Source organism: Pseudomonas gingeri (genome assembly GCF_013386115.1).
Classification (GTDB): Bacteria; Pseudomonadota; Gammaproteobacteria; order Pseudomonadales; family Pseudomonadaceae; genus Aquipseudomonas; species Aquipseudomonas gingeri.
Window position 1 is genome coordinate 168,814 of the sequence record NZ_JACAOR010000013.1, and the last position, 56,634, is coordinate 225,447.

The following is a 56,634-nucleotide window of genomic DNA, read 5'->3' on the forward strand; positions in this document are numbered from 1 at the left end:
TCCCTGCCGGCCAGCACCAGCACCCGGGAAATCAGCCTGCGGCCACCGCTCAAGCCCGCCAACAACCTGCTGGCCCAGGTCAGCGCGGTCAGCCTGGCGACCCCGAAGCGCAACCAGGCGTGGTTCTACAAAGGCAACGGCAGCCTGCTCAAGACCGATGGCGAAGCGCTGAACATCCCCTATCACGCCCTGAGCATCGCCAGCGAACCGGGGATCGTCTGCGTCTATATGGTCGATCCTTTTGGCAAGTTGCGTTTCGTCGGTTTCACCCTCGGCAACGAAGTGCAGGACCCGCTGCTCGGCAATCTCGATTCACCGGATGCCCTGCAGGCCAGCCTGCGCGAATGCGCGATTGCCCCGGCCATGATTCTCGGGGAGATGCAGTGCCGGCTGTCCATCAACGCCCGTATCGAACGCCTGGACGCGCAGATTTCCTCTCGTGAATACGTCATCGAACTGAAGGAATGGCAGGCGCTGCGCCGCCATACCCAGGCGTTCCTCGAACAGCATGAGCAGTTCCTCCAGCCCGGCATGCTGCACTACGTGTTTCATGGCCTGGAGCGGCGGGACAACCCGGCGCCGCTGCAACACGGCGACTGGCTCGACCTCGATTGCCCGGAGCTGGAACTGGGCATGAGCAACCGCATCGTCGAGGAAGAACTGCTGCACCTGTATCCATTGGGCAAGCGCCTGGTCGATAGCAGCCTGCCGGCGCGGGCGGCGGCCCTGCAACAGCGCCCCGGTGCTCAGCGATAATCGTCCACCGGCACGCAGGCGCAGAACAGGTTGCGGTCACCGTAGACGTTGTCCACCCGGTTCACCGTCGGCCAGTATTTGTGCGCCCGGGTGTGAGCCGTCGGGGTCACCGCCTGTTCGATGCTGTAGGGGCGCTCCCAGACCCCGGTGATATCCGCCAGGGTGTGGGGCGAGCGCTTGAGCGGGTTGTCCTCGGCGGACCAGTTGCCGTTCTGCACCTCGGCAATCTCCGCGCGGATGCGCAGCATGGCCTCGACAAAACGGTCCAGTTCCGCCTTCGACTCGCTTTCGGTGGGCTCGACCATCAAGGTGCCCGGCACCGGGAATGACATGGTCGGGGCATGGAAACCGTAGTCCATCAGGCGCTTGGCGACGTCCTCCTCACTGATCCCGGTCTGGGCCTTGAGCGGGCGCAGGTCGAGAATGCACTCATGGGCGACGCGGCCATTGCGTCCGCTGTAGAGCACTGGGAACGCGCCACCCAGCTGCTGTGCCAGGTAGTTCGCGGCGAGGATCGCCACCTCGCTGGCATCGGCCAGTTGCGGCCCCATCATCGCGATATACATCCAGCTGATGGGCAGGATGCTCGCGCTGCCCCAGGGCGCCGCGCTGACCGCGCCGTTCTGCGGCAACGGCCCGTCGATGGGCACCACCGGGTGGTTGGCGACGAAAGGCGCCAGGTGCGCCCGCACGCCGATCGGCCCCATGCCCGGCCCGCCGCCGCCATGGGGAATGCAGAAAGTCTTGTGCAGGTTCATGTGGGAGACATCGGCACCGATATCCGCCGGCCGGGCCAGGCCGACCTGGGCGTTGAGGTTGGCTCCGTCCATGTACACCTGGCCGCCGTGGCGGTGGATGACTTCACAGATCTCGCCGATGCCTTCCTCGTACACACCATGGGTCGACGGGTAGGTCGCCATCAGGCAGGACAGGTGATCGCCGGCGGCCAGAGCCTTGGCCTTGAGGTCTTCGAGCTCGACATTGCCGGCCTCGTCGCACTCGACGATCACCACCTGCATGCCGGCCATCTGCGCCGAGGCCGGGTTGGTGCCATGGGCCGATGACGGGATCAGGCAGATATTGCGCGCGCCCTGCTGGCGGCTTTCGTGATACTTGCGGATCGCCAGCAGCCCGGCGTACTCGCCCTGGGCACCGGAGTTGGGCTGCATGCAGATGGCGTCGAAACCGGTAATCGCGCAAAGCCAGCGTTCCAGCTCCTCGATCATCGCCGCGTAGCCCTGGACCTGTTCGCGCGGGGCGAACGGGTGCAGGTTGGCAAAGCCCGGCCAGGTGATGGGAATCATCTCGCTGCTGGCATTGAGCTTCATGGTGCAGGAGCCCAGCGGGATCATCGACTGGTTGAGGGCCAGGTCCTTGTTCTCCAGCTGCTTGAGGTAGCGCAGCATCTCGGTTTCGCTGTGATGGGCATTGAACACCGGATGGGTCAGGTATGCGGAGCGGCGTTGCAGGTCGTCCGGAATACCGCTGTCCAGGGCTTGCGCGTCCAGTTCGGCGACGTCCAGCCCGTGATCGGCACCCAGGAAGATATCCAGCAGGCGCAGCACCGTGGTTTCGTCGCAGGTCTCGTCCAGGCTCAGGCCCAGCTGGCCGCGCCCGAGAATCCGCAGGTTGATCTGCGCCGCCCGGGCACTTTCGAGGATGGCCGTCTGACTGCCACCGACCTCCAGGGTCAGGGTGTCGAAAAAGTGCCGGTTGAGGCGCGCGATGCCCTTGCGCTCAAGGCCGCTGGCGAGGATGCAGGTCAGCCGGTGGACCCGCTGGGCGATGCGCCTGAGCCCTTCGGGTCCGTGGTAGACCGCGTAGAAGCTGGCGATATTGGCCAGCAGCACCTGGGCCGTGCAGATATTCGAGTTGGCCTTTTCCCGACGGATATGTTGCTCGCGGGTCTGCAAGGCCATGCGCAGGGCCATATTGCCCCGGGCATCCCGGGACACGCCGATGATCCGCCCGGGAATCGCCCGCTTGTACTCATCGCGGGTGGCGAAATACGCCGCGTGCGGCCCACCGTAGCCCATGGGCACGCCGAAACGCTGGGACGAACCGAACACCACGTCCGCCCCCAGCTCGCCGGGCGGGGTCAGCAACAACAGGCTCAACAGGTCGGCCGCCACGCAGGCCAGCGCCTGCCGGGCGTGCAATTGCTCGATCAGCGGCCGCAGGTCACGGATCTCGCCATGGGTATCGGGGTACTGCAGCAAGGCACCGAATACCTGGTGCTGGCTCAAGTTATCCACAGGCCCGACCACCAGCTCGAAACCGAAGCCCTCGGCCCGGGTGCGCACCACGGAAATCGTCTGCGGATGGCACTGCTCATCGACGAAGAACAGGTTGCTTTTCGCCTTCGCCACCCGCTTGGCCAGGGCCATGGCTTCCGCCGCCGCGGTGGCTTCGTCGAGCAGCGAGGCATTGGCCAGTTCCAGGCCGGTCAGGTCGATGGTCAGTTGCTGGAAATTGAGCAGGGCTTCCAGCCGGCCCTGGGCGATTTCCGGTTGATAGGGGGTATAGGCGGTATACCAGCCGGGGTTCTCCAGGACATTGCGCAGGATGACCGTCGGTGTCAGGGTGCCGTGGTACCCCATGCCGATCAGGCTGGTCCAGAGCTGGTTCTGCTGGGCATAACCGCGCAACTTGTCCAGGGCCGCCTGCTCGTCCAGCGCCGCGGGCAAGTCCAGTTCGCGGTTCAGGCGGATGCCCGGCGGTACCGTCTGCTCGATCAGTTCGACCCGGCTCCCGAGCCCGAGGACATCGAGCATCGCCTGCTGTTCGGCGGCATCCGGGCCCAGGTGACGACGCAGAAAAGCCTGGGGATCTCGCAACTGGCTCAAGGACGGCGATAGGGACATGACGGGCTCTCTCTTGGCGGCGCGCAGCGTCGAGGCAACACGGGAATCACCGAGACGACGACGGGTGGACACGTCGTTTCGGCCACTGTGCAAGCAGCATAGCAGCCCGCCTCCCGGGGCGCCGCGAAGCGTCCGTTCAGCATCAGGACAGCAAAAAGAACCGAAATTTCACATCAAATCAGTATCATCGACAGCATCGCGGCCTAGTGGCCTGTGTGGCCAGTTCTGTTAGTCAACTTCGGCGCCATAAGCCCCTGTCCTGCGTTGCTGTTCCTCGCCATAGCGGGCTATGACTCGTCACAGCGCCTTGGTCAGGAACTTCTGGCATCCGAATTTGAGCTAACGAACTAGCCGTATAGGCCACGAGCTGTCTATCCTTTATCGCCTGCGGATCATTTCCCGGCCTTCACATCGGACGTCACGACCCCATGAGCCAACTTCCTTTCCTGCCCTTCTCCAAACCCACCATCGACGAAGCGACCATCTCGTCGGTCGCCGAAGTCCTGCGGTCCGGCTGGATCACCAGCGGTCCCAAGGTGGCAGCCTTTGAAGCCCAGTTGTCGGAATACTTCGGCGGCCGTCCCGTGCGCACCTTCAACTCCGGCACCTGCACCATGGAGATCGCCTTGCGCATCGCCGGCATCGGCCCGGGTGACGAAGTCATCACCACGCCGATCTCCTGGGTCGCCACCGCCAACGTGATCATCGAAGTCGGGGCCACCCCGGTGTTCGCCGATATCGACCCGGTGACCCGCAATATCGACCTGGATCAGGTCGAGGCCGCGATCACTCCACGTACCCGGGCGATCATCCCGGTGTACCTGTCAGGCCTGCCGGTGGATATGGACCGTCTCTACGCCATCGCCAAGAAACACAACCTGCGCATCGTCGAAGACGCCGCCCAGGCCCTGGGTTCGGAGTGGCACGGGCAGAAGATCGGCGCCCTCGGTGACTTCGTGTCGTTCAGCTTCCAGGCGAACAAGAACATCACTTCGTCCGAAGGCGGTTGCCTGGTATTGAACAACGCCGAGGAAGCGCGCCTGGCGGAAAAATATCGCCTGCAGGGCGTGACCCGCACCGGCCATGACGGGCTGGACGTGGATGTGCTCGGCGGCAAGTTCAACATGACCGACGTCGCCGCGGCCATCGGCCTGGGCCAGTTCGCCCATATCGACGCCATCACCGCCCATCGCCGGGAGATGGCCCGCTACTACTTCGAACTGTTCGGCGGCGATTTCGAGGAGCAGTACGGCGCGCAGCTACCGGTACAGGATTTCACCCACAGTAACTGGCACATGTTCCAGCTGGTCCTGCCGGAGCGTACCGATGGCCAGCCGGCGCGGGCGACCTTCATGGAGGACATGAAGCAGCAGGGCATCGGTATCGGCTACCACTACCCGGCGATCCACCTGCTGAGCCTGTACCGCGAACGCGGTTTCAAGGAAGGCATGTTCCCGGTCGCCGAACGCGTCGGGCGCCTGATCGTCTCGTTGCCGATGTTCAACGTGATCACCCGAGCCGATGTCGAGCGCGCCGTGGCGGCGGTCAAGACAGCATTGAAACGCTGATACCGCATGAAAAACTGTAGGAGCCGGCTTGCCGGCGATGGCGTCCCTGAGGACAGTACGAGGCTTGAGGACCTCATCGCCGGCAAGCCGGCTCCCACAGAATTCAGTGTACCTCTTACTCGCCGATGGCGGCCTTGTAGCCCGCCGCATCCAGCAACTTGCCCAGGTCAGCCTCGTCGTTCGGCTTGAGCTTGAAGATCCACGCCCCGTAAGGGTCGCTGTTCAACAGCTCCGGCTCGCCGGACAGCGCGTCGTTGACCGCGATCACCTCGCCGGCAACCGGCGAGTAGATATCGGAGGCGGCTTTCACCGACTCCACCACACCCGCCTGATCACCGGCAGCGAACACATTGCCGACTTCCGTCAGCTCAACGAACACCACATCGCCCAAGGCTTCCTGAGCGTGGTCGCTGATGCCCACGGTGACCGTACCGTCGGCTTCCAGGCGGGCCCATTCATGGCTTTCGGCAAAACGCAGTTCGGCAGGGATATCGCTCATATTCAATGTCCTCGAGAAGAAGTGTCGGCGGACCCGCCACGCGGGCTCGCCAGATAAGATCAGACCAGGGTTTTGCCATGACGCACGAACGTCGGCCTTACCACGCGAACCGGGTACCATTTGCCGCGAATTTCCACTTCGGCGCGATCAGCCGTCGCCGAGGGAACGCGCGCCAGCGCAATCGACTTGCTTAGCGTAGGAGAGAAACTACCACTGGTGATCTCCCCTTCGCCAATGTCAGCGATACGAACCACCTGGTGGGCACGCAGAACCCCCCGTTCCTCCAGCACCAGGCCGACCAGCTTGAGCTCCGGTCCGCGGGCCTTTTCCGCTTCGAGGGCGGCCCGGCCGATGAAGTCGCGGGACGCCGGCTCCCAGGCAATGGTCCAGGCCATGTTGGCGGCCAGGGGCGAGACATCCAGGTGGATATCCTGGCCGTACAGGTTCATTCCGGCTTCGAGCCGCAGGGTATCGCGGGCACCGAGGCCGATCGGGGAAATGCCGGCGCCGACCAGGTCGTTGAAGAAACCGGGCGCCTGCTCGGCCGGTAGCACGATCTCCAGGCCGTCCTCGCCGGTATAGCCGGTGCGGGCGATAAACCAGTCGCCGTCGCTGCGGCCTTCGAAGGGTTTGAGCTGCTGGATCAACTGGCCACGGGACTGGGTCACCAGCTCGCTGATCTTGTGCCGGGCCTGCGGCCCCTGGATCGCCAGCATCGCCAGTTCGGGGCGCTCCAGCAGTTGCACGTCGAACTGGCCGATCCGGGCGTTCATCCACGCCAGGTCCTGGTCGCGGGTGGCCGCGTTGACCACCAGGCGATAACCGTCGTCGATGCGGTAGACGATCATGTCGTCGATCACCCCGCCCTGCTCGTCGAGCATGGCGCTGTACAAGGCGCGGCCGGGGCTGTCGAGACGCTCGACATCATTGGCCAGCAGGTACCGCAGCCAGGCCTTGGCCTGGCTGCCGGCGATATCGATCACGGTCATGTGCGAAACATCGAAGACCCCGCAATCGCGTCGCACCTGATGGTGCTCCTCGACCTGCGAGCCGTAATGCAGAGGCATATCCCAACCGCCAAAATCGACCATCTTCGCGCCAAGGGCGAGGTGCAGGTCATACAGAGGCGTACGCTGTCCCATGGGTTTCTCCTTCCGGGCGTGGCGAAGGTGCGGACAGGCGTCGGATTGGCTTGAGCCCTTTATGGATGGGGCCTTGAGCCATGTTCCAGCACCCGGTCTGTCAGACGGACCGCACCGAATGCCGCGCATTGTAGCCGCAAGGGACCGACCTGGCACCTAACCGATTTGCCGAGCCGAGCGACGGATCAGGCCGATCACCGGCAACAGGCCGACCAGCACCAGTGTCAGCGCCGGCAGCGACGCCCGCGCCCACTCGCCCTCACTGGTCATCTCGAAGATCCGCACCGCCAGCGTATCCCAGCCGAACGGGCGCATCAGCAGGGTCGCGGGCATTTCCTTGAGCACGTCGACGAACACCAGCAAGGCGGCGCTCAAGGTGCCGGGCAGCAGCAACGGCAGATACACTTTGAAAAACAGTCGCGGCCCACCGACACCCAGGCTGCGGGCCGCTTCCGGCAACGACGGGCGAATCCGCGCCAGGCTGTTTTCCAGCGGCCCATAGGCCACCGCGATAAAACGCACCAGGTACGCCAGCAACAGGGCCGACAGGCTGCCCAGCAGCAACGGCTTGCCAGCACCGCCGAGCCAGCCGGACAGCGGGATCACCAGTTCCCGGTCCAGGTAACTGAACGCGAGCATGATCGATACCGCCAGCACCGAGCCGGGCAGCGCATAGCCGAGGTTGGCCAGGCTGACTCCGGCGCGGATGGCCCGGGTCGGCGCCAGGCGCCGCGCGAACGCCAGCACCAGCGCCACGGCGACGGTGATCAGCGCGGCCATGCCCCCCAGGTACAGGGTGTGCAGGATCAGTCCGGTGTAACGCTCATCGAGGTCGAAGCGGCCGCGCTGCCAGAACCACACCACCAGTTGCAGCAACGGAATGACAAAGGCGCAGGCGAACACCAGCAGGCACCAGCCACTGGCAACCCATGCCTTCAGGCCACGCAAGTGATACAGCGCCTTGCCCCGCGGCCGCTCGTTGCCGGCACGACTGGCGCCGCGGGCCCGCCGCTCGCCGTAGAGCACCAGCATCACCGCGAGCAGCAGCAGGCTGGCGAGCTGGGCCGCGCTGGAGAGGCTGAAGAAGCCATACCAGGTCTTGTAGATCGCGGTGGTGAAGGTATCGAAGTTGAACACCGAGACCGCGCCGAAATCCGCCAGGGTTTCCATCAGCGCCAAGGCCACGCCGGCACCAATGGCCGGACGCGCCATGGGCAGGGCCACGCGCCAGAATGCCTGCCAGGGCGATTGGCCGAGGACCCGGGCGGCTTCCATCAAGCCCTTGCCCTGGGCCAGGAACGCGTTGCGCGCCAGCAGGTAGACATAAGGGTAGAAAACCAGCACCAGTACCAGGATCACCCCGCCGGTGGAGCGTACCCGTGGCAGGCGCAGGCCGCTGCCGAAGACTTCCCGCAACAGGCTTTGTACCGGGCCGGAGAAGTCCAGCAGGCCGACGAAGACAAACGCCAGGACATAGGCCGGAATGGCAAAGGGCAGCATCAACGCCCAATCGAGCCAGCGACGGCCGGGAAACTCGCAGAGGCTGGTGAGCCAGGCGAGACTGACGCCAAGCAGGGTGACGCCGACGCCGACGCCGACCACCAGGGTCAGGGTATTGCCCAGCAGGCGGGGCATCTGGGTTTCCCAGAGGTGGGACCAGATCTGCAGGTCGATCGACTGCCAGGACAGCAACAGCACGCTCAGCGGCAACAGCACCAGGGCCGCGACGGCGAGAACCAGGGGATACCAGCGGCGTTGGGCGGGATGGGCCAAGGGAGCTCTCAGAACAGGTGTTTACACGCCGGCCCCCTGTGGGGGCCGGCTTGCTGGCGATCCAGGCGACAGGGTCGGGCAGGAGAACGCATCGATACTATCGCCGGCAAGCCGGCTCCCACAGGGTTTTGTGTCGCGACCGGGCTTTGTCTGGCGCCCCTGTCAGTTCCAGCCGACGCGATCCATCAGGCGGATCGCCTCGGCCTGGCGCTTGCCGGCGATTTCCACCGGCAGGGCATCGGGCACGAACTTGCCCCAGCTCGCCACTTCCGCCGACGGCGGCACCGCCGGGTTGGCCGGGAACTCCTGGTTCACGTCGGCAAAGATCCGCTGGGCTTCAGGTGTGGTCATCCATTCCACCAGCGCCTTGGCCGCTTCCGGGTGCGGTGCATGCCGGGTCAGGCCGATCCCCGACAGGTTCACATGCACGCCTCGGTCGCCCTGGTTCGGCCAGAACAGTTTCACCGCCAGGTTCGGGTTCTGCTTGTGCAGGCGACCGTAGTAGTAGGTATTGACGATGCCGACGTCGCACTGCCCGGCGTTGATCGCCTCGAGCACCGCGATGTCATCGGAGAAGACGTCGGTGGACAGGTTGTTCACCCAGCCCTTGAGGATCTGCTCGGTCCTGGCCGCACCATGGGTTTCGATCAGGGTGGCGGTCAGCGACTGGTTGTAGACCTTCTTCGCCGTGCGCAGGCACAGGCGACCCTCCCACTGCTTGTCGGCCAGGGCCTCGTAGGTGGTCAGGTCGGCGGGTTGCACCCGCTCGGTGGAATAGGCCAGGGTCCGCGCCCGCAGGCTCAGGCCGGTCCATTGGTGGGCCGACGAGCGATATTGCAGCGGGATATTGGCGTCGATCACCTTGGAGGTGAACGGTTGCAGGATGCCCATCTGCTCAGCCTGCCAGAGGTTGCCGGCATCGACGGTGAGCAGCAGGTCGGCGGTGGCGTTCTCGCCCTCGGCCTTGATCCGCTGCATCAGCGGCGCTTCCTTGTCGGTGATGAACTTCACCTTCACCCCGGTCTTCTGGGTGTAGGCATCGAACACCGGCTTGATCAGCTCATCGATACGCGAGGAGTACACCACCACTTCGTCGGCGGCATGGGCCGCGCCCGCCACGAAGGTTAGGGCCAGGGCCGTCAATAGACGCTTCGGTGCCGACATGGGAGCGATCTCTCGAATTCGAAATGAACGCGAAATGATAGTGACTCACATTTGGCACCTCAACCGAAGTCGGCGCGGAGGCGTTACCAGATGTTGCCGCGCACTGTCAGGCCCTGGCCAGCTCCGGCAGGTCGCCACTCAGGCCCAGCGCCTGGCGGACAAACAAGGCCTTGGCCTCCGGCATCTGGTTGACCATCTTCAGGCCGGTGTTGCGCAGCCAGCGCAGCGGCAGGCGATCGGCCTGGAACAGTCGCTCGAAACCTTCCATCGCCGCCATCAGGCCAAGGTTGTGGGGCATGCGCCGACGCTCGAAGCGACTGAGCACCTGTACATCCGCCAGCCGCTCGCCACGCTCGACCGCGTGCAACAGCACCTCGGCCAGTACCGCCGCATCGAGGAACCCCAGGTTCACGCCCTGCCCGGCCAATGGGTGAATGGTATGGGCCGCGTCGCCGATCAGCGCCAGCCCTTCGGCGACATAACGCTTGGCATGGCGCTGGCGCAGCGGCACGCACAGGCGTGGGTCGACGGACAGTACCGTGCCGAGTCGACCTTCGAAGGCCCGCTCCAGCTCGCGGCAGAAAGTCGCCTCGTCCAGTGCCATCAGGCGCTCGGCTTCACCCGGCGTGGTCGACCAGACAATCGAACACCAGTCCTGGCCGCCATCGCGCTCCAGCGGCAGGAAGGCCAGCGGGCCGTCATCGGTAAAGCGCTGCCAGGCGGTCATCTGGTGCGGCTTCGAGCTGCGCACGCTGGTGACGATGGCGTGGTGCAGGTAATCCCACTCGCGGGTCGCACAGCCGGTCAGGCGGCGCACCGCCGAGTTCGCGCCGTCGGCGGCGATCACCAGCGGCGAGCGCAGCTTGCGCCCGTCGGCCAGGGTCAGCAGCCAGTCATCGCCGGAGCGGCGCATCTGCTCCAGCCGCGCATTGGCCAGCAGGCCCATGTCGCAATCGTGCAGGCGGTCGAGCAAGGCGTCCTGGACCACCCGGTTCTCGACGATATGCCCGAGCACATCGGCATGCACGCTGGCCGCCGAGAAGTGGATCTGTCCGGTGCCGCTGCCGTCCCAGACCTGCATGTCGCGGTAGGGACTGGCGCGCCGGCCGGCAATGCCCGACCACACGCCCAGGCGCTCGAGGATGCGCTGGCTGGCGGCCGACAGGGCACTCACCCGGGGTTCGAACGCTGCCTGCGGGTCGAACGGCTTGACGCTCATCGGACCGCCATCGAGCAACAGTACTTCCAGCCCGCTGTCTTTCAGGGCGAGGGCCAGGGCACTGCCGACCATCCCGGCTCCGACGATCAGCACATCTGCGCGCATTTCCATGCTTTAAGCCTTAGTGAAAGTTAGACGGACCTTGCAGGAGCCGGCAAGCCGGCTCCTGCAGGGATCGGCGTATGGATGCAGTGACTAGGCATCGGAACGGGTACCCAGGCCCATGGCCTGGCGGGCGAACCAGCGCTTGGCCGGCGGCAGCAGGTCGAGGCCGAGCAGGCCGAGATTGCGCCCCAGGGCCACCAGCGGCTGTGCCGTGCCGAACAGCCGGGTGACCTGGTCGGAGAAGCCGACGGTCAGCGTCTGGTCCAGGCGCTGGCGCTCCTGGTAACCGCGCAGGGTGGCGAAGTCGCCCAGCCCCGCCTCACTGGCCAGCAGGGCATCCGCCAGCGCCTGGGCGTCGCGCAGGGACAGGTTGAAGCCCTGCCCGGCAATCGGGTGCAGGCTGTGGGCCGCGTTACCCAGCACCGCCAGGTGCGGACGGACCTGCTCCTCGGCCTCCACCAGCGTCAGCGGGTACAGGTGCCGCGCACCGACTTGCTTCAAGGTGCCGAGGCGATAACCGAATACACCCTGCAATTCACTGAGGAAGCTGCGTTCATCGAGCTCCGCCAGCCGCTGGGCGTCCATCCCGAGGCGGGTCCAGACCAGCGCACAGCGATTGTCCGGCAGCGGCAGCAAGGCCATCGGCCCTTCATCGGTAAACCGCTCGAAGGCCATGCCGTGATGGGCCTCGCTCGGCGAAATATTGGCGATCAGCGCACTCTGGTTGTACGGCCGCTTGCGCACACCGATGCCCAGTTGCTCGCGCAGGCCGGAGCGGCCGCCATCGGCCAGCACCGCCAGATCGCACTCGAGCACGGTTTCATCGTTGAGGGTCAGGCGGTAGCCGTCTTCCAGCGGCTGCAGGCGGGTGACCTCGGCCGGACAACGCCAGCTGACCACCTCCCGGTCCAGTCCCTGCCAGAGGCATTGGCCGAGCCAGGCGTTCTCGACCACGTAGCCCAGGGCCGGAACCCCTTCCTCGATGGCCGACAGCCGCGCCGTGGAGAAACGTCCGCGATCGGACACGTGAATCTGCTTGATCGGCTCGGCCCGCTGCGCAATCGCTTGCCACAGGCCAAGGCGTTCGTAGATCTGCCGGGCACCGAAGGACAGCGCCGAGGAGCGGGCGTCGTAGCTCGGCTGGTAACTGTCGCCGGGGGCGAAGGGCTCGATCAGCACGATCTTCCAGCCCCGTGCCCTGGCCCCGGCCTGCAACGCCAGCGCCAGGCTGGCACCGACCAGGCCGCCGCCGATGATCGCCAGATTGACCCGGCTCATGCCGCTTCGGTCCGGGCCGCAGCCATCAGGGCCTCGATCTCGGCAACGGTCTTGGGCACGCCGCCGGTCAGGATTTCACAACCTTGCTTGGTCACCACCACGTCGTCCTCGATGCGCACGCCAATGCCGCGCCATTTCTTCGCCACGTCCTGGTTGTCCGGGGAAATATAGATCCCCGGCTCCACCGTCAGCGCCATGCCGACCTCCAGCACGCGCCATTCGCCGCCGACCTTGTACTCGCCGACATCATGCACATCCATCCCCAGCCAGTGGCCGGCGCGGTGCATGTAGAAGGCCTTGTAGGCCTCGCCGTCGATCAGCTCGTCGACATCGCCGTGCAACAGTCCCAGCGCCACCAGCCCGCTGGTAATCACCCGCACCGTGGCCTCGTGCGCCTGGTTCCAGTGCTTGTTCGGCGCGATCTCGGCGAACGCCGCTTCCTGGGCAGCCAGCACCAGCTCATAGATCGCCTTCTGTTCGGGCGAGAACTTGCCGCTGACCGGCCAGGTACGGGTGATGTCGCTGGCATAGCAGTCGATCTCGCAACCGGCGTCGATCAGCACCAGGTCGCCATCCTTGAGCAATGCGTCATTCTGCTGGTAGTGCAGGATGCAGCTGTTGCGTCCGGCGGCGACGATGGAGCCGTAGGCCGGCATCTTCGCCCCGCCCTTGCGGAACTCGTAGTCCAGCTCGGCTTCCAGGCTGAACTCGTGCAGGCCGGCACGGCTGGCCTGCATGGCGCGCACATGGGCGCGGGCGGAAATCGCCGCGGCCTCGCGCATCACCTTCACTTCCGCCGCCGATTTATACAGGCGCATGTCGTGCAGCAGATGATCCAGGGCAACGAATTCGTTCGGCGGCTGCGCGCCGAGGTGCGCCTTGGAGCGGATCACATTGATCCAGTCCATCAGGTGGCGGTCAAACTCCGGGTTGCTGCCCATCGCCGAATAGACCCGGTCGCGCCCTTCGATCAGGCCCGGCAGGATGTCGTCGATATCATTGATGGGGAACGCGTCGTCCGCGCCGAAATCGCGGATCGCGCCCTCCTGGCCGGCGCGCAGGCCGTCCCAGAGTTCACGCTCGACATTGCGCTCGCGGCAGAACAGCACGTATTCGCCGTGGGCCCGGCCGGGGATCAGCACGATCACCGCCTGGGGCTCGGGGAAACCGCTGAGGTACTGGAAATCGCTGTCCTGGCGGTAGACATGCTCGACATCGCGATTGCGGATCGCCACGGCGGCGGCCGGCAGGATCGCGATGCTGTTGGGTTCCATCTGCGCCATCAACGCCTTGCGGCGCCGGGCGTATTCCGCTTTGGGGATATGAATCATGGGCAGATGGAACTCCCTGTCCTGGCTCAGTGCAACGAAGGCTTGGCAGCCGGCTCAACCGCTTTGTTGACCTCGGTGAACAGCAGCAGCGGTGCGACGCGCAGGTACTCCATGACTTCCATGTAGTCGTTCTCGCCGTCGTCGGACTCTTCCAGCGCGTCCTGGACCTGAGCGATGGCCGCGAGGTCCTGCAGCACCTCGGTGGCCTCGATGCTCAGGGCGTTGGCGCGGTAGGTCAGGCCGAAACCGGCGAGGAAACCCTGGCACCACTGGCCCAGGGCAATCGCCCGCTCGGTGAGCGGCGCATCGTCGCTCGGCAACAGCAGGACAACGGTCATGTCGTCGCTGGTAAGCTCGCCCTTGACCATCTCCTGCAAGCCGACCAGGGCGTTGCGCACGTTGTCCTGCGGTTCGCCTTCGAGCAGTTCGGCGGCATCCACCAGCCAGCTGTCGGCTTCGAAGCCGGCACCGGCACAACTGCGGCCGAGCAACAGCCCGTGCAGTTCGGCGGGAGAGACCGGATGACCGCTGGTGCTCAGCAGGGTGGCAAAGGCGTTGTACGGGGAATTCTGAATAGGCATGGGCGGCTAGGCGCCGAACGGCGCAATGTCTAGAATGAAGGCCTTGTATCCTAGCATTCGGGAACACGCCAAGACCATCAAGGCGGATAACTCGTTTGCCAAGCGCTCCAGCGACGACCTGCATGCCGCTCGTCATATTCAGTGGACACCAAAGTAGATAACGAATGGAAGACACCGACCTGCACGCGCTGATGGCCAGACTCGAACTGCTGATTACCCGGGTCGAGCAACTTAAAAGCCAAAACGGACTCCTACTAGCTCAGGAAAAAACCTGGCGCGAGGAGCGCGCACACCTTATTGAAAAGAACGAAATCGCCCGGCGTAAGGTCGAATCGATGATTTCGCGCCTCAAGGCCCTGGAGCAAGACTCATGAGTTCAAGCAATAACGTTACCGTGCAGATCCTCGACAAAGAGTACTCGATCATCTGCCCCCAGGAAGAACGCAGCAACCTGGTCAGCGCCGCCCGCTACCTGGACGGCAAGATGCGCGAAATCCGCAGCAGCGGAAAAGTCATCGGCGCCGATCGCATCGCCGTGATGGCCGCGCTGAACATTACCCATGACCTGCTGCACAAGCAGGAACGCCCTGATGTGCAGGCCAGCGGCTCGACGCGCGAACAGGTGCGCGACCTGCTGGATCGGGTGGATCTGGTGCTGTCTTCCGACTCGGATACCAGCAAGGGCTGATTCCCGCGGCCACTTTCAGGTATACTGGCGTCACTCCCTGGAGTACTTGCCAGTTGGTGATGTCCCTGAGCCGATTCGCACTACCCTGGGTGTTACACGTTGGGCCGGTGTGCATGTCCGCTAGACGGAAAGCCTTAAGGTCTACTGTAACTTCCACCTTGAACTTTCGGGTTCAAGGGCTAAGCCGACAGCGCTACGTCGGGGAGCCTGAATTATCGTCCAATGCCGGCCATCGCGCCGGCGTTGGTCTTTCACGAGCCGCCGTCCTGGCCGCTCGATTGCCGACAGCCTGATCCCATGAGCGAACCTGCGCCGCTTTCCCGCCCGCAACTTCGACGACTGCTGCGCAAGGCCCGCCGCGCCCTCACGCCCGGCGAACAGCGCCAGGCCGCGCGCGGCCTGTATCGGCAACTGGCGCAACACCCGCTGTTTCGCCGCGCCCGCCATGTCTCCCTGTACCTGCCCACCGACGGTGAAATCGATCCGCGCCTGCTGCTGCGTGAAGCCCAGCGCCGCGGCAAGCACACCTACCTGCCGGTGCTGAGCGCCTGGCCACGAACGAAGATGGTGTTCCAGCGGATTCGTCCGGGGGAAAAGCTCCACCCCAACCGTTTTCGCATCCTTGAGCCGCGGATCAATCCGGCCGCGCAGCGCAAGGTCTGGGCACTCGACCTGGTGCTGTTGCCGCTGGTCGGCTTCGATGCGCAGGGGGGACGGCTGGGCATGGGCGGCGGTTTCTACGACCGCAGCCTGGCCTATCAGTCCCGCCGCCAGAGCTGGCGCAAGCCGCTCCTGCTGGGGCTGGCCCATGAATGTCAGAAGGTCGGGAGACTGGACCAGGCCAGTTGGGACGTGCCGCTGCAGGGAACGGTCAGCGACCGTGCCTGGTATATCGCGCAATAAACGGGGGACGAGGCGTCACCGGGGATGGCGACGCCCTTGCGACGGGATCAGCGCTTGAACAGGGTCGATTGCTGGGGCTGATGCTGGACGATTTCAACCGGGATGTCTTTCTTGCCCGACCACAGGCCCTGTGCGTAACCCGTGGTTACCACACCCAAACCGAACAAAATAACCAAAATCCATAGTAAATCCGGTTTGCGTTTCATCGATTGCCCCCCTAGGCAAATCACATACGATGACAGCAGCGGTTTTTCTTTATAGGCCGTGCAGCAGCGTCAAGCTTAAAATCCCGGCATTTTGCGATAACGTGAACCGCTACGCAAACGCTGACGTCAACCGACTGTCGGTTTGTGCAAGAAATTGCCCGACAAACTGCCCAAGGAGCAAAACCATGGCCTACTGGCTGATGAAATCCGAGCCGGACGAACTCTCGATCGAAGGTCTGGCCAAGCTCGGCGAGACCCGCTGGGACGGTGTGCGCAACTATCAGGCGCGCAATTTCCTGCGGGCGATGGCGGTCGGCGACCAGTTCTTCTTCTATCACTCCAGTTGCCCGGAACCGGGGATCGCCGGCATCGGCAAGATCGTCGAGGCGGCCTACCCGGACCCGACGGCCCTGGACCCGCAAAGCCACTATCACGACCCGAAAGCCACCCCCGAGAAAAATCCCTGGAGCGCGCTGCAGGTCGGCCATGTGGAAACCTTCGCCAAGGTGCTCGGCCTCGGCTACCTGAAGCAGCAGGCGGCGCTCGAGCAGATGCCGCTGGTACAGAAAGGCAGCCGGCTGTCGGTGATGCCGGTCACGCCGCAGCAGTGGGCGGCCGTCCTGGCCTTGCGCTGAAACGAGCGGAACTGCCCGGTCACGACATTCTCCCTGCCAGCGGTCCGCCAATCAGGTTAGGCTTGCCCTTCATTTGACCGGCATCAAGCCGCCACCGCGCGGAACCGGTCAGACTAGGACGCTACCGATGCAGGATGCAGCAATGTCGATGAATCACCGCCGTTCCCGTCTTTTCGCCGGCTCCCTGCTGGTCGTGCTGTTGGCCGCCGGCGGCTTCGGCTACTGGAAATCCCTCCATGACCGCCTGCCCGAAGGCCTGAGCATGGGCAACGGCCGCCTCGAGGCGACCGAAGTACAGATCGCCAGCAAGATCCCCGGCCGACTGGCCGAGGTCCTGGTCAACGAAGGCGACAAGGTCACCAAGGGCCAACTGCTGGCACGCATCGACACCCGCACCCTCGAAGCCCAGCGGGTCCAGGCCGAGGCCGAAGTGCTGCGGGCCCGGGAAACCTTCGCCGCGGCCCAGGCCAACGTGCAACTGCGCCAGAGCGAACTGCTGCTGGCCGGCCAGGAACTCAAGCGCTTTCGCGAACTGTCCCAGCGCGGTTTCGCCAGCGGCCAGTTGCTCGACCAGCAGCAGGCCCGCTACGACACCAGCAACTCCGCCGTCCTGGCCGCCAAGGCCCAGGTCGCGGCACTGAGCGCTTCCATCGGCGCCGCCCAGGCCCAGGTTGCCCAGCTGACCAGCGAAATCGACGACAGCAGCCTGCTCGCCCCCATCGACGGCATCATCCAGCTGCGCCTGGCCGAACCGGGCGAAGTCCTCGGGGCGGGCGGTCGCGTACTGCTGCTGATCGACCCGGGCGACCAGTACATGAACCTCTACCTGCCCGCGTCCGTCGTCGGCCGCCTGACCCCGGGTGACGAGGCGCGTGTAGTGCTCGACGCCCTGCCCGAACAACCCCTGCCGGCGAAAATCGCCTTCGTCGCCGCCAAGTCGCAGTTCACCCCCAAGGAAGTGGAAACCCGCGACGAGCGCCAGAAACTGGTGTTCCGGGTCAAGCTGCGCCTGACCGATCCCGCCTCCGTGCCCCAGGCCAAACCCGGCATGCCCGGCGCCGGCTACGTGCGCACGGCGCCCACGGACTGGCCGGCCAACCTGCAATGAGCGGCCTGGCGCTGCAAGCCAGCGGCATCGGCCATCGCTACGGCAGGCAGGCGGCGCTGCTGGATATCGGTTTCAGCCTGCCGGCCGGCACCCGCTGCGGGCTGATCGGCCCGGATGGCGCGGGTAAATCGAGCCTGCTCGGGCTGATCGCCGGGGTCAAGAAACTCCAGCAGGGCCGGCTCGAAGTGCTCGGTGGCGCCATCGACGACCGGCGTCACCGCAACAGCCTCTATCCGCGTATCGCCTTCATGCCCCAGGGCCTGGGTGGCAACCTCTACCCGGAACTGTCCATCAGCGAAAACATCCGCTTCTTCGGCACGCTGTTCGGTCTGTCGAAAGCCGACTGCGACCAGCGCATGCACAACCTGCTGCGCGCCACCGACCTCGAACGCTTCGCCGAGCGACCGGCGGGCAAACTCTCCGGCGGCATGAAGCAGAAGCTCGGCCTGTGCTGCGCACTGATCCACGAACCGGACCTGCTGATCCTCGACGAACCGACCACCGGCGTCGACCCGTTGTCACGTCGACGCTTCTGGGAGCTGGTGGACGAGGTCCGCCGCCAGCGCCCGCAACTGACGCTGCTGGTGGCGACCGCCTACATGGAGGAGGCCGAGCAGTTCGAACACTGCCTGATGCTCGATCGCGGCAAGCTGATCGCCGCAGGGCCGAGCCGGACCCTGGCCGGCAGCACCGCCAGCGGCAAGCTCGACGATGCCTTCACCCACTTCCAGGGCGACAGCAGCCGCGACAACCGGCCCCTGGTCATCGCCCCCCGGGACAACAGCCAGGTCGATATCGCCATCGAGGCCCACGACCTGACCCTGCGCTTCGGCGACTTCACCGCGGTGAACAAGGTCAGCTTTGCCATCGGCCGGGGCGAGATTTTCGGCTTCCTCGGCTCCAACGGCTGCGGCAAGACCACCACCATGAAGGTCCTGACCGGCCTGATGCCGGCCAGCGAAGGCAGCGCCCGGCTGCTCGGCAAAGCCGTGGATGCCCGGGACCTGGCGACCCGCAAGCGCGTCGGCTTCATGTCCCAGAGCTTCTCGCTGTATGGCGAGCTGAGCAGCCGGCAGAACCTCGAACTGCATGCCCGCCTGTTCGACCTGCCCAAGGCCGACAGCACCGCGCGCATCCAGGAACTGATCCAGCGCTTCGACCTCGGCGAGATCGCCGACCAGCCCTCCGCCACCCTGCCCCTGGGTCTGCGGCAACGCCTGTCCCTGGCGGTGGCGGTGCTGCATCGCCCGGAAGTGCTGATCCTCGACGAGCCGACCTCGGGCGTCGATCCGGCGGCACGGGACGACTTCTGGCGGCTGCTGGTCGAGTTGTCCCGGGAACAGGGGGTGACGATCTTCCTCTCGACCCATTTCATGAACGAAGCCCGGCGCTGCGACCGCATCTCGCTGATGCACGCGGGGCGAGTCCTGGCCTGCGATACCCCGGACGCCCTGCAACGACAGTTCCAGGGCGAGACCCTGGAAGCGGCATTCGTCCGCTGCCTGGAACAGGCACAGGACAGCGCCACGCCTGAAGCGCCGGCCCCCACGACAGAAACGCCGGCAGCCCCGGCTGCCGCGTCATCGAACGGCAGCGGCTTCAGCCTTGCGCGCCTGCTGGCGGTCGCCAGCCGCGAGGGCAAGGAACTGCTGCGGGACAAGGTGCGCCTGGCCTTTGCCCTGCTCGGCGCGCTGTTCATGATGGTGATCTTCGGCTACGGGATTTCCCTGGACGTGGAAAAACTCGCCTTTGCCGTCTACGACCAGGACCAGACCCCGCAAAGCCGGGCCTACCTCGAAGCCTTTCGCAGTTCCCGCTACTTCGCCGAACAGACGCCGATCCGCGATGCCGCGCAATTGCACACACGCCTGCAACGCTCGGAGATCAAGCTGGCCCTGGAGATCCCGCCGGGCTTCGGCCGCGACCTGTACGCCGGGCGCCAGCCGACGGTCGCCGCCTGGCTGGACGGCGGCATGCCGTTTCGTGCCGAGACCAGTCGCAACTATGTCGAGGCGGTGCACCAGGCCAATCTCGAACAGGGGGCCGCCCAAGGCAGCCCGGCCCTGGACAACCGACCGGCCGCCCGCCTGGAAACCCGCTTTCGCTACAACCAGGACGTGGTCAGCGTGAACGCCATCGGCCCCGGCGTCATGGCGCTGATCCTGGCCTTCATCCCGGCCATGCTCACCGCCTTGGGCATTGTCCGCGAGAAGGAACTGGGCTCGATCACCAACTTCTACGCCACGCCGCTGACCCGCCTGGAATTCCTGCTCGGCAAGCAGGCGCCGTACCTGGCGGTGAGCCTGGTCAACCTGGGCCTGCTGGTGGCGATGAATCGCTGGCTGTTCGGCGTGCCGTTCAAGGGCAGCGGCCTGGCCCTGGCGTTCGGCGGCCTGCTCTATGTGCTGGCGACCACCAGCATGGGCCTGCTGATCTCGGCGTTTACCCGCACCCAGATCGCCGCGATCCTCGGCACCATGATCATCACCAGCCTGCCGACCATCCAGTTTTCCGGGCTGATCGTGCCACGCTCGTCCCTGGAGGGCGCCGCGGCGCTGATGGGCATGCTCTTTCCCGCCGGGCACTTCCTCGATATCGCCGTCGGCACCTTCACCAAGGCCCTGGACCTGCGCCAGCTCTGGCCGCAGTGCCTGGCCTTGGCCGGGTTCTTCGTGGCCTTCACCGGCCTGAGCCTGGTCATGCTCAAGAAACAGGAGGCGTGATGCACAAGCTTGCCCATATCCTGCGTCTCGGCCTGAAGGAGCTGACCAGCCTGCGCCATGACAGCGTACTGTTGCTGTTCCTGCTGTACGCCTTCAGCGTGGCGATCTACATGCCGGCCGCCGGCTCGGTGATCGGCGTGCACAACGCCAGTGTCGCCCTGGTGGACGAGGACCACAGCGCCCTCTCGCGCCAGCTCGGCGAAGCCTTGCAGCCACCGGAATTCCAGCGCCCCGCGCCACTGGCCTACGACCGGCTGGACCAGGCCCTGGACAGCGGCCAGTACACATTCGTGATCAACGTGCCGGCGAATTTCCAGGCCGACCTGCTGGCCGGGCGACAACCCGCGGTGCAGGTCAATGTCGATGCCACCGCGATGAGCCAGGCGTTCATGGGCGCCGGCTATATCGGACGGATCTTCCAGCGTGAACTGCTGGGCTATGGCGGCCAGGCCGACGCCGCCGGCAAGGCGCCGGTGCTGCTCGCCAGCCGCGCGCTGTTCAACCCGAACCTGGAAGGCGGCTGGTTCCTGGCAGTGATCCAGATCGTCAACAACATCACCATCCTGGCGATCATCCTCACCGGCACCGCGCTGTTGCGCGAACGCGAGCACGGCACCCTCGACCACCTGCTGGTGCTGCCGCTGACCGCCCTGGAAATCATGCTGGCGAAGATCTGGAGCAACCTGCTGGTGGTGGTGATCTGCACCTGGATTTCCCTGGAAGTGATCGTCAAGGGCGCCCTCGGCGTGCCGCTGGCCGGTTCGCTGGGGTTGTTCCTCGGGGTGACGGCGCTGTATCTGTTCGCCAGCACGGCGCTGGGCATTTTTCTCGCGACCCTGGCGCGTTCGACACCGCAATTCGGCTTGCTGGCGATCCCGGTGATCATTCCCATGCTGTTGCTGTCCGGCGGCAGCACGCCGCTGGACAGCATGCCCGAATGGCTGCAATGGGTGATGCAGGGTTCGCCGTCGACGCACTTCGTCAGCCTCGGCGCGGCGATCCTGTTTCGCGATGCGGGAATCAGCGTGGTGTGGCCCGATGTGCTGGCGCTGGCGGGCATCGGGCTGGTGTTCTTCGCGATTGCGCTGGCGCGGTTTCGCAAGAGCCTGGCGTCCTGAAACGGGAGCACGGCTTGTTGTCGCGACCAAGGGCCTCTTCGCGGGCAAGCCCGCGAAAAGCTGGAGCGGACACTACAAATCCCGGATCACTGCACGATCAGGTTGTTGAACAGCAGGTCTTCCACCTGCGGCTTGCCGGTCTCGTCGCTCAATACCTGCTGGACCTGCTTCAGGGCTTCCTGGCGCATCTTTTCCTTGGCGTCGACATTGCTCATCGACTCGGTGCTCTGCTGGGCGAACAGCGCCACCAGCTGGTTGCGGATCAACGGCTCGTTGGCCTTGACCGCCTGGGCCGCGGCGTCACCCGTCACACGCAAGGCGACATCGGCCTTGTAGACCTTGAGCTTGGGGCTGCCGTCCAGGCCATAATTGCCGACGAACGGTGGCGTCAGGCTGATATAGCTGACCTTGGGACCCGCCGCTTCACCTTCCTTGGCCTCTTCCGCCATTGCCGCCATCGGTAGCGACAAGGCCAACATCAACATGATCCACGCTTTCACAATTCGCTCCTTATCCGGTTTGCGGCCTAGCATATCGATCCCCGCCGTCGAGCCCAAGCACAAAGCTTATAACCGACTATCAGGCCAGGGCATGCTCGTTGACCCGTTGACTCACACACCTACACTTATCGGCCATCACTCCCAAAGGAATAGCCCGATGAAAGCCGTGCTGTGCAAAGCCTTCGGCCCCGCCGAAACGCTGGTGCTGGAAGAGGTCGCGAGTCCGACGCCGAAAAAGAACGAAATCCTGTTGCAGGTGCACGCCGCCGGGGTGAACTTCCCGGATACGCTGATCATCGAGGGCAAATACCAGTTCAAGCCGCCCTTCCCATTCTCGCCCGGCGGTGAAGCTGCCGGCGTGGTCGCGGCCGTGGGGGAAAAGATCAGCCACCTCAAGGTCGGCGACCGGGTCATGGCCCTGACCGGCTGGGGCAGCTTCGCCGAGGAAGTGGCGGTGCCGGGCTACAACGTGCTGCCGATTCCCGCCGCGATGGACTTCACCAGCGCCGCGGCCTTCAGCATGACCTACGGCACCTCGATGCACGCGCTGAAACAACGCGCGCAGTTGCAGCCGGGCGAAACCCTGCTGGTGCTGGGGGCTTCCGGCGGCGTAGGCCTGGCCGCCGTGGAAATCGGCAAGGCGATGGGCGCGCGGGTCATCGCCGCCGCCAGCAGCGCGGAGAAACTGGCGGTGGCCAAGGCCGCCGGGGCCGATGAACTGATCAACTACAGCGAAACCAGCCTGAAGGACGAGATCAGGCGCCTGACCGACGGCAATGGCGCCGACGTGATCTACGATCCGGTGGGCGGCGACCTGTTCGACCAGGCCGTGCGCGCCATTGCCTGGAACGGCCGGTTGCTGGTGGTCGGTTTTGCCAGTGGGCGCATCCCCGAGCTGCCGGTGAACCTGGCCCTGCTCAAGGGCGCGGCGGTGGTCGGCGTGTTCTGGGGCTCGTTCGCCCAGCGTCAGCCTCAGGACAACGCGGCGAACTTCCAGCAGCTGTTCGCCTGGTTCGCCGAGGGCAAGCTCAAGCCGCTGGTGTCCCAGACCTATCCGCTGGCCGACGCGGCCCAGGCCATCAACGACCTCGGCCAGCGCAAGGCCGTGGGCAAGGTGGTGGTCCAGGTACGTTGAACCGTAGGGGCGGGCTTGCCCGCTCCTGCAGGACGGCCATCAATCTGGAAATATCCGGCAACATCCATCCTCCAGAAACGCCTCCTGCCTGCCCCTCGGCGACATGTTCATAAAACAACATCGAGAGTCATCCATTTCTGACTTTTGTGAATGCGAAAGCCTGCTATTTTCGGTAACGAAAATGTAACATTCGCATCCGCAGTCAAAACAAGAAATCTGGAGCTCTTGAATGTTTGCCTTCTTTCGACCTGCCGCACATCAGGCGCCCCTGCCTGAGGAAAAAATAGACAGTACCTACCGCCGCCTGCGCTGGCAGATCTTCGCCGGGATCTTCTTCGGTTACGCCGGCTACTACCTGTTGCGCAAGAACTTCTCCCTGGCCATGCCGTACCTGATCGACGAAGGCTACAGCCGCGGCGAGCTGGGCCTGGCGATGTCGGCGATCGCCATCGCCTACGGCCTGTCGAAGTTCCTCATGGGCCTGGTGTCCGACCGCTCCAACCCGCGCTACTTCCTGCCCTTCGGCCTGCTGGTGTCCGCCGGGGTGATGTTCATTTTCGGTTTCGCGCCCTGGGCGACGTCCAGCGTGACCATGATGTTTATCCTGCTGTTCATCAACGGCTGGGCCCAGGGCATGGGCTGGCCGCCAAGCGGGCGGACCATGGTGCACTGGTGGTCGCAGAAGGAACGCGGCGGCGTGGTCTCGGTGTGGAACGTGGCGCACAACGTCGGCGGCGGCCTGATCGGTCCGCTGTTCCTGCTCGGCATGGGCCTGTTCAATGACTGGCACGCGGCGTTCTACGTCCCGGCGGCCGTGGCCCTGGCCGTCGCGGCCTTCGCCTTCATCACCATGCGCGATACCCCGCAGTCGGTCGGCCTGCCGCCGATCGAGAAGTACAGGAACGACTACCCGGAAGGCTACAACGCCAGCCACGAAGACGAATTCAGCGCCAAGGAAATCTTCGTCAAGTACGTGCTGCGCAACAAGATGCTCTGGTACATCGCCATGGCCAACGTCTTTGTCTACCTGCTGCGCTACGGCGTACTGGACTGGGCACCGACCTACCTCAAGGAAGCCAAGCACTTCGACGTCGACAAGACCTCGTGGGCGTATTTCTTCTACGAGTGGGCGGGGATCCCGGGCACGCTGCTGTGCGGCTGGATGTCGGACAAGATCTTCCGCGGCAACCGCGGCCTGACCGGCATGGTATTCATGGGCCTGGTGACCGTGGCGACGCTGGTGTACTGGCTCAACCCGGCCGGCCACCCGACCATCGACATGATCGCGCTGTTCTCCATCGGCTTCCTGATCTACGGTCCGGTGATGCTGATCGGTCTGCAGGCCCTGGAACTGGCGCCGAAAAAGGCCGCGGGCACGGCCGCCGGCTTTACCGGGCTGTTCGGCTACCTGGGTGGCTCGGTCGCCGCGAGCGCGGCCATGGGCTACACCGTGGACCACTTCGGCTGGGACGGCGGTTTTGTCCTGCTGGTCGCGGCCTGCCTGCTGTCCATGGCGTTCCTGGCCCCGACCCTGTGGCACAAGCAGGTCGCCAGCCAGAGCCGCGAAGCCATTGCCTAATGCGCGCCTGAACGGCAGCGCTTGAGCCGCGCCTCCAGATTACGATCCGGCATGGCGTGGCTGCGCAAGGCGCTGGCGGTCTGCTCGACATAGTCACGGGTGGTGCCGTAGCGTCCGCAAGCGCTCTGCAGCACCTGGGTCAGCACACTGTCGGGCAGGTTGCCGGCATAGCTGGGCAGGTGCCGCTCCAGCACAAAGCCCAGGGCCTGGACCGTCTGGCCATTCTCCAGGCGGCAATTGAGCCAGTGCGGCCGGTAGGACGGCACCGGCATCTCCCGCTGCCACAAGGCGTAGAGCGACGCCTCCAGTTGCTCCTCCGGCAGCCGATAGGCAAAACCACTGCAAGACCCCCCGCGATCCAGCCCGAACACCAGCCCCGGCAACTCCGGCGTCCCGCGGTGCTCGTGGGACCACAGGTACAGGCCACGGTGATAACCGTGGACCCGGCCGCGCACCCGCTCCGCCGCCGAACACTCCGGACGCCAGATCAGCGAGCCGTAGGCGAAGAGCCAGACCGGCCCGCCCTTGTGCCGGGCCATGGTGGCTTGCATCGAGCTGAGCAATTGTTCGTGGGTCAGCTGCGCCCCCAGCTCAAGGCGCGGCGGATAGGCCAGACTCAACAACGCAGGATCTGTGACAGCCATGACGAATCGCGTGGAGCTCCTGAAATAGTTACCAGTTGTAAGTCACTTTACCGTAATAAAACGCACCGCTGTAACCGTACGGCGAATAAGTGCTGTAGGCCAGGTTGCCGCCGCTGTTCGCGTAGGCGCTGAGCTTTTCCGGGTACTTGTCGGTGACGTTGTCACCGCCCAGGGTGAAGGTCCACTGCTTGAGCTTGTAGTCCGCCGCCAGGTCCAGCAGCCATGCCGCCTTGAAGGTCTGGTCGTTGATCGCATCGGCCTGGTAGCTGGTGAATTCGCCATAGCGCACCAGGTTGCTGTGCAGCACCCAGTTGCCGAAGCTCAGGTCGTTGCCGAAGGTCAGCTTGTGCTGTGGCGTGGTGTCACCCAGCAGGCCGAGCTTTTCCCGGCGATCGACCCGCACCAGGTTGACCCCGAGCTGGTTGAGGATCGCCGGATTGTCCTTCACGTCGGTGACCTTGGTGTGGTTGTAGTTGTAGCCCAGGGTGCTGTTCCAGCGCACGCCGTTATCCAGCTGGTAGCGATAGTTGGCGACCAGGTCGATACCGCTGGTGCTGGTATTCGTGGCATTGGTGAAGTAGCGGGCGCTGGTGTAGTTGATATTGCCCACACCGTTGGCCTGCAGGTAGTTGATCGCCGCGTTGTTCAGCACCAGGTTGGACGACAGGCTGATCCGGTCGCGGATATCGATGCGGTAGACATCGGCGGTGACCGTCAGGTTGTCCGTCGGCTCCAGCACCAGGCCGAGGCTGTAGTTACGCGATTTCTCCGCCTTCAGGTCCTCGGCCCCGAGCAGGCGCGCCACCTGGCTGTTGGCCGCGAAGGTGCCGGCCTCCTGGATAGTCGGGCCGATCAGTTGCGACGAGGTGTAGGTGAAGTTCTGCTGGGCCAGGGATGGCGCGCGGAAACCGTTGGAGATGCTGCCGCGCACGGCCACCTGCGGGGTGAAGTCGTAGCGCGCCGACAACGAGCCGCTGACATTCGAGCCGAAATCGCTGTAGTCCTCATGACGTACCGCCGCCGAGGCGCTGAGTTTCTCGGTGAAGTTGGTTTCCAGGTCCAGGTACTGGGCGAAGTTGTGCCGCGAATAACTGCCGGCATCGGCCGCGCGGAAACCGCCAAGGCCGGAGCTGCCGGTCTGGTAGTAGGACTCCGGCTGGCCGGCGCTGATCTGGTAGCCCTGACGCAGGTACTCGGCCCCCACCGCCACGGATACTGGATACGGCAGCCAGCCGAGGTTGAATTCCCGCGACAGGTCGAAGTTCAACTGGCGCTGGTCGTTGCTCAGGGTGCCGTTATCGAACTTGCGCGGGCTGTTCAGGCCCAGCGAGGTGTTGATGGTCTCGGTGCTCAGCTCGTACTGGTTCTTGCCGTAGTTGGCCGACAGGTCGTAGTGCCAGTCGTCCGCCAGCAGGCCGCGCAGGCCAACCACCAGCGAGGTGTCCTCGAGGTTGCCGTGAATCAGCGGCAGGTAGCCGTTGGGGAAAATCGCCGGGATGTTGTTCGAGGCATTGCTGGCCCGGTAGAACGCCGCGGTTTCGCCCCGACGCTTACTGTAGCCGCCAAAGCTGTAGAGTTCGGCGGCATCGTTGAAGCTGTAGGCAGAGTTGAACTGCAGCTTGCCTTCGTTGGTCGACGGCTCGCCCTGGCGGAATACCTGCTGGCCGTAGGTCGTCGAACCGATGCTGGCCGGACGGTAATCCTTGCCGGCGCGGTTGGTATAGTCGTTGTCGGCGCCTTCGCCGGAGAGATTGAAGAAGCCGTTGTCGCCCAGGGCAAAGCCGCTGTTGCCGCCGATCTGGCGCTGGATGCCGTCGCCCTTCTTGTATTCGCCGAACTTGCTGGAGATCGAGCCGCCATGATCGGTGCTCTTGAGGATCACGTTGATCACCCCGGCAATGGCGTCGGAGCCATAACGGGCGGACGCGCCATCGCGCAGCACCTCGATATGGTCGACCGCCGACAGCGGGATCGCATTCAGGTCGGCCGGGGCCGAACCCCGGCCCACTGCTCCCCCCAGGTTGACGAAGGCGCTGGTATGGCGTCGCTTGCCGTTGACCAGCACCAGCACCTGGTCCGGCGACAGCCCGCGCAGTTGTGCCGGACGCACGAGTTCGGCGCCGTCCACCAGGCTCGGGCGGGGGAAGTTGATCGATGGAATCAGCCGTGCCAGCACAGTGCCCAGTTCATCCGAACCGCTGCTGCGCAGGCTGTCGCCGCTGATCACGTCGATGGGTGACAGCGATGCACTGGCCGTGCGCTCCTGGGCGCGGGTGCCGGTGACAATCACGGTGTCGAGTTTCGGCGCGTCGGCCGTGGTGTTATCAGACTCGGCGGCAGCCGCCGCACTGAAGGTTATTGCGCCTGCGGCGGTCAGCAAATGCGCGGACAAAATCGCCGAGTACAGCCGGTGTTGCGTGTTGCTCCCCATACCGCTCCCCTTGGAATCCAAAGTCGGGGCGTCTTGCCCCGAGTTCGCACGATCGGTCCGTGTGGCGAACGGTGTCGGTCATTGTGTTGATGATTGGCAGATACAAAGCCGGTAGTCCGATGTCATATAGCTTAATGATATGTAACAAAGAAATTAAATATCTGAATCGAATATATATAAGCTAAATGCAGTATCGGTAAAAAACCCTACATCCTTTTCAGACTCCAGGGTCTGACAACCCATTGCCCGGCTTCGTATAACGGCCACTTCTTTAATCGCCGCACACCACGAAAGGCCTGCGCTCATGAACACATCGACCTTCACTCTGGTTCTCACCCTGCTGCTGGGCTCGACCGGCGTGGCGTACGCCGTCCAGGAAGCACCCGGGGAAAAAGGCTTCTGGTACGCCCAGACCAGCCTGTATACCCGACACTATTCGCCGGACCCCGAGCACAACAATCGCCAGGACCTGATCGGCCTGGAACGCCATGAAGCGTCGGGATGGGTGTATGGCGCGGCGACCTTTCGCAACTCGTTCAGCCAGCGTTCGTACTACGGCTACGTCGGCCAGCGTTTCGACAGCTCGCGTTATCCGCTGTATGCGAAGGTGACGGGAGGGTTGCTACAGGGATATCGCGGTGAGTACCGCGACAAGATCCCGTTGAATCGCCTGGGCGTGGCGCCCGTGATCATTCCGTCGGTCGGCGCCCATTACGGGCCGCTGGCGACCGAACTGGTATTTCTGGGTTTCAATGCGGCGATGATTACCACGGGGGTGCGGTTCTGAGCCCCCGAACCACCCACCGGGGCAACACCGCCTGCCGCGGTCAGGGCCTGGGCGCGTAGGCAAACACGTCGGCGCGCATCTGGTGGGCATCCATTCCGGCCTCCACCAGCGCGTCCAGCGTCGCATAGATCATCGCCGGTGAGCCGCTGGCATAGACCTGCACGCTCGACAGATCGGCGATGTCCTCGCAGACCGCCTCGTGCAGCATGCCACAACGGCCTTCCCAGCCGCACAGGTCGCTGACCACCTTGTGCAGGAACAGGTTGGGCAGCGTCTTCCATTCGTCCCAGTGTTCCAGCTCGTAGAAATCCTCGGGCCGGCGCACGCCCCAGTACAGGTGTACCGGATGCTGGAAGCCAGCGGAGCGGCAATGCTCGATCAGGCTGTGCATCTGCGCCATGCCGGTACCTGCGGCGATCAGCACCAGCGGGCCGTCCGGCAGTTCCGCCAGGTGGGTATCGCCGAACGGCAACTCGACCCGGGCCATCCCGTTGCGCTGCAACTGCTCGATCAGGTTCTGCGCACTGGCTTCGCGCACCAGCACATGCAGCTCCAGGTCACGCCCGGCGTGAGGCGCCGAGGCCAGGGAAAACGCCGATTTCTCGCCGCTGTCGCGCTCGATCATCAGGTATTGCCCGGCGTGATAACGTGGCGGCTTGCCCGCCGGGGCCCGCAGGCGCACCCGCCAGACATCGCCACCGATTTCCGCGCATTCGGTCAACTGACACGCAAGGCTACGCACCGGCAGCTCTCCCAGGGCGAGAACACCATCCCAGAGCACCACGCAATCTTCCAGGGGCTCGGCAATACAAGTGTAGAACTCGCCATGGTCACGCACATCGCCCGCCTGCTCGACCCGCCCTTCCACCAGCAACGCCGCGCAGACATGGCAATTGCCATTGCGACAGCTCTGCGGGCAGTCGTAGCCCAGTCGCCGGGCACCATCGAGAATCCGCTCGCCGGGCCGTATCTCGAGCACGGCTCCGGAGGGCTGCAAGGTCACACGCATCAATCTATTCCTAACTGGTTCCACATGGCATCGATCCGCCGGGTCACGGCCTCATCCTTGACGATCACCCGGCCCCACTCGCGCGTGGTTTCGCCGGGCCACTTGTGGGTGGCATCCAGTCCCATCTTCGACCCCAGGCCGGAAACCGGCGAGGCGAAGTCGAGGTAGTCGATCGGCGTGTTGTCGATCATCACCGTGTCGCGCTTGGGGTCCATGCGCGTGGTAATGGCCCAGATCACGTCGTTCCAGTCCCGGGCATTGATATCGTCGTCGGTGACGATAACGAACTTGGTGTACATGAACTGTCGCAAAAACGACCAGACACCCAGCATCACGCGCTTGGCGTGGCCCGGATACGACTTCTTCATGGTCACGACGGCCATGCGGTACGAGCAGCCTTCGGGCGGCAGGTAGAAGTCGGTGATTTCCGGGAACTGCTTCTGCAGGATCGGCACGAACACTTCGTTCAGCGCCACGCCGAGGATCGCCGGTTCATCCGGCGGCCGTCCGGTGTAGGTGCTGTGGTAGATCGGCTTGATCCGGTGGGTGATGCGCTCGACGGTGAACACCGGGAAGCTGTCGACTTCGTTGTAGTAGCCGGTGTGGTCGCCATAGGGGCCTTCCGGGGCCATCTCGCCCGGATGGATCACGCCTTCCAGGACGATCTCCGCGGTGGCCGGGACCTGCAGGTCATTGCCACGGCATTTCACCAGCTCGGTGCGATTGCCCCGCAGCAGGCCGGCAAAGGCGTACTCGGACAGGCTGTCCGGCACCGGCGTGACCGCGCCGAGGATGGTCGCCGGGTCCGCGCCCAGGGCCACGGACACCGGGAACGGCTGGCCCGGGTGCTTTTCGCACCACTCGCGGTAATCCAGCGCGCCGCCACGATGGCTGAGCCAGCGCATGATCACCTTGTTGCGGGCAATCACCTGCTGGCGGTAGATGCCGAGGTTCTGGCGATCCTTGTTCGGCCCCTTGGTGACCGTCAGGCCCCAGGTGATCAGTGGCGCGACGTCGCCCGGCCAGCAATGCTGGACCGGCAACATGCCGAGGTCGACATCATCGCCTTCGATGACCACCTCCTGGCAGACCGCGTCCTTGACCACCTTGGGCGCCATGGCAATGATCTTGCGGAAGATCGGCAGCTTGGACCAGGCATCCTTCAGCCCCTTCGGCGGCTCGGGTTCCTTGAGGAACGCCAGCAGCTTGCCGATTTCCCGCAGCTCGCCGACCGCCTCGGCGCCCATGCCCAAGGCCACGCGCTCCGGCGTGCCAAACAGGTTGCCGAGCACGGGAATATCGAAGCCGGTGGGCTTTTCGAACAGCAGGGCCGGACCCTTCTTGCGCAGGGTACGGTCACAAATTTCAGTCATCTCCAGGACTGGGGAAACCGGCACCTGGATACGTTTCAACTCTCCGCGCTGCTCAAGTTGCTGCACGAAATCCCGAAGATCCTTGAATTTCATTAACCATGCACCCGTAAAATAGGCGTACATCCTACCTGCTCTTACGACCGCTGGCAGCTTATTGCATACCCTTGCCAGCCATTCCCGCTAAAGACGCCCCGTCACGGTTTGATTGCGCAAGGTGGTGAACAAGGGCTCAAGGAACGCCTCGACATACCGCGATCCCACATCGGAGAGATGGTTGTCATCGGAGTACAACGAGCGGCCATCAAGCTCGACCCGGCACCCGGCGATTGCGTCGCACAATTTCGGCGCAGGATCCAGCAACTCCACTTCGGGATCGGCATCAGCCAGTTGCACGAACAGCGCATCGATATAGGCCTGACGCTTGAGATGCTCCGCCAGGGCTATGCCCTCACTGTTGATGGGCAGCCCCACCATCGCCAGGCGACTGAGACGATAAGGCACACTGAAGTCCTGCAGCGGGACTTCCTTGACCAGCCAGACCCGATGACCAGCGCCGCGCAACTGCCGCACCAGGTCCCCCATGCCTTCGGCGAAACGCCGCTCGGCGACGGCCCGGTCGTATTTCCCGGTTGCCGGGTCCATCAGGGCAGGCCCGGTATCACCCGAGCGTTGCCCATAGACGTACAGGCTCCAGCGTCCGACCAGCACCACGTCGCTGTACTTTTCCTCGTCCAGCGCCCGGGCTACACGCTGGTTGAAGCGCGCACAACCCGGGGTGCTTTCGCTCCTGCTGAAAGGCAGGCACCCGGAATAGGCGGCATGGGTAATGTTGACGCCGTGCTTGCGCGCTTCATCTTCCAGGGCCGGAATCAACGCCGCGGCATGGCTATCCCCCCAGACCAGCGCGCGCGCCGCTTGAGGTTGCGGACCGAAGTGGCAGAACGGGCGATCGCGTTTCTTGTCATCCGAGAGGCAGCTCATCAGCTCGGGACTCCAGGTGCGCGCCTGGGCATATTGCAGCGCCTGGGGTGACAGCCGCCAGGGAACACCGGCGGCCCAACCCAGGCTCTTTCCCAACAGGCCCAGGCCGAGGATGGCCACACCCGACACCAAGAGGATCTGCCGGCGACCGGCCAACAAGCGTCGCTCACGAAACGGCACCTCGACAAACCGCCAGGATCCATAACTCAGCACCAGGCTCAAAATGAACAGGCCGGCAAGCCCCCAGGCCCCCAGGCCGTAGACACTGGCGTACTTGCCAAACACCAGCACCGGCCAGTGCCACAGGTACCAGGAGTAGGAAATCAACCCGACGCCTACCAGCAAACGACTGCCCAGCACCTTGCCCACCAGGGTTGCCTGCTGGCCGTTGGCCCAGATCAGGCCAGCCGCGCCCACTACCGGTAACAAGGCCGCAGCCCCGGGAAAGGAGGTGCCCGAATCATAAGCAAACACCGCCAGCAGGATCAGCCCCAGGCTGAACGCGCTGACGGCCTGGGCCTTTATCAGGCTGATACGTTGCCCGACAGGCATGACCGCCAGCACTACGCCTGCCAGCAACTCCCAGGCGCGCATGGGCAAGAGGTAAAAGGCTTTTTGCGGAGAGAGGCCTAGCGTCCACTGACTCATGGCAAAAGACATCAGCAGCAACAGGAACAAGCCCATGCGCCAATACTTCAAGCGACTCGACAGCAACATCAGCAGGAGCGGAAAAATGACGTAGAACTGCTCTTCGATCGATAACGACCAGGTATGCAGCAGCGGCTTGAGATCGGACGCCGTCTCGAAATAGCCATCTTGACGCGCGAACAACAGGTTGGAAGTGAAAATCACCTGGTAGTGAACAGAGCGTCCCAGCTCGTCGTAGTCCTTGGGGGCCAGCAGAAACCACCCGGCCACCAGACTCGCCAGCATCATGACGAACAGTGCCGGCAGGATACGCCGGGCACGCCGGCTCCAGAACTCGACGAGACTGAAACGTCCGTCCTGACGCTCGCGCCAGATGATCGAGGTGATGAGGTAACCGGAGATCACGAAAAACACGTCGACGCCGACGAAACCGCCGGTGAATCCAGGAACATCAAAATGAAACAGCACAACTGCGATGACCGCTACAGCACGCAAGCCGTCGATATCCTTTCGATAGGCGAGAGAGCTCATCAACCGGAGAAACCTGTTCAGATGGAAAATACGGTGACATCCAGCGTAGCCGCGTTTTTCAATCCTGCACTCGCTGATCAAAAACCGCCTTTCTGCCCTGATGTCCATTATGGCCAGCGTGTGGTGAGACGATCAGGCACGGCGATCGTTCCCTGCCAAACGCGCCCGGCAAAAAAAAAGCGCCCCGTCGGGGCGCTTTTTTCTGACCTGAAACGCGGTCTTACTTGCGTTTCATCGACAGGAAGAACTCATCGTTGGTCTTGGTCTGTTTCAGCTTGTCGACCAGGAACTCGATGGCGGCCACTTCATCCATCGGATGCAGCAGCTTGCGCAGGATCCACATGCGCTGCAGTTCGTCGTCGGCAGTCAGCAACTCTTCGCGACGGGTGCCGGAACGGTTGATGTTGATCGCCGGGAAGACGCGCTTTTCAGCGATCTTGCGGTCCAGGGGCAGTTCCATGTTGCCGGTACCCTTGAACTCTTCGTAGATCACTTCGTCCATCTTCGAACCGGTTTCAACCAGCGCGGTGGCGATAATGGTCAGCGAGCCGCCTTCCTCGATGTTCCGCGCGGCACCGAAGAAACGTTTCGGTTTCTCCAGGGCGTGGGCATCGACACCACCGGTCAGGACCTTGCCGGAGCTCGGGATCACGGTGTTGTAGGCACGGGCCAGACGGGTGATGGAGTCGAGCAGGATCACCACGTCCTTCTTGTGTTCGACCAGGCGCTTGGCCTTCTCGATCACCATTTCGGCAACCTGCACGTGGCGGGTCGGCGGCTCGTCGAACGTCGAGGCAACCACTTCGCCGCGCACGGTGCGCTGCATTTCGGTCACTTCTTCCGGACGCTCGTCGATCAGCAGTACGATCAGGTGCACTTCCGGGTTGTTGCGGGTGATGTTCGCCGCGATGTTCTGCAGCATGATCGTCTTGCCCGCTTTCGGCGGTGCCACGATCAGGCCACGCTGGCCCTTGCCGATCGGAGCGCAGAGGTCGATCACGCGACCGGTCAGGTCCTCGGTGGAACCGTTGCCGGCTTCCATCTTCATGCGCACGGTCGGGAACAGCGGGGTCAGGTTCTCGAAGAGAATCTTGTTCTTGGCGTTTTCCGGACGATCGTAGTTGATCGTGTCGACCTTGAGCAGGGCGAAATAACGCTCGCCTTCCTTCGGAGGGCGGATCTTGCCGACGATGGTGTCACCGGTGCGCAAGTTGAAGCGACGGATCTGGCTTGGCGAGACGTAGATGTCGTCCGGGCCGGCCAGGTAGGATGCGTCGGAAGAACGCAGGAAGCCGAAGCCGTCCTGGAGGATCTCCAGCACGCCATCACCGGAGATTTCCTCGCCGCTTTTCGCGTGCTTTTTCAGCAGGGAGAAAATCACATCCTGCTTGCGCGAACGGGCCATATTTTCTATGCCCATCTGTTCGGCCAATTCGAGCAGTTCGGTAATCGGCTTTTGCTTGAGTTCAGTCAGATTCATATAGGAATGACGTAATCATTTATGGAGGGGGGAAATTAAGCTTTTGGCTTAATGAGGCCGCGCCGCAGAGAAGGCGACAGGATCGCGTACTTGTTCGAAAAGGAGAGCGTCGGCGACGGCTTGCAGGGGGCAGTGGAGAAACCAGTGCGGGGCCGAATGTAACACCTGGGTTTCGGAGCGTCTAGCCCCTTTTTACGAAAAAGCCCCGCAATTTGCGGGGCTTTTTGAGGACAGCCGAACGACGCTTAGATGTTGGCGTCGAGGAATGCCTGCAGCTGCGACTTCGACAGGGCGCCGACCTTGGTCGCCTCGACGTTGCCGTTCTTGAACAGCATCAGCGTAGGGATACCACGCACGCCGTGCTTGGCCGGGGTTTCCTGGTTGTCGTCGATGTTCAGCTTGGCGATGGTCAGCTTGCCTTCGTAGGTAGTGGCGATATCGTCCAGGACCGGCGCGATCATCTTGCACGGACCGCACCACTCAGCCCAGTAGTCGACCAGGACAGGGCCTTCAGCCTTCAGGACTTCTGCTTCAAAGCTCGCGTCGGTGACGTGCTTGATAAGATCGCTGCTCATGGATGTCTCCGGAGTTGTGAGCCAAAAAAAACGTTGCTCATCATAGCCGTCCTTCCTACGTACAGGAAGCCGCAGATGATTGAGTCTAACTATGGTGTTCCATGAGTCAGGGTATAGCCCAATCCGACTTCTTCCGCACAAATGCGCGTGCGTGAACAGTACCGCCCCTTGCAGGAGCCCCTGCGCAGCTTCGGTTGGGGCTGATCAACCGGGCGTGACAAAGGCGATCCCGGTGCGCAACGCGGCATTGCGCACATGTTCCTGCATGGCCTTCTGCGCCGGGCCGCAGGCGCGCCGGGCCAGGGCGCGGAGGATCTTGCGGTGCTCCTGCCAGGTTTCCATCGCCCGTTCCGCCCGGATGAACGGTAGCTTCTGGCTTTCCAGGAACAGCTCGGCGCTGGCACTGAGAATGCCGGCCATCGCCTGATTGCCGCTGGCCAGCAGGATCCGCCGGTGGAAATCGAAGTCCAGGCGGGCCGCGGCCTCGAAATCCCCGGCGCGCAATTCGGCGCGCATGGCGTCGACATTGTCCTGCAGGGTGTCCAGCTCGTCCGCCGTCAACGTCACCGCCGCCAGCCCGGCCGCGAACCCTTCGAGGGCATACCGCAGCTGGAAGATGTCCTCGGCCGACGCCTGGGCCGCGAACGGCCAGGCCAACCCGCCGGCCGCCGGCACCTGTTCGACCGTCGCCTGGACAAATACGCCCTTGCCCGGCTGCACGCTGATCACCCCCAGTGCACTCAGGGACGACAGCGCCTCGCGCAGGGAGGCGCGGCTCACCCCCAGCTGCAACGCCAGGTCGCGTTGCGAGGGCAGCGCATCGCCCGGGCCAAAGCCCTCGTCGCTGATCAGTTTACGGATGGCTTGCAGCGCCACTTCGGGTACGGCGCGGGAAATCGAATTCATTGTTTTCAGGCTGATCGGTCCGGTGGAGCGCTAGTTGTAAAGCTATTGCGAGCGGGCGGCAAGTCACGCCCAGCGCTGGTTCGGTCGGCGCGGCCAATGCCCGATAACAGTGCGAAATGCCTGGCAACTGTTCAGACCAGTAAGACCATGAAAAGCGCCTTGAAGCCATGAAGGGCGCGGTTCCAGGCCAGTCTGGCATGGGCTGTGCAATATCGATCGACAGAAATCATCGCCTTTTCAATTCGGAGATCTGCCATGACCAAAGGCTTCAGCGCCCTGCTCACTGCCCTGTTCGCCAGCCTGATGCTGGGCCAGGCGGCCGCCCATGCCAACGGCCTGGATGACGTCGTCGCCCGCGGCACGCTCAAGGTCGCCGTTCCCCAGGACTTCCCGCCATTCGGCTCGGTCGGCCCGGACATGAAGCCACGCGGCCTGGATATCGACACCGCGAAACTGCTGGCCGACCAGCTCAAGGTCAAGCTGGAACTGATCCCCGTCAACAGCACCAACCGTATTCCGTTCCTCACCACTGGCAAGGTCGACCTGGTGATCTCCAGCCTCGGCAAGAACGCCGAGCGCGAGAAGGTCATCGACTTTTCCCGCGCCTATGCCCCCTTCTACCTCGCGGTGTTCGGTCCGCCCGAAGCCTCGATCAACGGCCTGGCTGACCTCAAGGGCAAGACCATCAGTGTCACCCGCGGCGCCATCGAGGATATCGAGCTGACCGCCGTGGCGCCCGAAGGCGTGACCATCAAGCGCTTCGAGGACAACAACACCACCATCGCCGCCTACCTGGCCAAGCAGGTCGACCTGATCGCCAGCGGCAACGTGGTGATGGTGGCCATCGCCGAACGCAACCCGAAACGCATTCCGGCGATGAAAGTGAAGCTCAAGGACTCCCCGGTCTACGTCGGGGTGAACAAGAACGAACCGGCCCTGCTGGAGAAAGTGAACCAGATCCTCGCCGCGGCCAAGGCTGACGGCAGCCTCGAGAAGAACGCCCAACTCTGGCTCAAGCAGCCCCTGCCCGCCGATCTTTGATCCGGTTTTCCCGAGGTCCGCTCCATGGCTTATCAGTTCGACTTCCTGCCGGTGCTGCACAACGCCGACCTGCTGGTGCGCGGCGCCCTGTTCACCCTGGAACTGACGGCCATCGGCACCCTGCTCGGGGTCAGTCTGGGGATCGTCGGGGCGGTGGTCCGGGCCTGGCGGATCCAGCCCTTCGCGGCAATCTTCGGCGTCTACGTCGAACTGATCCGCAACACGCCGTTCCTCGTGCAGTTGTTTTTCATCTTCTTCGGCCTGCCGTCCCTGGGACTGCAGATTTCCGAATGGCAGGCGGCGGTGCTGGCGATGGTGATCAACCTCGGCGCCTATTCCACGGAGATCATCCGCGCCGGCATCCAGGCGATCCCGCGCGGGCAACTGGAAGCCGCGGCCGCCCTGGCGATGAGCCGTTTCGAAGCCTTTCGCCACGTGGTCCTGCTGCCGGCGCTGGGCAAGGTCTGGCCGGCCCTGAGCAGCCAGATCATCATCGTCATGCTCGGCTCGGCGGTCTGTTCGCAGATCGCCACCGAGGAACTGAGCTTCGCCGCCAACTTCATCCAGTCGCGCAACTTCCGCGCCTTTGAAACCTACACCCTGACCACCCTGATCTACCTGTGCATGGCCCTGTTGATCCGCCAGCTGTTGAACTGGCTCGGGCGTCGCTACCTGGCGAGGAGCCGCTGATGGATTTCACCTTCTGGGATATCGTCAACAACCTGCTGGCAGGCCTGCAATGGACCCTGGTGCTGTCGCTGGTGGCCTTTGTCGGCGGCGCCCTGATCGGCCTGCTGATCATGGTCATGCGCATTTGCGACAGGTCCGTGGCCCGCGGCTTTGCCCGCGCCTATATCGAACTGTTCCAGGGCACGCCGCTGCTGATGCAACTGTTCATGGTGTTTTTCGGCGTGGCCCTGCTCGGGGTGGATATCTCGCCCTGGCTGGCGGCGGCAATCGCCCTGACGCTGTTCACCAGCGCCTACCTGGCGGAGATCTGGCGCGGCTGCGTCGAATCGATTCCCCATGGCCAGTGGGAGGCTTCGTCCAGCCTGGCGCTCACTCCCTACGAACAACTGCGCCATGTGATCCTGCCGCAGGCCCTGCGCATTGCCGTGGCGCCGACCGTGGGCTTTTCGGTGCAGGTGGTCAAGGGCACGGCCGTGACCTCGATCATCGGCTTCACCGAACTGACCAAGACCGGCGGCATGCTCGCCAACGCCACCTTCGAACCCTTCATGGTCTACGGCCTGGTAGCCGCCGGCTACTTCCTGCTGTGCTACCCCCTGTCCCTCAGCGCGCGCTACCTGGAAAGGAGACTGCATGCCGCTTCTTAGAATTTCCGCCCTGCATAAATACTACGGCGACCACCATGTGCTCAAAGGCATTGACCTGAGCGTCGAGGAGGGCCAGGTGGTGGCGATCATCGGCCGCAGCGGATCGGGCAAAAGCACCCTGCTGCGCACCCTCAACGGCCTGGAGTCGATCAACGACGGGGTGATCGAGGTCGATGGCGAATACCTCGACGCCGCCCGCGCCGACTTGCGCAGCCTGCGCCAGAAGGTCGGCATGGTGTTCCAGCAGTTCAACCTGTTCCCGCACCTGACGGTGGGCGAAAACGTCATGCTCGCGCCCCAGGTCGTGCAGAAGGTGCCCAAGGCCAAGGCCGCCATCCTGGCGCGCAGGATGCTCGAACGGGTCGGCCTGGGGGAAAAATTCGACGCCTTCCCGGATCGCCTGTCCGGCGGTCAGCAACAGCGCGTGGCCATCGCCCGGGCCCTGGCGATGTCGCCGAAAGTCCTGCTCTGCGACGAGATCACCTCGGCGCTGGACCCGGAACTGGTCAATGAGGTGCTCAGCGTGGTGCGCCAGCTGGCGAAGGAAGGCATGACCCTGATCATGGTCACCCACGAAATGCGCTTTGCCCGGGAAGTCGGCGACAAGCTGGTGTTCATGCACCAGGGCAAGGTGCATGAAATCGGCGATCCGAAGGTGCTGTTCGCCAACCCGCAGACCGCCGAGCTGGCCAACTTCATCGGCACCGTGGAAGCTCAGGCCTGAGCCTTCGCCCGCCCGAACCTCCCTTGCTGCCCCCTGGTTGCGCCACGCTTGTGCGTGGCGCATGCCGCGGCACTCCCCTCCTCCCGTCGCCCGCGTCACTGGAATGTCATATTTCAGTAGGAAAAATCACCTAATATCGTCTCGTTGATAAAAATTTCCAGATACGCCAAGCCCTTTCAAAAGCAGTCCCACTCATCGCCCTGATCTTTCCTGCCTGACCGGGTAAACAGCCCGGTGGTCTACCGAGCCTCAAGCACCATCCGTTGGCGGCGACGGTCGATCGTGGCACGATGGCCGGGTTATCGACCGAGATCCTTCAACCATGCCGCATTCCCAAGCCAAGAATCTTTCCCTGATCGCCGCTATCGACCTGGGCTCGAACAGCTTCCACATGGTCGTGGCCAAGGCCCAGAACGGTGAAATCCGCATTCTGGAGCGGCTCGGCGAAAAGGTTCAGCTGGCCGCCGGTATCGATGAAGAGCGCAGGCTCAGCGAAGAATCGATGCAGCGCGGGCTCGACTGCCTGAAACGTTTTGCCCAACTGATCAACGGCATGCCCCTGGGCGCCGTGCGGATCGTCGGCACCAACGCCTTGCGCGAAGCGCGCAACCGGGCCGAGTTCATCCACCGCGCCGAGGAAATCCTCGGTCATCCGGTGGAAGTCATTTCCGGCCGTGAAGAGGCCCGACTGATCTACCTCGGTGTCTCCCACACCCTCGCCGACACCCCGGGCAAGCGCCTGGTCGCCGATATCGGCGGCGGCAGTACCGAATTCATCATCGGCCAGCGCTTCGAACCGCTGCTGCGCGAAAGCCTGCAGATGGGCTGCGTCAGCTATACCCAGCGGTATTTCCGCGACGGCAAGATCACCCCGGCGCGCTACGCCCAGGCCTACACGGCGGCGCGCCTGGAAATCATGAGCATCGAGCATGCCCTGCATCGCCTGACCTGGGACGAGGCCATCGGCTCATCCGGGACCATCCGCGCCATCGGCCTGGCCCTGAAAGCCGGCGGCCACGGCGGCGGCGAGGTCAATGCCGAAGGCCTGGCCTGGCTCAAGCGCAAACTGTTCAAGCTCGGCGACGCAGAGAAAATCGATTTCGAGGGCATCAAGCCCGACCGTCGGACCATCTTCCCCGCCGGCCTGGCGATTCTCGAGGCGATCTTCGACGCCCTCGACCTGCAACGGATGGATCACTGCGACGGTGCGCTGCGCGAAGGCGTGCTCTACGACCTGCTGGGTCGCCATCACCACGAAGACGTCCGTGAACGCACCCTCACCTCGCTGATGGAGCGTTATCACGTCGACCAGGAGCAGGCGGTGCGGGTCGAGCGCAAGGCGCTCTATGCCTTCGACCAGGTGGCCAAGGACTGGGAGCTGGAAGACGGTGTCTGGCGGGAACTGCTGGGCTGGGCGGCGAAGGTCCATGAAGTCGGCCTGGATATCGCCCACTACCAGTACCACAAGCACGGCGCCTACCTGATCGAGCACTCCGATCTCGCCGGCTTCTCCCGGGAAGACCAGCAGATGCTGGCGTTGCTGGTGCGCGGGCATCGCCGCAACATCCCCAGGGACAAGTTTGCCGAGTTCGGCGATGAAGGCACCAAGCTGATCCGCCTGTGCGTACTGCTGCGCTTCGCGATCCTGTTCCATCACATCCGTGGCACCCAGGAAATGCCGCAAGTCACCTTGCGTGCCGACGGCGATAGCCTGGATGTGGTGTTTCCCAAGGACTGGCTGGAGCAGAACCAGCTGACTCAGGCCGACTTCGCGCTGGAAGCGGAGTGGCTGACCCGAGTCAGTATTACCCTCAACGTACGCTGAGCAGCGGGTTGCTCAGGCGATCGAGCAGGGTCGCCTGGGCGCTGCGGGCGTTCTGGTTGCCGGTCGGCGTGTTGCGGATGTAGCGGCCGTCCGACTGCAGGCTCCAGCTGTGGGTGTTATCGGTGAGATAACTTTCCAGCTCCTTCTTGACCCGCAGGATCAACTTCTTGCCCTCTACCGGGAAGCAGGTCTCGACGCGCTTGTCGAGGTTGCGCTCCATCCAGTCGGCGCTAGACAGGAACATCTGTTCCTCGCCGCCGTTGAGGAAGTAGAACACCCGGGTGTGCTCCAGGAAGCGGCCGATGATCGAGCGCACATGGATATTGTGCGAGACACCGGCAATGCCCGGACGCAGGCAGCACATGCCGCGCACCACCAGGTCGATCCGCACGCCGCACTGGCTGGCCTTGTACAACGCGCGGATGATCTTCGGATCGGTCAGCGAGTTGAACTTGGCGATGATGTGCGCCGGCTTGCCGTCGACGGCGAACTGGGTTTCCCGGGCAATCATGTCGAGCATGCCCTTCTTCAGGGTGAACGGGGCATGCAGCAGTTTCTTCATGCGCAGGGTCTTGCCCATGCCGATCAGCTGGCTGAACAGCTTGCCGACGTCCTCGCACAGCGCGTCGTCGGAAGTCAGCAGGCTGTAGTCGGTGTACAGGCGGGCGTTGCCGGCGTGGTAGTTACCGGTGCCCAGGTGCGCGTAGCGGACGATCTCGCCGGCTTCGCGACGCAGGATCAGCATCATCTTGGCGTGGGTCTTGAAGCCGACCACACCGTAGATCACCACCGCACCGGCCGCTTGCAGGCGGCTGGCCAGTTGCAGGTTGGACTCTTCGTCGAAGCGCGCGCGCAATTCGATCACCGCGGTGACTTCCTTGCCGTTACGCGCGGCATCCACCAGCGCGTCGACGATTTCCGAGTTGGCGCCGCTGCGGTACAGGGTCTGGCGCACAGCCAGGACGTGCGGGTCCTTGGCGGCCTGGCGAAGCAGGTCGACCACCGGGGTAAAGGACTCGAACGGGTGCAGCAGCAGGATGTCCTGCTTGCTGATCACGCTGAAGATGTTCTCGCTGTTCTGCAGCAGCTTGGGGATCTGCGGGGTGAACGGCGTGTATTGCAGCTCCGGATGACTGTCCAGGCCGGTGATGCTGAACAGCCGGGTCAGGTTCACCGGGCCGTTGACCTGGTACAGCTCGGTCTCGGACAGGTTGAATTGCTTGAGCAGGTAGTCCGACAGGTGTTTCGGGCAGGTGTCGGCGACTTCCAGGCGCACCGCATCGCCGTAGCGACGGGAGAACAGCTCGCCGCGCAGGGCGCGGGCCAGGTCTTCGACATCCTCGGAGTCCAGCGCCAGGTCGGCGTTGCGGGTCAGGCGGAACTGGTAGCAGCCCTTGACCTTCATGCCCTGGAACAGGTCGTCGGCGTGGGCGTGGATCATCGACGAGAGGAATACATAATTATCGCCAGGGCCCCCGACCTCTTCGGGTACCTTGATGATCCTCGGCAGCAGGCGCGGCGCGGGGATGATCGCCAGGCCGGAATCGCGACCGAAGGCGTCGATGCCCTCGAGTTCGACGATAAAGTTCAGGCTCTTGTTCACCAGCAACGGGAACGGGTGCGTCGGGTCGAGGCCGATGGGCGTGATGATTGGCGCGATCTCGTCGCGGAAATAGCGGCGGACCCAGGTCTTGAGCTTGGTGGTCCAGTAGCGGCGACGGATAAAGCGCACCTGGTGCTTTTCCAGCTCCGGCAACAGGATGTCGTTGAGGATCGCGTACTGGCGGTCGACCTGGCCGTGGACCAGCTCGCTGATGCGCGCCAGGGCCTGGTGCGGCTGCAGGCCGTCGGCGCCGGCCTGTTCGCGGGCGAAGGTGATCTGTTTCTTCAGCCCGGCGACGCGAATCTCGAAGAACTCATCCAGGTTGCTGGAGAAGATCAGCAGGAACTTGAGCCGTTCCAGCAGCGGGTAGGACTCGTCCAGCGCCTGTTCCAGCACGCGGATGTTGAACTGCAGCTGCGACAGCTCGCGGTGGATGTACAGGCTGCTGTCATCCAGGCTGGGAATCGCCACCGCCGACGGCACCGCCACATGCGGCGCCTCGGCAACCACCGGCGCGGGTTCCAGCTCCGGCGGGGTTTCGACGATCTGCTCGACCACCGGTTGAGCGTCTTTTACTTCAACTTCGCTGAGTCCTTCGGTATTCATCGAGTGTTCCTGTGAGGGCTATTTTTGCTCTCGTAGCAATTGAGCGGCGCGAACGGCAAAGTAAGTCAGGATGCCATCAGCGCCGGCACGTTTAAAAGCGGTCAGGGATTCGAGAATAACCCCTTCACTCAACCAACCATTCTGGATCGCCGCCATGTGCATGGCGTATTCACCGCTGACCTGATAGACAAAGGTCGGCACCTTGAATTCATCTTTGACCCGGTAAAGGATATCCAGGTACGGCATGCCCGGCTTGACCATGACCATATCGGCGCCTTCGGCCAGGTCGGCGGCCACTTCATGCAGGGCTTCGTTGCCGTTGGCCGGGTCCATCTGGTACGAGGCCTTGTTCGCCTTGCCCAGGTTCAGCGCCGAACCCACCGCATCGCGGAACGGGCCATAGTAGGCGCTGGCGTATTTTGCCGAGTAGGCCATGATCCGCACGTTGACGTGGCCGGCCAGCTCCAGGGCTTCGCGAATCGCCTGGACGCGGCCATCCATCATGTCGGACGGCGCGACCACCTGGGCCCCAGCCTCGGCATGGGACAAGGCCTGCCTGACCAGCGCGTCGACGGTAATATCGTTCTGGACGTAGCCTTCCTCATCGAGGATGCCGTCCTGGCCGTGGGTGGTGAACGGGTCCAGGGCCACGTCGGTAATCACCCCCAGCTCCGGGAACCGCGCACGCAGGGCGCGGGTGGCGCGCTGGGCAATGCCCTGCGGGTTCCAGGCCTCGGCGGCATCCAGCGACTTCAACCCAGCCGGCGTGACCGGGAACAGTGCCAGCGCGGGAATCCCCAGCTCGACCCACTTCGCCGCTTCTTCCAGCAACAGATCGATGGTCAGGCGCTCGACGCCCGGCATCGAAGCTACGGCTTCGCGATGGTTTTCACCGTCCAGCACGAACACAGGCAGAATCAGATCGTCGACAGTCAGAACATTCTCACGCACCAGGCGCCGAGAAAAATCATCACGACGATTGCGTCGCAGGCGGGTGGCGGGAAACAGGCGATGGGCGGGGGTAAAGCTCACGGCAGACTCCTGAGCCCGCGCAGGCGGGCGAGCATGGCAGTTATAAGCGGCCATTATGACGAAGGAATGACAGTTGTGCTTACTCCTGCGACCGAGCGCCGCACGCGCCGTTCTTGTAGGAAATGTTAACGTCGAGACACATTTGGACACTTTCCTCTCTGTCCTCGAAGGGTTAGGCTGCGCGTTCATTTCGCCAGCATCCAGACAATGCTCCAACAATTTCTGCAGGATTTCGGCTATTTCGCCCTGTTTCTCGGCACGTTTTTCGAAGGCGAGACCATTCTGGTTCTCGCGGGCTTCCTCGCGTTCCGCGGATACATGGACATCAACCTGGTGGTTATCGTGGCTTTCTTCGGCAGCTATGCCGGCGACCAGCTGTGGTATTTCCTGGGGCGCCGGCATGGGCGCAAGTTGCTGGCGCGCAAGCCGCGCTGGCAGATGATGGGCGACCGGGCACTGGAGCATATCCGTCGTCATCCGGATATCTGGGTGCTGAGCTTCCGTTTCGTCTACGGCCTGCGCACGGTGATGCCGGTGGCGATCGGCCTGTCGGGTTATCCACCGGGACGCTACCTGCTGCTCAATGGCATCGGCGCGGCGATCTGGGCCGCGGCCCTGGCCGCCGCCGCCTATCACTTCGGCGCGATCCTCGAAGGTCTGCTGGGCAGCGTGAAGAAATACGAGCTGTGGGTCCTCGGCGGCCTGCTGGTGGTCGGCCTGATCCTCTGGAGCTGGCGCCGCATCAAGAGCGCGCGCCTCGCCCGCAAGGCCGAGGCCGAAGCCTCCCTGGCCGGACCTAAGACCCCGCCAGGCGAATGAGCCGGCTACGGCTCCAGTAAAGCCCGATCACGCTCAGCAGGCTGTAGCTGAGCAGGCCGATCCAGCCCAGCGGGCTGGCCGGCCACAACCCCACCAGCGGTGCCAGCCAGACCAGCGGCACATTCAACAGCAGCCGCGTCACTTCCAGCTTCAACGCCCACGGCCGGTTCTCCAGCGCCGCCCCCAGCACGAACAGCCCCAGCAGCATGGCCCCCCAGCCCAGGACCAGGGCGATTGGCGACAGGCTGGCGGCGAAGTTCATCAGGTAGCTGCCCAGCGCCACGTACACCACGAACTGCAAGGCGATATAGACCTGCTGGCGCGGCTCCAGCGGCACCTCGAACTTGCGGAACTTCGCCAGGTCGTGCTTTGCCAGCGGGTACTTCGCCGCCACATCCGCCGGGCGCCAACCGGTGCGCATGAACCAGATCCGCAGCTTGTCGCGGTAGCTTCCGGCATGCCGGGCGTCGGCCGCCAGTTGTGCATAGAACTGCAGGTTGGCCCACAACGGATTCCAGCTGGCCAGCGGCGTGGTCACGCCGAACACCACCGGCTCGGCGTCGTCCTCCTCCTGGAAGGTGCCGAACAGGCGGTCCCAGAGAATGAACACGCCGCCGTAGTTGCGATCCATATAGAGAGGGTTCTGTGCGTGGTGCGCGCGGTGATTGGAGGGCGTGACGAAAAACCATTCGTACCAGCCGAGCTTGGGGATGTGCCGGGTATGCACCCAGAACTGATACAGCAGGTTCAACGCCGCCACTGTCACGAAGACCGTCAACGGCACACCGAGGACGGCCAGCGGCAGGTAGAAGATCCAGCTCAGCAGAAAGCCGGTGCTGGTCTGGCGCAAGGCCGTGGACAGGTTGTAGTCCTCGCTCTGGTGATGCACCGAGTGCGCGGCCCAGAGGATATTGCGCTCATGACCCATGCGATGCAGCCAGTAGTAGCAGAAGTCATAGACCACGAAGGCCATGACCCAGACCCAGGGGTTGTCGGCCGCGAGGTCGAACAACGCCAGGTGCTCCAGGGCGACGGCGTAGGTCACCAGGCCGACGCCCTTGGTCAGCAGGCCGGTGGTGGTCGAGAGCACACCGGTGCTGAGGCTGTTGATCGCGTCGGCCACGCGATAATTGCGGGTGCCGCGCCAATAGTCGGCCAGCAGTTCGACAACGATCAGCACGACGAAAAACGGAACCGCAAGGGCAATAAGGTCCATGGCGCCACCCGAAAGGAACGATGGGTCCAAGATTAGGTGTAGTCGGGAAAAATTCCGCTGACAATGAATGCCAGATTGGTAGACATTTAACGCCAGGCATCGGGAGATCGAACATGACCAAGAAAATCGCGGTAATCCTTTCCGGCTGCGGCGTGTACGACGGCGCCGAGATCCAGGAAAGCGTGCTCACGCTGTTGCGCCTGGACCAGCGCGGCGCGAAGGTGCAGTGCTTTGCGCCGAATATTGCCCAGTTGCATGTGATCAACCACCTGACCGGCGAAGAAATGCCCGAGTCGCGCAATGTCCTGGTGGAGTCGGCACGCATCGCCCGGGGCGAGGTCAAGGACCTGCGCGAAGCCGACGTCCGGGAATTCGACGCGCTGATCGTACCCGGCGGCTTCGGCGCGGCGAAGAACCTCTCCAACTTTGCCCTGGAAGGGGCCAATTGCAGCGTACAGGCCGAAGTCCTGGCTTTGGCCGAAGCCTTTGCCGAAGCCGGCAAGCCGGTGGGGCTGATCTGCATCACCCCGGCCCTGGCAGCGAAGATCTACGGTCCGGGTGTGACCTGCACCATCGGCAACGACGCCGATACCGCCGCCGCGCTGGACAAGATGGGCGCCACCCACAAGGAATGCGCGGTGGGCGATATAGTCGAGGACAAGGCACGCAAGCTGGTGACGACCCCGGCCTATATGCTCGCGCAGTCCATCGGCGAGGCGGCGTCCGGGATCAACAAGCTGGTGGATCGGGTGCTGGAACTGACCCAGCAGGCCTGATCGCTCCCCTATGGATCAAGCTCGGGAAGCGCGGGAAAGCCGGGTGAGGATGCGGTCGAAGGCATTGGCGAAAGCCTGCTTCTCCCGCTCGCCGTAGGGCGGCTGACCGCCGCCCATCTGCCCCTGCTCGCGCAGGTCGGTGAACAGGTTGCGCACCGCGAGCCGCTCGCCCATGTTGTTCGGGTCGAACTCCTTGCCCCGCGGATCGAGTGCCGCCACGCCCTTTTTCACCAGGCGGTCGGCCAGCGGCACGTCGCTGCAGATCACCAGTTCCCCCGGCACCGCATGCTCCACCAGGTAATCATCGGCGGCGTCCGGTCCGCTGGGCACGACGATCAACCTGACGCAGGCGAAGGCCGGCTTGACCTGCGGCTGGCCCGCCACCAGCACCACGTCGAAGTGGCGCTTGAGGGCGAACTTCACCACCAGGTCCCTGGCCGCCTTGGGACAGGCATCGGCATCGATCCACACGCGCATGCTCAGGAAGCCTGCAACCGACGCTTCTCGGCCAGCTTGCTGCGGCTGTAGAGCACGATGATCGCCAGCAAGGCGACAGCCTGGGCGCCCAGCGAGTAGGCGTCGGCATGGATCCCCAGCCAGTCGAAGTCGAAGAACGCAACCGGCCGCGTGCCGAAGATCCCGGCTTCCTGCAACGCCTTGACGCCATGGCCGGCAAACACCACCGACAGCGCGCACAGCAACCCGGCATTGATACCGAAGAACAGTGCCAGCGGCAGTTTCGCCGAACCACGCAGGATCACCCAGGCCAGGCCGATCAGCAGCACCAGCGCCGTCGCACCGCCCGCCAGCACCGCGTTGTGCCCGGCAGGACCGGCCTGCAGCCAGAGGGTTTCATAGAACAGGATCACTTCGAACAGCTCGCGATACACCGAGAAGAACGCCAGGATCGCGAAACCGAAACGGCCGCCACCGCTGACCAGGCTGCTCTTGATGTAGTCCTGCCAGGCCGCGGCATGACGGCGATCGTGCATCCACACGCCGAGCCAGAGCACCATCACGCTGGCGAACAGCGCCGTGCAACCTTCCAGCAACTCGCGCTGGGCGCCGCTGACATCGATCACATAGGCCGCCAGCGCCCAGGTCCCGAGCCCCGCCAGCAAGGCCAGGCCCCAGCCGATATTGACGCTGCGCACGGCCGATTGCTGGCCGGTGTTGCGCAGGAAGGCGAGGATCGCCGCCAGCACCAGGATCGCTTCCAGGCCCTCGCGCAGCAGGATCAGCAGGCCCGAGATAAAGCTCAGGGACTGGCTCAGGCCGTCGTTGCCGAGCAAACCGGCGGATTCCTTGAGCTTGTCCTTGGCGAACGCCAGGCGCTGCTCGGCCTGCTCGACCGGCAGGCCGTCCTGCAGGGATTGCCGATAGGCCATCAGGGACTTCTCGGTGTCCTTGCGCACGGTGGCGTCGACGTTGTCCAGGGAGCTTTCGACCAGTTCGAAGCCTTCCAGGTAGGCGGCCACGGACAGGTCGTAGGCCTGCTCATGGTCGCCGGCACGGTAGGCCGCCAGGCTCTTGTCCAGGGTCGCGCTGGTGTAGTCGAGCAACTGCGCCGGGCCGCGCTTGACCTGCGGCGGCTGGGCACGCTGGGCGCGGAACAGCGCGGCGGCCTCGTTGCCTTCGGCGGCCTGCACTTCGGCAGGGGTCTGGCGGGCCAGGTCGGCCAGGTTGTAGGCCTTGTCGCTCTTCGCCACCGGCGCGGCGCTGAAGCCGGCGATATAGGTAGCCAGGTCCCAGCGCTGACGTTCATCGAGCTGGTCGGCGAACGACGGCATGTCCGTGCCTTCGACACCCAGGGTCAGGGTGTTGTAGATGCCATACAGGCTCAGCCGATCCAGGCGCGCGGCATCCCGCAGGTTGGCCGGTGGCGGTGTCAGGCCAACACCCGCCGGACCGTCGCCGGCGCCCGTGTCGCCATGGCAGACCGAACACTGCTGGGCGTAGAGCGGTGCACCACGGCTCGGGTCCGGGGTGATGGCCGGAGCCTGGCTGACCTCATAGGTCACCGCCAGTCGTGCCCCCAGTTGCCGGGCCTGGCGCGCGACCAGCGTGCCGTCCTGGCGCTGGCTGATGGCCGTGCGCAGATCGACCACGCCCTGCTCCAGCTCCGCCCGCTCGGCACGGACCGGCAGCGCGACCACCAGTTTCTGCAGGGCCGTCAGGAACTCCAGCTGTTCGTGGTATTCGGTTTCGTCGATGACCTTGCCATCCGCCACCGTGGCCGGATAGTCCGCGCCGATGTAATCGATCAGGTGCAGGGCCTGGGGGGCGCCTTCCACCGTGTTCGCCAGCAGGCTGGAGCTGCATAGGGCGAACATCGGCAGCATCAGCCAGGCCAGGAAACGCGTGGGAACAATCATTGAAACAACCTAAATGGAAATGCGAAGTAACACATTGTTCCCTCTCACTGCGCTTCACTCAAGCGCCGTGCATCCCGAAGGTGCAAATAGTGCTCTTCAATGGCCGACCGCCAGTCCCCGGTAATGCTCGCTCATGTGGTCGACAAACGCCCGCACCTGGGGCGCCAGGTGCCGCCCATGGGGATAGAGTGCGTAATAGTGTCGCTGCCCCAGGCTGTAGTTCGGCAGCAGCCGGACCAACTGGCCGCTCAGCAACGCCTCATGCACGGTCACCCGGGTGAACGCGGCGATGCCGACGCCGGCCAGGGCCGCCGCGTGCAGCGCGCTGATCGAGTCCGCCTTGAATTGACCCTGGGGGCGTATCCGCACGGGCGCGCCCCGGGGCGGTGCCAGCTCCCAGTCCGCACCACCGCTGAAGGCCAGCAAGCGATGCCCCGCCAGTTCCTCGGCACGACGCGGCAAGCCGTGGCGGGCGACATAGGCCGGCGAGGCCACCAGCACCAGTTCCGAGACGATCAGCAGCCGCGCCACCAGCGACGAATCGGCCAACGGCGTACTGATCCGCAAGGCCACGTCCATGCCCTCGGCCACCAGGTCGATGAAACGATCGTCGCAGGACAGGTCGACCTGGATCTCGGGGTAGCGCTGCTGGAAGGCCGGCAACCAGCTCGCCAGCTCCAGCGTGCCGATCACCACCGGCGCGCTGATGCGCAACGGGCCGGCAGGCCGCTCGGAGGCCAGCGCCTGCCCGGCGGCATCGACACGGTCGAGGATATCGACGCAGGCAGCGTAGTACTGTTCGCCGGCAGGCGTCAGGCTGAAGCGGCGGGTGTTGCGGTTGATCAAGCGCGCGCTCAACGCCTGTTCGAGCTGCTGCAGTTGCCGGGAAATCGTCGAATGCGTGGTGTCCAGGCGCTCGGCAGCGGCGCTGAAACCCGCGGATTCAACGATGCAGCGAAAAGCTCGCATGGCCAGCAATTGATTCATGACCGGGTTCATCCCGCCAGTGATGGGTCGACACTCAGTGCAGCGGCAGGCGCATGATCTGCGCGGTGGTCAGCACGTCGCCAAAGGTGTCTTCGATCTCGGCCAGGGCGGCACGATGCAGACTGTCCTTGTCGACGCCCTCACCGTTGTAGCGGGTGATCGCGCGGGTTGCCGTCGCGTCCGATGCTACCACGACCTGGTAACCCAGCGGCGCCGCGTCCCGGGCCGCTCCAGCGATACAGGCATGGGTCATCAGCCCGCTGATGATCAGGGTCCTGATCCCGTCCCGCTTCAGCCGGGCATCGAGGTCCGTGCTGGCGAAGACGCTGACGGTGGTTTTCTCCAGGACCTTGTCCTGCTGGCGCGGCCGCATGTCCGGATGGAATTTCCAGCCCTCGCTGCCCCGGGCGAATACCGGCGAACCCGCTGGCGCGACATGCTGGATATGGTAGACAGGGATCTTCGCCCGGTCGGCGAAGGCGATCAGTTCGCGGGTCTTTTCCAGCGCTCCCGGGCCATCCGGGATCGGCATGCGACCGGTGAAGTACTCGTTCTGGAAGTCGATCACCAGCAGCGCTGTACTGGCCGGCTCCAGTCGCTCCAGGGGCCTGGCACCGAACATCGCCCGGATGGTCGGTTGCGGGTTTTCGCCGGCCACGGCCTGCATCGGCAGGCTCAATGAAAGACTCAGGCCGGCACACAGCGCGGCAAAAAGCTGTGGCAGGGATTTCGAAGGGAACGCAAACATGGTGGAACTCCTGCAAGGAAGGAAGTAAAACATCTCGCAGAAAGTCTATGGACGCGCCCCGGGTACAACCACGCCGCTTCTGCGACATGTCCTGTGCAGGAAATGCACAACCGAACCACTTCCGGACGCCAGGGAAGCCATACGCAAATGGGTTTGCGCCTCTTCACTTTCTTGTGCCTCTTCTGTCTGCTGGGCAGTTGCGCGGCCTATCGCGACTACAACGACGAACTGCGGATAACCAACGAGCAACTGGCCGCCGGCAATGTCGACGAGGCCTTGTACCTGCTCGAACGTCATAACCCCTGGGACGCCAAGGACCTGCTGTATTACCTGGAGAAAGGCGAATTGCTGCGGGCCAGGGGCGACCTGCTCGCCAGCCAGGCTGCCTGGCGGACCGCGGATCGTGCGGTGTTCCAGCGCGAGGACTCGACGGACTTCGACTACGGCAAGCTCCTGGCCGAACTGGGCACGATGTCGATCAACGACAAGATCCGCCGCTACGACGGCTATGACTATGAAAAGGTCATGCTGACCACCCAGATGGCCCTCAACCTCCTGGCCCTGCGCGACTTCGACGGTGCCCGGGTCGATATCAAGAAAACCCATGAGCGCGAAGCGCAGATCGCACAATTGCGCGACAAGGAATACCTGCGGCTGGAGACGCAGGCCCGTGAGCAGGGCATCAGCCTGCGCTACAAGGATTTGCAGGGCTATCCGGTGGCGATCCTCGATGCGCCCGAAGTTCTGGCGCTGAAAAACGGCTACCAGAGCGCGTTCAGCCACTACCTGGCCGGCTTTGTCTACGAGGCGCTGGGCGAGCGCGACCTCGCCGCCCCGGGTTATCGACAGGCCATCGAGTTGCGCCCGAACACGCCCTTTCTCGAACAGGCCCTGTCAAACCTCGGCAAGCCCCCTGAGTCGGCCCGTGGCAGCGATGTACTGATCATTGTCCAGAGCGGACTGGCACCGGCCCGCAGCTCGGTGCGCCTGCCCTTCCCGGTGCAGATGCAGGACGGCCAGACCATCACCTCGATCGTATCCTTTCCCATACTGCTGCCGGACACCTCGACGCCCAGGCCCGGCTCGATCAGCGTCGATGGGCGTAAACAGCCCCTGACCCAGCTCAACAGCATTACCGACATGTCCCTGCGCACCCTGCGGGACGATATGCCGGGAATCATTCAACGCACCCGCTGGCGCGCCACCCTCAACGCGCAGACACAGGCGCTGGACAACAAGAAACATCCGGAGAAAGCGAAATACATCGTCGAAGCGCCTTTCGAGCAAGCCGACACCCGAACCTGGCGCACCCTGCCGGACAATACCTACGTCGTACGCCTGCGACTCAAGCCCGGCCAACACCGGTTGAGCCTGCCCCTCGCGTCGGCCAGCGCGCCGGTGACCTTCACCATCGACCAGCCATTCCAGGTCATCAGCCTGCGCGTCATCGGAAATCGGATATTTCCTCGATAGCGTCAGCCACTTCCCACGCAACCTGCTTCCCCCTGCACGTCGACACCGCGCATCGCCCCACTTAACGTGGTGCAGCGACAACAAAACCGGGTTTCGGCTTCGTACCGAAAGCCACGAAAGGGCATGTGCAACACAGGGAACGGATCCACGGCACAAGCCGAACCGCATCACAAACCGGAACAAAAAAGCCATTACATCGCCAGCACTCACGCCTATAATGCCGCGCCGATGTTATGGCTATAAGAAATTAAAGCGCCTCTTTTTATGAGGAATTGGCAGGTAAGCAACCTGACCTGCCAATGGGTCCCTTTCAGCCTGACCCGCATTCCCGGCTGCTCTTTATCAGGGAAGATATCGTCATGACATCCTGCACTCGCCTTTTGATTGCCCTGGGCACCATTGCCTTGCTGTCCGGCTGCTCGGTATTTCGCAACTACGACAGCGAGCTGGCACAGACCAGCCAGCAACTGGCCTCGGGCAATGTCGACGCGGCACTGGCCCTGCTGGACAAGAACAACGGCAGCGAAGACCGCGACCTGCTCTATTACTTCGAGAAAGGCGAGCTGCTGCGGGCCAAGGGCGACCTGCCCGGCAGCCAGCAGGCCTGGGGTCATGCCGACCAGGTGGTCGGCCACTGGGAAGATGACGTCAAGCTGGACACCGCCAAGTACGTCGCCCAGTTCGGCAGCTTCCTGGTCAACGACAAGGTGCGCAAGTACGAGGGCTACGACTACGAGAAGGTCATGCTGACCACGCAGATGGCGCTGAACTTCCTCGCCGTCAACGACTTCGAGAGCGCCCGCACCGCCATCAAGAAGACCCACGAACGTGAAGCGGTGATCGCCGACCTGCGCGACAAGCAGTACCTCAAGAGCGAGGAAGAAGCCGACCAGCAGGGGATCAAGACCCAGTACAAGGATCTCCAGGGTTACCCGGTGGCCAGCCTCGACGCCCCGGAAGTGGTCGGCCTGAAAAATAGCTACCAGAGCGCGTTCAGTCATTACCTGGCCGGCTATGTCTACGAAGCCCTCGGCGAGAAGGACCTGGCCGCGCCGGGCTATCGCCAGGCGGCCGAGTTGCGTCCCAACACGCCGCTGCTGGAACAGGCCCTGGTCAACCTCGACAAGCCCGCCAAGGACGACGACAGCGATATCCTGATCGTCGTGCAGAGCGGCCTGGCGCCGGCCCGCGACTCGATCCGCATTCCGCTGCCATTGCCGATCGACAACGGCATCGTTATCACCCCGCTGTCGTTCCCGATCATCAAGCCCGACACCTCGACCCCGGGCTTCGCCCAGATCGGCGTCGACGGCCAGCCCGTCAACCTGACCGCGCTCAACAGCACCACCGCCATGTCCCGGCGCGCCCTGCGCGACGACATGCCGGGCATCATCCTGCGTACCAGCGTACGGGCCATCAGCCGCGGCATCGCCCAGAAGAACCTGAACAAGGTCAACCCGATGGCCGGCCTGGCCGTGGGCATCACCTCGGCCGTCCTCGAAGGCGCCGATACCCGGACCTGGCGCACCCTACCGGACACCACCCAGGTGGTGCGCCTGCGCCTGAAGAAAGGCGAGCACCAGGTGTCGCTGCCAAGCGCCGTCGGCGGCTCGCTGGTCAAGGTCACCATCGACCGCCGCTACCAGGTCATCAGCCTGCGCGCCGTCGGTAACCAGGTATTCACCAGCGGCCTGGCGGCCCGGCTGATCCCGAGCGCCAACCCGACGGCCGTGGCCAGCATCAAACAACCTTGAGAACGGAGTCTTGCGCATGCACTTCAAACTGACCGCTGTCGTTGCCCTGGCCTTGCTGGCCGGCTGTGCCACCCCACCGCCGCCCCCGGCACCGGGGAGTGCCGCGAGCAAGATCGTTGCCCTGGGTGAAATGGAAGATATCCAGGTCGGCGCCATTCGCGTCGCCCGGGAAAACGGCTTCCTCACCGTCAAGGTGCAACTGAGCAACACCCGCACCAAGAACAAGATGATGTACTACCGCTTTGCCTGGCTGGGCAATGACGGCTTCCCGGTCGCCGACGAGGAAACCTGGAAGACCCTGGGCCTTTATGGCGCCCAGAGTACCTTCCTGCCAGGCATCGCCCCGACACCGAAGGCCACCGACTTCCGCCTGGAAGTCAAAACCCCTTGATACGCCGTCGCCCCCTTGCGCCCCTTTGAAGAGAACCTCTCCATGTTTGCACGCTTTTCACTCCTCGCCGTTGTCGCCCTGCTGGCCAGCGGTTGCGCCCAGAACACCTCGCCGGTCCTGGGTGGGAAGAACATCAGCTACGGTGACACCAAGGCCGTCGAGCTGGTCACCAACGAGTTCGGCTCCACCGACCTGCAGATGATCGCCGAGTCCATGACCCGTTCCCTGGCCCAGTCCGGCATCCTGCAGGGCCGTCCGGTGGTGCAGGTGTATGACGTGAAGAACAAGACCAGCGAATACATCGACACCCGCGAGATCACCACCTCGATCAAGACCCAGTTGATGAAGTCCGGCACCGCCCGCTTCGCCAGCGACAACACCGAGATGCAGAGCCAGGTCGACCAGCTGAAGCTGCAGAACCAGAGTGGCCTGTACAAGAAGAGCACCGTCAGCAAGACTGGCAACATGATCGCCGCCAAGTACCGCCTGGAAGGCTCGATCAGCTCGATCGTCAAGCGCAGCAGCGACTACAAGGACGTCTTCTACAAGTTCAGCCTGCAACTGATCGACGTCGAAAGCGGCCTGGCCGAATGGATGGACGAGAAAGAGATTCGCAAAACCACGGAGCGTTGAACGATGCGAGCATGGATTGGCATTATCGGCCTGGCCTGCGCCTTTGGCGTGCAGGCCGCACCGAAGGTCGCGGTGGCGGACCTGGCGTATCAGGCGCAAGTGGAGCAGTACATCCGCAGCGTCTCGGCGCGCAACAACTACCAGCAGAGCTACTACGGCGCCTCGGGCTCGTCGAGTTATGACGAATACGAGAGCCGCAGCAGCTATATCGAGCAAGGCGAGCTACGCAAGTTCACCGGCGACATCAAGGGCGAGATCCTGCGTACCGGCATGTTCCAGCTGATCCAGGGCACGCCCTACACCGCCAGCTCCAAGGGCGATGTCTACGACGTGATCAAGCGGATCAAGGGCGGCAGCTTCAAGGGTGCCGACTATGTGCTGTTCGGCACCGTCTCGGACATCGACTTCACCCAGGATGTGAATGAACTGGCCAACACCAACAGTTACTCCGCGGTACTGGGGCTGACACTGGTGGGCGATTTCAGCCTGATCAACACCCGGACCTACGAGATCACCTCGGCGTTCACCGCCATGGGCGAAGGCCAGGACACCAAGCTGGTCAACAGCCGGGATATCCGCGTTTCGCTGAACCGTCCGCGGGTGGTGCGTGATGTGTCCAAGTCCCTGGGCGAGGATGTCGCGCGACAGTTGAGCATGCAACTGGGCGGCCCGGATATGTCCCCGGATGCGCGCCAGCCACTGCAACGCAACAACCTGCCACCGGATGAGCCGGCGCGGGTCCTGCAATAATCCGGGACCGCGTGATCGTTCATCGCCAGCAAGCCGGCTCCCACAAAGCCCGCGTCGAGCACACTTGCACAGCACGACGCTGATCCCGAGGGAGCCGGCATCAAGCACGCTTCCCGGCTACGGCTTGGATCCTGTGGGAGTCGGCGTCGAACACACTTGCGCAGCACGACGCTGATCGTGAGGGGAGCCGGCATCGAGCACACCTCCCGGCTACGATTCAGATCTTGTGGGAGCCGGCTTGCCGGCGATAGCGTCCGCTCAGGCAACAAAGAGCCTCAGGTGGTCGCCTTGTGCAGCGTCGCCA

Annotated in this window: 51 protein-coding genes and 1 other RNA gene (2 of these 52 cut by a window edge); 25 read left to right on the top strand and 27 right to left on the bottom strand. The window is 63.9% G+C overall.

The features are described 5' to 3' along the window. Positions 1–756: the 3' portion of a fumarylacetoacetate hydrolase gene (locus tag HX881_RS24875; protein WP_177087149.1), read on the top strand. The gene continues 171 nt to the left of window position 1, outside the view; only the last 756 of its 927 coding nucleotides appear in the window; its start codon lies off the left edge, out of view; it ends in the stop codon at positions 754–756. Here HX881_RS24875 and gcvP read toward each other — a convergent pair. After that, positions 747–3,620: an aminomethyl-transferring glycine dehydrogenase gene (gene gcvP / locus HX881_RS24880; protein WP_177087150.1), complete on the bottom strand. Its 2,874-nt coding sequence runs from the start codon at positions 3,618–3,620 to the stop codon at positions 747–749. The two genes, HX881_RS24875 and gcvP, sit on opposite strands and share 10 nt — an antisense overlap. Positions 3,621–4,048: 428 nt before the next feature. On the opposite strand from gcvP, the gene HX881_RS24885 reads away from it, so the two are divergent. Further along, complete coding sequence (locus HX881_RS24885) at positions 4,049–5,188, top strand: DegT/DnrJ/EryC1/StrS family aminotransferase (RefSeq protein WP_177087151.1); 1,140 nt, start codon at positions 4,049–4,051, stop codon at positions 5,186–5,188. A 115-nt stretch (positions 5,189–5,303) separates the two neighbouring features. On the opposite strand, the gene gcvH is transcribed toward HX881_RS24885, so the two are convergent. From gcvH to HX881_RS24925, 8 genes are all read right to left on the bottom strand, one after another. Further along, complete coding sequence (gene gcvH, locus HX881_RS24890; protein ID WP_017125429.1) at positions 5,304–5,687, bottom strand: glycine cleavage system protein GcvH; 384 nt, start codon at positions 5,685–5,687, stop codon at positions 5,304–5,306. 59 nt (positions 5,688–5,746) lie between these two features. Next, a complete protein-coding gene (gene gcvT, locus HX881_RS24895) occupies positions 5,747–6,829 on the bottom strand; it encodes a glycine cleavage system aminomethyltransferase GcvT (RefSeq protein ID WP_017125430.1) in 1,083 nt (360 codons plus the stop codon). 156 nt (positions 6,830–6,985) lie between these two features. Further along, a complete protein-coding gene (locus HX881_RS24900) occupies positions 6,986–8,602 on the bottom strand; it encodes an ABC transporter permease (protein WP_017125431.1) in 1,617 nt (538 codons plus the stop codon). A gap of 162 nt (positions 8,603–8,764) precedes the next feature. Then, a complete protein-coding gene (locus HX881_RS24905) occupies positions 8,765–9,766 on the bottom strand; it encodes an extracellular solute-binding protein (protein ID WP_017125432.1) in 1,002 nt (333 codons plus the stop codon). Positions 9,767–9,872: 106 nt separating this feature from the next. After that, positions 9,873–11,090 carry a 2-octaprenyl-3-methyl-6-methoxy-1,4-benzoquinol hydroxylase gene (locus HX881_RS24910; RefSeq protein WP_167331628.1) on the bottom strand — a complete coding sequence of 406 codons (1,218 nt, stop codon included), beginning with the start codon at positions 11,088–11,090 and terminating at the stop codon, positions 9,873–9,875. Between the two features lie 90 nt (positions 11,091–11,180). Continuing rightward, positions 11,181–12,368 carry a 2-octaprenyl-6-methoxyphenyl hydroxylase gene (ubiH, locus tag HX881_RS24915; protein ID WP_017125434.1) on the bottom strand — a complete coding sequence of 396 codons (1,188 nt, stop codon included), beginning with the start codon at positions 12,366–12,368 and terminating at the stop codon, positions 11,181–11,183. Continuing rightward, positions 12,365–13,699 (bottom strand): Xaa-Pro aminopeptidase, encoded by a 1,335-nt coding sequence (gene pepP / locus HX881_RS24920; protein ID WP_017125435.1) that lies wholly within the window; start codon positions 13,697–13,699, stop codon positions 12,365–12,367. Before pepP ends, ubiH begins: the two co-directional genes overlap by 4 nt. A 26-nt stretch (positions 13,700–13,725) precedes the next feature. After that, the gene (locus tag HX881_RS24925) at positions 13,726–14,280 is read right to left on the bottom strand and encodes a YecA/YgfB family protein (protein WP_017125436.1); all 555 of its coding nucleotides are present in this window, start codon (positions 14,278–14,280) and stop codon (positions 13,726–13,728) included. 164 nt (positions 14,281–14,444) lie between these two features. On the opposite strand from HX881_RS24925, the gene HX881_RS24930 reads away from it, so the two are divergent. From HX881_RS24930 to HX881_RS24945, 4 genes are all read left to right on the top strand, one after another. Beyond that, entirely contained in the window at positions 14,445–14,654 is a 210-nt protein-coding gene (locus HX881_RS24930) for a TIGR02449 family protein (RefSeq protein ID WP_017125437.1), read from the top strand. Next, positions 14,651–14,968 carry a cell division protein ZapA gene (locus tag HX881_RS24935; RefSeq protein WP_017125438.1) on the top strand — a complete coding sequence of 106 codons (318 nt, stop codon included), beginning with the start codon at positions 14,651–14,653 and terminating at the stop codon, positions 14,966–14,968. The genes HX881_RS24930 and HX881_RS24935 overlap by 4 nt, the downstream gene beginning before the upstream one ends. 31 nt (positions 14,969–14,999) lie before the next feature. Continuing rightward, a non-coding RNA gene (gene ssrS / locus HX881_RS24940) (6S RNA) lies at positions 15,000–15,177 on the top strand. Between the two features lie 88 nt (positions 15,178–15,265). Next, on the top strand, positions 15,266–15,871 hold the full coding sequence (locus HX881_RS24945; RefSeq protein ID WP_177087153.1) for a 5-formyltetrahydrofolate cyclo-ligase: 606 nt from the start codon (positions 15,266–15,268) through the stop codon (positions 15,869–15,871). Between the two features lie 47 nt (positions 15,872–15,918). Here the strand turns inward: HX881_RS24945 and HX881_RS24950 are convergent, their stop codons facing one another. Further along, positions 15,919–16,077, bottom strand: coding sequence for a hypothetical protein (locus HX881_RS24950; RefSeq protein ID WP_177087155.1), 159 nt, complete (start codon positions 16,075–16,077; stop codon positions 15,919–15,921). Between the two features lie 185 nt (positions 16,078–16,262). Between HX881_RS24950 and HX881_RS24955 the strand changes: the two genes are divergently transcribed. The 4 genes from HX881_RS24955 (at position 16,263) to HX881_RS24970 (ending at position 21,661) form a co-directional block, all read left to right on the top strand. Beyond that, entirely contained in the window at positions 16,263–16,712 is a 450-nt protein-coding gene (locus HX881_RS24955) for an EVE domain-containing protein (RefSeq protein WP_177087157.1), read from the top strand. Between the two features lie 142 nt (positions 16,713–16,854). Next, the gene (locus HX881_RS24960; protein ID WP_177087159.1) at positions 16,855–17,820 is read left to right on the top strand and encodes an HlyD family secretion protein; all 966 of its coding nucleotides are present in this window, start codon (positions 16,855–16,857) and stop codon (positions 17,818–17,820) included. Further along, positions 17,817–20,543 carry a ribosome-associated ATPase/putative transporter RbbA gene (rbbA, locus tag HX881_RS24965; protein WP_177087161.1) on the top strand — a complete coding sequence of 909 codons (2,727 nt, stop codon included), beginning with the start codon at positions 17,817–17,819 and terminating at the stop codon, positions 20,541–20,543. The genes HX881_RS24960 and rbbA overlap by 4 nt, the downstream gene beginning before the upstream one ends. Then, entirely contained in the window at positions 20,543–21,661 is a 1,119-nt protein-coding gene (locus tag HX881_RS24970; protein ID WP_017125444.1) for an ABC transporter permease, read from the top strand. The genes rbbA and HX881_RS24970 overlap by 1 nt, the downstream gene beginning before the upstream one ends. 86 nt (positions 21,662–21,747) lie before the next feature. Here HX881_RS24970 and HX881_RS24975 read toward each other — a convergent pair whose 3' ends face one another. Beyond that, the gene (locus HX881_RS24975; RefSeq protein WP_017125445.1) at positions 21,748–22,161 is read right to left on the bottom strand and encodes a flagellar basal body-associated protein FliL; all 414 of its coding nucleotides are present in this window, start codon (positions 22,159–22,161) and stop codon (positions 21,748–21,750) included. 157 nt (positions 22,162–22,318) lie between these two features. On the opposite strand from HX881_RS24975, the gene HX881_RS24980 reads away from it, so the two are divergent. Both HX881_RS24980 and glpT read left to right on the top strand, forming a co-directional pair. Then, a complete protein-coding gene (locus HX881_RS24980; RefSeq protein WP_177087163.1) occupies positions 22,319–23,296 on the top strand; it encodes an NADPH:quinone oxidoreductase family protein in 978 nt (325 codons plus the stop codon). Positions 23,297–23,525: 229 nt separating this feature from the next. Continuing rightward, complete coding sequence (gene glpT, locus HX881_RS24985; RefSeq protein WP_017125447.1) at positions 23,526–24,875, top strand: glycerol-3-phosphate transporter; 1,350 nt, start codon at positions 23,526–23,528, stop codon at positions 24,873–24,875. Here glpT and HX881_RS24990 read toward each other — a convergent pair. Together HX881_RS24990 and HX881_RS24995 are read right to left on the bottom strand one after the other, a co-directional pair. Next, positions 24,872–25,519 carry a gamma-glutamylcyclotransferase gene (locus tag HX881_RS24990; RefSeq protein ID WP_017125448.1) on the bottom strand — a complete coding sequence of 216 codons (648 nt, stop codon included), beginning with the start codon at positions 25,517–25,519 and terminating at the stop codon, positions 24,872–24,874. The two genes, glpT and HX881_RS24990, sit on opposite strands and share 4 nt — an antisense overlap. A 28-nt stretch (positions 25,520–25,547) precedes the next feature. Continuing rightward, positions 25,548–27,950, bottom strand: a complete 2,403-nt coding sequence (locus tag HX881_RS24995; RefSeq protein WP_177087165.1) for a TonB-dependent receptor plug domain-containing protein — start codon at positions 27,948–27,950, stop codon at positions 25,548–25,550. 304 nt (positions 27,951–28,254) lie between these two features. Between HX881_RS24995 and HX881_RS25000 the strand changes: the two genes are divergently transcribed. Next, positions 28,255–28,737: a hypothetical protein gene (locus HX881_RS25000; RefSeq protein ID WP_017125450.1), complete on the top strand. Its 483-nt coding sequence runs from the start codon at positions 28,255–28,257 to the stop codon at positions 28,735–28,737. A 40-nt stretch (positions 28,738–28,777) separates the two neighbouring features. Here HX881_RS25000 and HX881_RS25005 read toward each other — a convergent pair whose 3' ends face one another. From HX881_RS25005 to HX881_RS25030, 6 genes are all read right to left on the bottom strand, one after another. Continuing rightward, the gene (locus HX881_RS25005) at positions 28,778–29,746 is read right to left on the bottom strand and encodes a CDP-6-deoxy-delta-3,4-glucoseen reductase (protein WP_177087167.1); all 969 of its coding nucleotides are present in this window, start codon (positions 29,744–29,746) and stop codon (positions 28,778–28,780) included. After that, positions 29,746–31,212 (bottom strand): 4-hydroxy-3-polyprenylbenzoate decarboxylase, encoded by a 1,467-nt coding sequence (gene ubiD, locus HX881_RS25010; RefSeq protein ID WP_177087169.1) that lies wholly within the window; start codon positions 31,210–31,212, stop codon positions 29,746–29,748. Before ubiD ends, HX881_RS25005 begins: the two co-directional genes overlap by 1 nt. Before the next feature lie 87 nt (positions 31,213–31,299). Further along, a complete protein-coding gene (locus HX881_RS25015; protein ID WP_177087171.1) occupies positions 31,300–33,279 on the bottom strand; it encodes an acyltransferase family protein in 1,980 nt (659 codons plus the stop codon). A 220-nt stretch (positions 33,280–33,499) separates the two neighbouring features. Then, the gene (gene rho, locus HX881_RS25020; RefSeq protein WP_017125454.1) at positions 33,500–34,759 is read right to left on the bottom strand and encodes a transcription termination factor Rho; all 1,260 of its coding nucleotides are present in this window, start codon (positions 34,757–34,759) and stop codon (positions 33,500–33,502) included. Between the two features lie 245 nt (positions 34,760–35,004). After that, on the bottom strand, positions 35,005–35,334 hold the full coding sequence (gene trxA / locus HX881_RS25025; RefSeq protein ID WP_017125456.1) for a thioredoxin TrxA: 330 nt from the start codon (positions 35,332–35,334) through the stop codon (positions 35,005–35,007). Between the two features lie 204 nt (positions 35,335–35,538). Beyond that, positions 35,539–36,240 carry a FadR/GntR family transcriptional regulator gene (locus tag HX881_RS25030; RefSeq protein WP_177087172.1) on the bottom strand — a complete coding sequence of 234 codons (702 nt, stop codon included), beginning with the start codon at positions 36,238–36,240 and terminating at the stop codon, positions 35,539–35,541. 255 nt (positions 36,241–36,495) lie between these two features. Here HX881_RS25030 and HX881_RS25035 point away from each other — a divergent pair, with 255 nt between their 5' ends. From HX881_RS25035 to ppx, 5 genes are all read left to right on the top strand, one after another. Continuing rightward, on the top strand, positions 36,496–37,281 hold the full coding sequence (locus HX881_RS25035) for a transporter substrate-binding domain-containing protein (protein WP_017125458.1): 786 nt from the start codon (positions 36,496–36,498) through the stop codon (positions 37,279–37,281). Positions 37,282–37,305: 24 nt separating this feature from the next. Beyond that, on the top strand, positions 37,306–37,971 hold the full coding sequence (locus tag HX881_RS25040; RefSeq protein ID WP_017125459.1) for an amino acid ABC transporter permease: 666 nt from the start codon (positions 37,306–37,308) through the stop codon (positions 37,969–37,971). Beyond that, a complete protein-coding gene (locus HX881_RS25045; protein ID WP_177087455.1) occupies positions 37,968–38,618 on the top strand; it encodes an amino acid ABC transporter permease in 651 nt (216 codons plus the stop codon). The genes HX881_RS25040 and HX881_RS25045 overlap by 4 nt, the downstream gene beginning before the upstream one ends. Then, on the top strand, positions 38,605–39,342 hold the full coding sequence (locus HX881_RS25050) for an amino acid ABC transporter ATP-binding protein (RefSeq protein ID WP_177087174.1): 738 nt from the start codon (positions 38,605–38,607) through the stop codon (positions 39,340–39,342). Before HX881_RS25045 ends, HX881_RS25050 begins: the two co-directional genes overlap by 14 nt. 322 nt (positions 39,343–39,664) lie before the next feature. Beyond that, the gene (gene ppx / locus HX881_RS25055; protein ID WP_017125461.1) at positions 39,665–41,167 is read left to right on the top strand and encodes an exopolyphosphatase; all 1,503 of its coding nucleotides are present in this window, start codon (positions 39,665–39,667) and stop codon (positions 41,165–41,167) included. Here ppx and ppk1 read toward each other — a convergent pair. Together ppk1 and hemB are read right to left on the bottom strand one after the other, a co-directional pair. Further along, the gene (gene ppk1 / locus HX881_RS25060) at positions 41,154–43,376 is read right to left on the bottom strand and encodes a polyphosphate kinase 1 (RefSeq protein WP_017125462.1); all 2,223 of its coding nucleotides are present in this window, start codon (positions 43,374–43,376) and stop codon (positions 41,154–41,156) included. The genes ppx and ppk1 overlap by 14 nt on opposite strands. Positions 43,377–43,394: 18 nt before the next feature. Continuing rightward, positions 43,395–44,408 (bottom strand): porphobilinogen synthase, encoded by a 1,014-nt coding sequence (hemB, locus tag HX881_RS25065; protein ID WP_177087176.1) that lies wholly within the window; start codon positions 44,406–44,408, stop codon positions 43,395–43,397. Between the two features lie 207 nt (positions 44,409–44,615). Between hemB and HX881_RS25070 the strand changes: the two genes are divergently transcribed. Next, a complete protein-coding gene (locus tag HX881_RS25070) occupies positions 44,616–45,227 on the top strand; it encodes a DedA family protein (RefSeq protein WP_017125464.1) in 612 nt (203 codons plus the stop codon). Here the strand turns inward: HX881_RS25070 and HX881_RS25075 are convergent. Then, complete coding sequence (locus tag HX881_RS25075; protein ID WP_177087178.1) at positions 45,205–46,443, bottom strand: sterol desaturase family protein; 1,239 nt, start codon at positions 46,441–46,443, stop codon at positions 45,205–45,207. The two genes, HX881_RS25070 and HX881_RS25075, sit on opposite strands and share 23 nt — an antisense overlap. Before the next feature lie 113 nt (positions 46,444–46,556). On the opposite strand from HX881_RS25075, the gene elbB reads away from it, so the two are divergent. Next, positions 46,557–47,219, top strand: a complete 663-nt coding sequence (gene elbB, locus HX881_RS25080; RefSeq protein ID WP_017125466.1) for an isoprenoid biosynthesis glyoxalase ElbB — start codon at positions 46,557–46,559, stop codon at positions 47,217–47,219. Between the two features lie 15 nt (positions 47,220–47,234). Here the strand turns inward: elbB and HX881_RS25085 are convergent, their stop codons facing one another. The 4 genes from HX881_RS25085 to HX881_RS25100 all read right to left on the bottom strand — a co-directional run bounded on the left by HX881_RS25085 (position 47,235) and on the right by HX881_RS25100 (position 51,329). Continuing rightward, entirely contained in the window at positions 47,235–47,696 is a 462-nt protein-coding gene (locus HX881_RS25085; protein WP_103033054.1) for a YaiI/YqxD family protein, read from the bottom strand. A 2-nt stretch (positions 47,697–47,698) separates the two neighbouring features. Then, positions 47,699–49,594 carry an FTR1 family protein gene (locus tag HX881_RS25090; protein WP_177087180.1) on the bottom strand — a complete coding sequence of 632 codons (1,896 nt, stop codon included), beginning with the start codon at positions 49,592–49,594 and terminating at the stop codon, positions 47,699–47,701. A 96-nt stretch (positions 49,595–49,690) separates the two neighbouring features. Then, positions 49,691–50,581 carry a LysR family transcriptional regulator gene (locus tag HX881_RS25095; protein ID WP_017125468.1) on the bottom strand — a complete coding sequence of 297 codons (891 nt, stop codon included), beginning with the start codon at positions 50,579–50,581 and terminating at the stop codon, positions 49,691–49,693. Positions 50,582–50,615: 34 nt separating this feature from the next. Beyond that, positions 50,616–51,329 carry a cysteine hydrolase family protein gene (locus HX881_RS25100; protein ID WP_177087182.1) on the bottom strand — a complete coding sequence of 238 codons (714 nt, stop codon included), beginning with the start codon at positions 51,327–51,329 and terminating at the stop codon, positions 50,616–50,618. A 147-nt stretch (positions 51,330–51,476) separates the two neighbouring features. Between HX881_RS25100 and HX881_RS25105 the strand changes: the two genes are divergently transcribed. From HX881_RS25105 to HX881_RS25125, 5 genes are all read left to right on the top strand, one after another. After that, positions 51,477–52,802, top strand: coding sequence for a COG3014 family protein (locus tag HX881_RS25105; RefSeq protein ID WP_177087184.1), 1,326 nt, complete (start codon positions 51,477–51,479; stop codon positions 52,800–52,802). Between the two features lie 359 nt (positions 52,803–53,161). Next, positions 53,162–54,556: a COG3014 family protein gene (locus tag HX881_RS25110; RefSeq protein WP_042935153.1), complete on the top strand. Its 1,395-nt coding sequence runs from the start codon at positions 53,162–53,164 to the stop codon at positions 54,554–54,556. A gap of 16 nt (positions 54,557–54,572) precedes the next feature. After that, positions 54,573–54,947 (top strand): YcfL family putative periplasmic lipoprotein, encoded by a 375-nt coding sequence (locus tag HX881_RS25115; protein WP_017125472.1) that lies wholly within the window; start codon positions 54,573–54,575, stop codon positions 54,945–54,947. 42 nt (positions 54,948–54,989) lie between these two features. Then, positions 54,990–55,580: a penicillin-binding protein activator LpoB gene (lpoB, locus tag HX881_RS25120; protein WP_177058276.1), complete on the top strand. Its 591-nt coding sequence runs from the start codon at positions 54,990–54,992 to the stop codon at positions 55,578–55,580. A 3-nt stretch (positions 55,581–55,583) separates the two neighbouring features. Then, a complete protein-coding gene (locus tag HX881_RS25125) occupies positions 55,584–56,330 on the top strand; it encodes a hypothetical protein (protein ID WP_042935154.1) in 747 nt (248 codons plus the stop codon). Between the two features lie 275 nt (positions 56,331–56,605). Here HX881_RS25125 and HX881_RS25130 read toward each other — a convergent pair whose 3' ends face one another. After that, a protein-coding gene (locus HX881_RS25130) for a LysE family transporter (protein WP_017125475.1) crosses the window boundary here: on the bottom strand, positions 56,606–56,634 show its 3' portion. The gene runs 604 nt beyond the window's last position; 29 of the gene's 633 nt are visible here — the last part of the coding sequence; the start codon falls outside the window, past its right edge; its stop codon occupies positions 56,606–56,608.

Excerpts from the sequence above, each read along its gene's own strand:
- gcvP (WP_177087150.1), bottom strand. The coding sequence starts at position 3,620 with ATGTCCCTATCGCCGTCCTTGAGCCAGTTGCGAGATCCCCAGGCTTTT.
- HX881_RS24885 (WP_177087151.1), top strand. The coding sequence starts at position 4,049 with ATGAGCCAACTTCCTTTCCTGCCCTTCTCCAAACCCACCATCGACGAA.
- gcvH (WP_017125429.1), bottom strand. The coding sequence starts at position 5,687 with ATGAGCGATATCCCTGCCGAACTGCGTTTTGCCGAAAGCCATGAATGG.
- gcvT (WP_017125430.1), bottom strand. The coding sequence starts at position 6,829 with ATGGGACAGCGTACGCCTCTGTATGACCTGCACCTCGCCCTTGGCGCG.
- HX881_RS24905 (WP_017125432.1), bottom strand. The coding sequence starts at position 9,766 with ATGTCGGCACCGAAGCGTCTATTGACGGCCCTGGCCCTAACCTTCGTG.
- HX881_RS24910 (WP_167331628.1), bottom strand. The coding sequence starts at position 11,090 with ATGCGCGCAGATGTGCTGATCGTCGGAGCCGGGATGGTCGGCAGTGCC.
- ubiH (WP_017125434.1), bottom strand. The coding sequence starts at position 12,368 with ATGAGCCGGGTCAATCTGGCGATCATCGGCGGCGGCCTGGTCGGTGCC.
- pepP (WP_017125435.1), bottom strand. The coding sequence starts at position 13,699 with ATGATTCATATCCCCAAAGCGGAATACGCCCGGCGCCGCAAGGCGTTG.
- HX881_RS24925 (WP_017125436.1), bottom strand. The coding sequence starts at position 14,280 with ATGCCTATTCAGAATTCCCCGTACAACGCCTTTGCCACCCTGCTGAGC.
- HX881_RS24930 (WP_017125437.1), top strand. The coding sequence starts at position 14,445 with ATGGAAGACACCGACCTGCACGCGCTGATGGCCAGACTCGAACTGCTG.
- HX881_RS24935 (WP_017125438.1), top strand. The coding sequence starts at position 14,651 with ATGAGTTCAAGCAATAACGTTACCGTGCAGATCCTCGACAAAGAGTAC.
- HX881_RS24945 (WP_177087153.1), top strand. The coding sequence starts at position 15,266 with ATGAGCGAACCTGCGCCGCTTTCCCGCCCGCAACTTCGACGACTGCTG.
- HX881_RS24950 (WP_177087155.1), bottom strand. The coding sequence starts at position 16,077 with ATGAAACGCAAACCGGATTTACTATGGATTTTGGTTATTTTGTTCGGT.
- HX881_RS24955 (WP_177087157.1), top strand. The coding sequence starts at position 16,263 with ATGGCCTACTGGCTGATGAAATCCGAGCCGGACGAACTCTCGATCGAA.
- HX881_RS24960 (WP_177087159.1), top strand. The coding sequence starts at position 16,855 with ATGTCGATGAATCACCGCCGTTCCCGTCTTTTCGCCGGCTCCCTGCTG.
- rbbA (WP_177087161.1), top strand. The coding sequence starts at position 17,817 with ATGAGCGGCCTGGCGCTGCAAGCCAGCGGCATCGGCCATCGCTACGGC.
- HX881_RS24970 (WP_017125444.1), top strand. The coding sequence starts at position 20,543 with ATGCACAAGCTTGCCCATATCCTGCGTCTCGGCCTGAAGGAGCTGACC.
- HX881_RS24980 (WP_177087163.1), top strand. The coding sequence starts at position 22,319 with ATGAAAGCCGTGCTGTGCAAAGCCTTCGGCCCCGCCGAAACGCTGGTG.
- glpT (WP_017125447.1), top strand. The coding sequence starts at position 23,526 with ATGTTTGCCTTCTTTCGACCTGCCGCACATCAGGCGCCCCTGCCTGAG.
- HX881_RS24990 (WP_017125448.1), bottom strand. The coding sequence starts at position 25,519 with ATGGCTGTCACAGATCCTGCGTTGTTGAGTCTGGCCTATCCGCCGCGC.
- HX881_RS24995 (WP_177087165.1), bottom strand. The coding sequence starts at position 27,950 with ATGGGGAGCAACACGCAACACCGGCTGTACTCGGCGATTTTGTCCGCG.
- HX881_RS25000 (WP_017125450.1), top strand. The coding sequence starts at position 28,255 with ATGAACACATCGACCTTCACTCTGGTTCTCACCCTGCTGCTGGGCTCG.
- HX881_RS25005 (WP_177087167.1), bottom strand. The coding sequence starts at position 29,746 with ATGCGTGTGACCTTGCAGCCCTCCGGAGCCGTGCTCGAGATACGGCCC.
- ubiD (WP_177087169.1), bottom strand. The coding sequence starts at position 31,212 with ATGAAATTCAAGGATCTTCGGGATTTCGTGCAGCAACTTGAGCAGCGC.
- HX881_RS25015 (WP_177087171.1), bottom strand. The coding sequence starts at position 33,279 with ATGAGCTCTCTCGCCTATCGAAAGGATATCGACGGCTTGCGTGCTGTA.
- rho (WP_017125454.1), bottom strand. The coding sequence starts at position 34,759 with ATGAATCTGACTGAACTCAAGCAAAAGCCGATTACCGAACTGCTCGAA.
- trxA (WP_017125456.1), bottom strand. The coding sequence starts at position 35,334 with ATGAGCAGCGATCTTATCAAGCACGTCACCGACGCGAGCTTTGAAGCA.
- HX881_RS25030 (WP_177087172.1), bottom strand. The coding sequence starts at position 36,240 with ATGAATTCGATTTCCCGCGCCGTACCCGAAGTGGCGCTGCAAGCCATC.
- HX881_RS25035 (WP_017125458.1), top strand. The coding sequence starts at position 36,496 with ATGACCAAAGGCTTCAGCGCCCTGCTCACTGCCCTGTTCGCCAGCCTG.
- HX881_RS25040 (WP_017125459.1), top strand. The coding sequence starts at position 37,306 with ATGGCTTATCAGTTCGACTTCCTGCCGGTGCTGCACAACGCCGACCTG.
- HX881_RS25050 (WP_177087174.1), top strand. The coding sequence starts at position 38,605 with ATGCCGCTTCTTAGAATTTCCGCCCTGCATAAATACTACGGCGACCAC.
- ppx (WP_017125461.1), top strand. The coding sequence starts at position 39,665 with ATGCCGCATTCCCAAGCCAAGAATCTTTCCCTGATCGCCGCTATCGAC.
- ppk1 (WP_017125462.1), bottom strand. The coding sequence starts at position 43,376 with ATGAATACCGAAGGACTCAGCGAAGTTGAAGTAAAAGACGCTCAACCG.
- HX881_RS25070 (WP_017125464.1), top strand. The coding sequence starts at position 44,616 with ATGCTCCAACAATTTCTGCAGGATTTCGGCTATTTCGCCCTGTTTCTC.
- HX881_RS25075 (WP_177087178.1), bottom strand. The coding sequence starts at position 46,443 with ATGGACCTTATTGCCCTTGCGGTTCCGTTTTTCGTCGTGCTGATCGTT.
- elbB (WP_017125466.1), top strand. The coding sequence starts at position 46,557 with ATGACCAAGAAAATCGCGGTAATCCTTTCCGGCTGCGGCGTGTACGAC.
- HX881_RS25085 (WP_103033054.1), bottom strand. The coding sequence starts at position 47,696 with ATGCGCGTGTGGATCGATGCCGATGCCTGTCCCAAGGCGGCCAGGGAC.
- HX881_RS25090 (WP_177087180.1), bottom strand. The coding sequence starts at position 49,594 with ATGATTGTTCCCACGCGTTTCCTGGCCTGGCTGATGCTGCCGATGTTC.
- HX881_RS25095 (WP_017125468.1), bottom strand. The coding sequence starts at position 50,581 with ATGAATCAATTGCTGGCCATGCGAGCTTTTCGCTGCATCGTTGAATCC.
- HX881_RS25100 (WP_177087182.1), bottom strand. The coding sequence starts at position 51,329 with ATGTTTGCGTTCCCTTCGAAATCCCTGCCACAGCTTTTTGCCGCGCTG.
- HX881_RS25105 (WP_177087184.1), top strand. The coding sequence starts at position 51,477 with ATGGGTTTGCGCCTCTTCACTTTCTTGTGCCTCTTCTGTCTGCTGGGC.
- HX881_RS25110 (WP_042935153.1), top strand. The coding sequence starts at position 53,162 with ATGACATCCTGCACTCGCCTTTTGATTGCCCTGGGCACCATTGCCTTG.
- HX881_RS25115 (WP_017125472.1), top strand. The coding sequence starts at position 54,573 with ATGCACTTCAAACTGACCGCTGTCGTTGCCCTGGCCTTGCTGGCCGGC.
- lpoB (WP_177058276.1), top strand. The coding sequence starts at position 54,990 with ATGTTTGCACGCTTTTCACTCCTCGCCGTTGTCGCCCTGCTGGCCAGC.
- HX881_RS25125 (WP_042935154.1), top strand. The coding sequence starts at position 55,584 with ATGCGAGCATGGATTGGCATTATCGGCCTGGCCTGCGCCTTTGGCGTG.